Annotated in this window: 26 protein-coding genes (1 of these 26 only partly in view); 3 read left to right on the top strand and 23 right to left on the bottom strand. The window is 47.0% G+C overall.

All coding sequences use genetic code 11. The annotated features are described in order from the left end of the window. The 11 genes from ACFQZR_RS01835 to gabT form a co-directional block, all read right to left on the bottom strand. A protein-coding gene (locus ACFQZR_RS01835) for a helix-turn-helix domain-containing protein (RefSeq protein ID WP_379342330.1) crosses the window boundary here: on the bottom strand, positions 1-1,938 show its 5' portion. 273 nt of this gene lie to the left of the window's left edge; the window shows 1,938 of its 2,211 coding nt (coding positions 1-1,938); its start codon is at positions 1,936-1,938; its stop codon lies off the left edge, out of view. Between the two features lie 83 nt (positions 1,939-2,021). After that, a complete protein-coding gene (locus ACFQZR_RS01830; protein ID WP_379342328.1) occupies positions 2,022-3,614 on the bottom strand; it encodes a flavin monoamine oxidase family protein in 1,593 nt (530 codons plus the stop codon). 37 nt (positions 3,615-3,651) lie between these two features. Continuing rightward, positions 3,652-5,082: a gamma-aminobutyraldehyde dehydrogenase gene (locus ACFQZR_RS01825; protein ID WP_379342326.1), complete on the bottom strand. Its 1,431-nt coding sequence runs from the start codon at positions 5,080-5,082 to the stop codon at positions 3,652-3,654. A 26-nt stretch (positions 5,083-5,108) separates the two neighbouring features. Continuing rightward, a complete protein-coding gene (locus tag ACFQZR_RS01820; RefSeq protein ID WP_379342324.1) occupies positions 5,109-6,167 on the bottom strand; it encodes an ABC transporter substrate-binding protein in 1,059 nt (352 codons plus the stop codon). A gap of 31 nt (positions 6,168-6,198) precedes the next feature. Beyond that, positions 6,199-6,981 (bottom strand): ABC transporter permease, encoded by a 783-nt coding sequence (locus ACFQZR_RS01815; RefSeq protein WP_379342322.1) that lies wholly within the window; start codon positions 6,979-6,981, stop codon positions 6,199-6,201. 3 nt (positions 6,982-6,984) lie between these two features. After that, positions 6,985-7,884 (bottom strand): ABC transporter permease, encoded by a 900-nt coding sequence (locus tag ACFQZR_RS01810; protein ID WP_379342320.1) that lies wholly within the window; start codon positions 7,882-7,884, stop codon positions 6,985-6,987. Positions 7,885-7,914: 30 nt separating this feature from the next. Continuing rightward, complete coding sequence (locus tag ACFQZR_RS01805) at positions 7,915-9,015, bottom strand: ABC transporter ATP-binding protein (protein WP_379342317.1); 1,101 nt, start codon at positions 9,013-9,015, stop codon at positions 7,915-7,917. A gap of 20 nt (positions 9,016-9,035) precedes the next feature. Further along, complete coding sequence (locus ACFQZR_RS01800; protein ID WP_379342315.1) at positions 9,036-10,649, bottom strand: amidohydrolase; 1,614 nt, start codon at positions 10,647-10,649, stop codon at positions 9,036-9,038. A 40-nt stretch (positions 10,650-10,689) separates the two neighbouring features. Then, positions 10,690-11,829: a saccharopine dehydrogenase family protein gene (locus tag ACFQZR_RS01795; RefSeq protein WP_379342313.1), complete on the bottom strand. Its 1,140-nt coding sequence runs from the start codon at positions 11,827-11,829 to the stop codon at positions 10,690-10,692. Positions 11,830-12,127: 298 nt separating this feature from the next. Beyond that, positions 12,128-13,552, bottom strand: coding sequence for an aldehyde dehydrogenase family protein (locus ACFQZR_RS01790; protein WP_379342311.1), 1,425 nt, complete (start codon positions 13,550-13,552; stop codon positions 12,128-12,130). A gap of 9 nt (positions 13,553-13,561) precedes the next feature. Continuing rightward, positions 13,562-14,917 (bottom strand): 4-aminobutyrate--2-oxoglutarate transaminase, encoded by a 1,356-nt coding sequence (gene gabT / locus ACFQZR_RS01785; RefSeq protein ID WP_379342309.1) that lies wholly within the window; start codon positions 14,915-14,917, stop codon positions 13,562-13,564. A gap of 144 nt (positions 14,918-15,061) precedes the next feature. Here gabT and ACFQZR_RS01780 point away from each other — a divergent pair, with 144 nt between their 5' ends. Further along, on the top strand, positions 15,062-16,651 hold the full coding sequence (locus ACFQZR_RS01780) for a PucR family transcriptional regulator (protein WP_379342307.1): 1,590 nt from the start codon (positions 15,062-15,064) through the stop codon (positions 16,649-16,651). Between the two features lie 47 nt (positions 16,652-16,698). On the opposite strand, the gene ACFQZR_RS01775 is transcribed toward ACFQZR_RS01780, so the two are convergent. The 8 genes from ACFQZR_RS01775 to ACFQZR_RS01740 form a co-directional block, all read right to left on the bottom strand. After that, positions 16,699-17,802 carry a GerAB/ArcD/ProY family transporter gene (locus ACFQZR_RS01775; protein ID WP_379342305.1) on the bottom strand — a complete coding sequence of 368 codons (1,104 nt, stop codon included), beginning with the start codon at positions 17,800-17,802 and terminating at the stop codon, positions 16,699-16,701. 12 nt (positions 17,803-17,814) lie between these two features. Continuing rightward, on the bottom strand, positions 17,815-18,048 hold the full coding sequence (locus tag ACFQZR_RS01770; protein WP_379342303.1) for a hypothetical protein: 234 nt from the start codon (positions 18,046-18,048) through the stop codon (positions 17,815-17,817). A gap of 7 nt (positions 18,049-18,055) precedes the next feature. Beyond that, the gene (locus ACFQZR_RS01765) at positions 18,056-19,249 is read right to left on the bottom strand and encodes a Ger(x)C family spore germination protein (protein WP_379342301.1); all 1,194 of its coding nucleotides are present in this window, start codon (positions 19,247-19,249) and stop codon (positions 18,056-18,058) included. A 26-nt stretch (positions 19,250-19,275) separates the two neighbouring features. Beyond that, positions 19,276-20,859 (bottom strand): spore germination protein, encoded by a 1,584-nt coding sequence (locus ACFQZR_RS01760; protein WP_379342299.1) that lies wholly within the window; start codon positions 20,857-20,859, stop codon positions 19,276-19,278. A gap of 174 nt (positions 20,860-21,033) precedes the next feature. Beyond that, entirely contained in the window at positions 21,034-26,787 is a 5,754-nt protein-coding gene (locus tag ACFQZR_RS01755) for a beta-N-acetylglucosaminidase domain-containing protein (protein WP_379342297.1), read from the bottom strand. A gap of 119 nt (positions 26,788-26,906) precedes the next feature. After that, positions 26,907-28,496 (bottom strand): ABC transporter substrate-binding protein, encoded by a 1,590-nt coding sequence (locus ACFQZR_RS01750; RefSeq protein WP_379342295.1) that lies wholly within the window; start codon positions 28,494-28,496, stop codon positions 26,907-26,909. Positions 28,497-28,723: 227 nt separating this feature from the next. Beyond that, positions 28,724-29,629, bottom strand: coding sequence for a carbohydrate ABC transporter permease (locus ACFQZR_RS01745; protein ID WP_379342292.1), 906 nt, complete (start codon positions 29,627-29,629; stop codon positions 28,724-28,726). 20 nt (positions 29,630-29,649) lie between these two features. Further along, positions 29,650-30,639, bottom strand: coding sequence for an ABC transporter permease (locus tag ACFQZR_RS01740; protein WP_379342290.1), 990 nt, complete (start codon positions 30,637-30,639; stop codon positions 29,650-29,652). A gap of 237 nt (positions 30,640-30,876) precedes the next feature. On the opposite strand from ACFQZR_RS01740, the gene ACFQZR_RS01735 reads away from it, so the two are divergent. Continuing rightward, the gene (locus ACFQZR_RS01735; RefSeq protein ID WP_379342288.1) at positions 30,877-33,165 is read left to right on the top strand and encodes a helix-turn-helix domain-containing protein; all 2,289 of its coding nucleotides are present in this window, start codon (positions 30,877-30,879) and stop codon (positions 33,163-33,165) included. 74 nt (positions 33,166-33,239) lie between these two features. Here ACFQZR_RS01735 and ACFQZR_RS01730 read toward each other — a convergent pair whose 3' ends face one another. From ACFQZR_RS01730 to ACFQZR_RS01715, 4 genes are all read right to left on the bottom strand, one after another. Beyond that, the gene (locus tag ACFQZR_RS01730; protein WP_379342286.1) at positions 33,240-38,672 is read right to left on the bottom strand and encodes a LamG-like jellyroll fold domain-containing protein; all 5,433 of its coding nucleotides are present in this window, start codon (positions 38,670-38,672) and stop codon (positions 33,240-33,242) included. A 342-nt stretch (positions 38,673-39,014) separates the two neighbouring features. Continuing rightward, positions 39,015-44,717 carry a DUF7402 domain-containing protein gene (locus ACFQZR_RS01725; RefSeq protein WP_379342283.1) on the bottom strand — a complete coding sequence of 1,901 codons (5,703 nt, stop codon included), beginning with the start codon at positions 44,715-44,717 and terminating at the stop codon, positions 39,015-39,017. A 382-nt stretch (positions 44,718-45,099) separates the two neighbouring features. Next, the gene (locus tag ACFQZR_RS01720; RefSeq protein ID WP_379342281.1) at positions 45,100-51,093 is read right to left on the bottom strand and encodes a carbohydrate-binding protein; all 5,994 of its coding nucleotides are present in this window, start codon (positions 51,091-51,093) and stop codon (positions 45,100-45,102) included. 308 nt (positions 51,094-51,401) lie between these two features. Beyond that, positions 51,402-56,654, bottom strand: coding sequence for an Ig-like domain-containing protein (locus ACFQZR_RS01715; RefSeq protein ID WP_379342279.1), 5,253 nt, complete (start codon positions 56,652-56,654; stop codon positions 51,402-51,404). 390 nt (positions 56,655-57,044) lie between these two features. On the opposite strand from ACFQZR_RS01715, the gene ACFQZR_RS01710 reads away from it, so the two are divergent. Next, on the top strand, positions 57,045-57,671 hold a 627-nt coding region (locus ACFQZR_RS01710), incomplete at its 3' end, for a helix-turn-helix transcriptional regulator (RefSeq protein ID WP_483874908.1).

Below are 57,671 nucleotides of genomic sequence, written 5' to 3'. Positions count from 1 at the left end.
GGCAAGCGGATCGCCCAAATGATACAACACGGAATAGGCGCCAAGCTGATGAAAACTTAGATACCCTTTGCTTGGGAAATGGGAGCATAAGATCGTTAATGTTTTTTGCGCTTGTTTGTAGCATAGGGGATACTCACTGATGTGACTTGCTTCTTGACTAATGCCGGCATAGAGAACCGCGTTATCGTATTCGGCCTGCACGAGCTTTTGAATGCGGTTATAGAAGGTTTTCCAGAAATCCCCTTTCGCTTTCTCCTGCGGTACGATTGTGATGACATACTCGTCTTTGCGGGTTAACAAGATTCCTGGTTTAGTTCGGGATACATATTCTCTAATCCGTTCCCAGATCCAGTTTCTTCTGGCGTTGGATTCGAATAAATCTGACTTCTGAGCATCCTTCTCGAATTGAATCACAAAAATGCCGATTGTATGGGGCTCGTCGATATTCCAATTGAACAAATTGGCATGCTCTCGAATCTCGTTGATATCTTGAAGCTGCTCCGTAAATAACCGATAAAAGAAGCCGTCCTTGACCTGCTCACGTACATCTAGAACGACTTTCTGCTTAATAAATTGAACCGCATAGACATTCAACGTATGGTTCAGTGTCATTCTGAGCACCATATCGAGCTTCGTTCTGGGCATGATCAACCCCAGATATCCAAGAACCTCTCCGGCACCTACGACTTTCCAAATACCCGCTTCATATTGCCCTTCACTCGTCATCCAATGCTCCAATTGCTTGCTTTGTTGAAAACTCTTTTTATGAGCCGCAACCTCTTGCAGCATAAAATCCAAGCTGACTTCGTCCTTATCCCGTATGGAGCTAGAAGCTATATGAAAGAAACGGTCGAATAAAATAACCGAGCAACTCATCATTTGGGATAGAAATACCGTAATGTTCTCGAATCCATCGTCTTCGAGCGTATGCTTCACCATTTGCTGTTGGTGCTGCATGAACTTCTCCAACCTGTACTTCTGATCTTTTTCGCTGCTATATAATCTTATATTTTCAATTAAGGACGAGACATGGGATGCCAAAAATTGCAGCAATTCCAAATCGTCGGAAGAAAAAGTCAAGTCTTCTCCACTTAAGACATGCAAGATTCCTATGGATCTCAAATTAATGGTTAATGGAATCGTGATTTCCTGCCCGCCGATTTGTTCCAAATATGCAAAGTAGGAGGTTAAATCATACAACTCCTTCAGATCGATTCGTTCAGGGAGGGAATATCCCCCATAGGTCGGTAATTGAAGGACAAGGCAGTTCACCCCCTCGTCGTACAAATAGACAGCAGCTGCTGTAGCGCCTGTCCCTTTGCCAGCCCTCTCGACGATGCTCTCCACAATTTGCTCAAGCGAGGAACCATCCAAGTACACATTTTCCTTTAACCACTCGAGTCCTTTGATGCGCTTAACTTCATGTTCTTTCTGCTGGGCGAGTGCAAAGGCGGTTGCAATGTCTTTGCCGTACTCCTCAAATAATGTGTCCGCCTCAAGCATTAAATGGACAAAATGACGGAATCCAATGACGCATAATCCCAAGCTGCTCTCGTCTTCGCGGCGGATCGGAATGGTGAACCAGGTCTGAAATTGTTCTTCATCCACACAGGATAATAATTGACACGTCTCTTTCCCTTGCAATACGTCAAATGAAGTCATCGACTGTTGGAAAATCCGCGGTGTACATGCATTCACTGCGATCGGAAAACAAGCTTCAAAACGAGCGGCAGTTCCCTTTTGGGCCTTCATCTTAAGCTGCATTCCATCCATGGTCATAATAGCCATGTAATCACATGCTAATTTGGAATGAAACGAATCGATTAAATAGTGCAGCGTCTCACCTAGCGTATCGAACTGAATCATCTGCCGAGCAGTCTTTCGAAGATGGATGTCCAGTCTGCTCATCAGCATTTTATGTTTTCGCTTAGTCGTCATGTTAGCCCCCGCCCCTTTCTAATAAAAAAAATCGCCGTCTACTTATAACAAGTAAAAGGCGATCCCTTGTTGCTGCCTAAACCTTAGGCGTGTGCCGTTGCAATGTTCAATTTGCTTAATACTTGTTTGGCAGCACGATTTCCTGTCTCAACAGCACCATTCAAAAACTGCTGATAATCAAGCGAAGTATGCTCCCCGGCAAAGAAGCACCGACCTTCAGGTTCGCCGAGAATACCTCTGAACTTCGTGTACTGTCCAACTTTATAGCAAGAGTAGGAGCCTTTTGTCCAACGATACCCTGGCCAGTAATCCAGAGTCGCTTTTCCGTTCCATTTCTGACTTAAACCAGGCAGATCGGATTCAATGGATTGTAGGAATTTTTGGGCGTGCGAATTGGTAGAACCCGTACCAAAGCTATTACCCAAATTTCCGCCTGTGAAGTCAACCAGAATACCGGATTGCCCCGCTTGCCCTCTCGTCGTGGCCCATGTATCGTGATAGACGTCCGATACGATCGCACCGCTGCTGCCAAGCGATTCCCAATGTCGATCTGTAAATTGCAGCGCAAGCTTAGAGTTGGTAGCCATCCCTATCTCAGCAATTGCTGTTTTCTTCAATGTTCTGAAGCCTGCACGGCTTAAATCAACATCACGCAATGTCGAAGCAGGCAATGCCAAAATGACATAATCCGCCTCTACACAGTTTAATCTTCCTGAAAAATAGAGCGAATACGTGCCATTGTTATTTTTTCTCAAGCACTCGAGCGGCGATGACAGCGTAATTTGCCCATTCAGCTTATTAGCCAAGATTTGAGGAACCTGATCATTTCCGCCACGAATATGATAACGCTCTTCGCCACCCGTTCCAAAAGGATTGAACTCATCTTGAGCCGACGTGCTCATCGCGTATATCATAGAGAGCGAACTTACCGTTGAGCTCTCAAGACCTATGCTGGCCGTGTAAGCCAAATCTACCGTTTTGGATAATAATGAATTCATACCATCCGGAACATTCGCAGATAACCAATCGATAATCGACATCTGATCCAATTGCTTACCGCGTGCCGTATAGTTATTGTATAACGTCACATCGCCTGCACCTCTGCGATCCCTCTGAAGTGGATCCCACACAGGGAGGAACTGTCTAGACAATTCTGCAAAATCAACAACAGACCCATCGATAACAATACGGAAATCGCCATTTTCGTATTCATATAGATCGTCCACCTGCAGATTGAGCTCCTGAATAAGATTCAATAAATCCGTATGATCCGTATTAACTAATTCTCCGCCATGCTCATAGATTTGCCCTTCATTAAAGGCATTCCTTCCGGTAAAGCAGCGTCCTCCTACACGGGAAGATGCTTCATATACCTGAGCGTTGATTCCTGCCTGTTTAAGACGATAGGCGGCCGTTAATCCGGCGAGTCCAGCGCCGACGATCGCAACACGGGGAGCTGTCGCCGCATTCACGACTTTGGCACCTAGGTTGAACATGACTGAAGGCACTGCCAATGCAGCGGATGCGAGGATTGCTTTCTGTAGAAAATCCCTGCGAGAAACCTTCTGCGTAATACGTTCCTCAATAACTTGTTCTACGGTGACATCTCGCTTCGCTGCTTCGCCAGCGATTCTGGCAGCAGCTTGCAACTGACGCATCAAAGGAGTTTTTGACATTGGAATCATCCCCCGCTTGATTAAATTTGTTCAACCTCTATTCAAATTTCATCATGACATGTTTTAAACGCGTGTACTCTTCTAGCGCATATACGGATAAATCCGATCCATACCCCGACATCTTATGTCCGCCGTGCGGCATTTCACTCACAAGGCTCAGATGCGCATTCGTCCATACCTCGCCGAACTCAAGCGCTCTGCTTGCACGCATAGCACGATCTAAATTTTTGGTCCAGACGGAGGATGCCAATCCGTACTTGCAATCATTCGCCATTTGGATGGCTTCATCATCAGTTTTGAATGGGGTAACGGTAATGACAGGACCAAACACTTCTTCCTGAATGATCTCATCGGATTGCTGTGCTCCAGCGATCACCGTAGGCTGGTAGAAAAACCCGGCCCGATCTAATCGCTTGCCTCCCGTCAAGATCGTACAGCCCGAATTAGCAGCCCGCTGTACCATTTCATCGATTTTATAAAGATGAGCCTCGGAAATCACAGGTCCTACTAATGTATCCTGGAGCATTGGATCACCAATGGCTGTACTTTCAACGAAGGATTTTAATTTGGTAATAAATTCTTCGTAGATGGATTCTTGAATGTAGATTCTTGTTGCTGCCGTACAGTCTTGCCCGCTGTTGTAAAACCCGCCTGCGGCTGCCCAGAAAACGGCATCATCCAATTTGGCATCGTCGAATACGATAAACGGCGCCTTCCCGCCCAGCTCCAGATGCAATTTTTTCATCGAGTCAGCCGCTTCCCTGGCAATTGATTTACCTGCACGCACACTTCCCGTAAGCGCCGCCATTTTAACCTCGGGATGACGTACCAACTCTGCTCCAGCCACTGTACCTTGACCCGTAACGATATTCAGTACGCCTGGCGGCAAAATCCCAACACTCAATTCCGCAAGCTTCAAAGCCGTTAATGGTGTAAGCTCGGATGGCTTAAGGACAACCGTATTACCCGCTGCGATCGCGGGACCGATTTTCCAGACGGCCATAGCTAGCGGAAAATTCCACGGTGCGATTGAACCGATAACCCCGAGCGGCTCCCGGCGCAGCATACTGTTATGCTGTGCCATATACTCGCCTGCAACAGGCCCTTGCAGCATACGTGCAGCACTTGCGAAAAATCTTAAATTATCAACGATGAACTCGATCAGATGTGTCGAGAATTGAATTGGCAGTCCAACATTTTGCGTTTCCATGACAGCCAATTCTTCTGCATGCGCCTCGATTCGGTCCGCAAGCTTTAATAAAGCCGTACTTCTCTCACCCGGTGTCGTATGTCTCCACGTCTTGAATGCGACACCTGCCGCCTGAACGGCTGCATCGATATCTTCTGGCGTGCAAGCAGGAGCTTCTGCAATCACTTCTCCGGTTGCCGGGTTGAGGATGGAATCATATTGATCACTGCGACTGTCTACAAAAATCCCGTTAATAAAAATTTGCTTTCTTAGCATCATATACGGTCTCTCCTCTTCATCCTTTGCTATTCTAACAACCATTGCTCATAGCGCTGTTGCACTTTATCGAAATTTGCAATCCAGTAAGAATCATCGGCCGCAATTTGTTGTTTTTGCAGTTCAGGCGTGACCCCAAGACGTTTCTTATCTGCATCGGACAATTTATCAATCGCCTTTTGATTCGCAGGCGCATAATCGGCGTTTTTACCATAATCCACTTGGACATCCAGCGAAGTTGCAAATGCGATAAATTTCATCGCAAGGTCTTTATTTTTCGTTCCTTTCGGAATCACCCACCCCAAGTAGGAGCGGAATGCATTCTCATACGTGAATTCTATCGGCGTTCCCTTCCTCTTCTGATCCGTTAGCGCGCCGTCATAGCCCGTAGCGATAGCTGCTGTTCCATTGGTTAAGAGCTCAGGTACTTGCGCTCCACTCGTCCACCAGGTCTTGAAATCACTCTTGATTTCATCTAACTTCTTGAACGCGCGGTCCACGTCAAGCGGATACAATTTGTCTAGGGTTACACCATCGGCAAGGAGTGCCATCTCAATCGTTGGAGCCGGAAATTTATAAGCGGAGCGTCCGCCTGGAAATTTCTTTAAGTCCCAAAAATCCGCCCATGTCTTCGGCGCATGTGCAGCGTCAATTTTCTCGGAATTCCAGCTCAAGACGGTAGCAAAAGAATCAGAAGCAATAAAATTAGCAGTCGCCGTCTGATCGTTATAACCTTCTTTACTGATCATGTTGTAGTCTAAAGGTTCGAATAAACCTTGTTGACCTGCTAATTTCCCGTAGAAGGAATCCACATTCACAACATCCCACGTGACATTCCCGCTATCGACCATCGCCTGCAGTTTTCCATAATCCGGCGGGGTTTCAATGACTATTTTCACATTATATTTCTTCTCGAAAGCGTCATAGACTGCGGCTTGCCGATAGCCTACCGAGTTTGCATCCCAGTCGACAATCGTTAACTTCTGCGGGTTGTCTTGACTGGATCCGCCTTCCTCATTTTTGCCGCATGCGATGAGTGAAGCGCATAAGGCAAATACAGCAACCATAACCGTCAATTTTTTCTGCATTTTAACTCCCCCTGATATCTAAAAATTATAATTACTCCTGTCTAACATTCCGTTTCGCAGCATTCGAACCGATCCAGCCCTGGATTAAGAACAAAGCCACGGTCATGATGATCAAAACAGTCGATACAACAGCGATACTCGGATCGATACTTGTACGCAAACTTTCCCAATACTTGATTGGCAGTGTTTTGGTGTTGGCTCCAGACATGAACAGGGAAATGATAGGTTCATCAAAAACAAGCGAAAATGCGAACAACGCTCCTGAGAATAGTCCTGTTTTCATTAAAGGAACGGTAATCTTGAAAAAAGCACCGATTGGCGTGGAACCCAGTCCCATGGCAGCCAATTCTAAATTGCGATCTACCCCCTTCAAGCTGGCGATGACTAACGTGAACACAATCGGAATCGCGATAACCGAGTTGGATAGAACCATTCCTGTATACGTATCCGCGAGCTTAAATGGCGAGAAAAAATGATAGAGTCCTATCGCGACGACAACCGTGGGAACAACCATCGGCGACAGCATTAACGGAAGGAAAATGTTTTTACCCCAAAAATTCAATCGAGTAAAGGCTACCGCTGCCATCGTACCCACAACAAGGGACACAATCGCTGTTATAGCCCCAATGAACAAGCTGCGTGAAAACACTTGAATCCATACGGGATCCTGCAAGACCTTTTCGTACCAAACGAGTGAATAGCCGGGCGGAGGAATTTGAAAATACGCCACAGATGTAAACGATAACGGGATAATGAGAATAATGGGGAGCAGAAACACCAATAGAATGAAAATAACCAAAAGCCTTAATCCCATATGTTATATCACCCCTTTCAAAGAAGGGTGCTTCCTGAAAATAATAAATGGAACAGCAATCAAAAGTATCGTTGCACCTAAGAGAATGATAGACAACGCCGCTGCCAAGTGCCAATTCAACGTGACGTTGATAAAGTTGGCAATTAGATTTGAAATCATTTTATCTTTCGGGCCGCCTAAGAGCACGCCGGTAATAAAAAAACCGAGACTGAATACGAAACAGATGAGCACTCCTGCGATCACGCCAGGCATGGATAGCGGGAACACAACATCACGGAAGGCTTTCCAAGGCCTTGCCCCCATACCTTCAGCCGCTTGGAGCAAGCGACTATCAATTCCTTTCATGACGGAATAGATACACAGCACCATGTATGGAAATAAATAATGAACCATACCAACGATGTTGCCGGTCGAAGTATAGAGCAATTGAAGCGGTTGATCGATCAAACCGAGCCCCATCAGCACTTTATTGATAACCCCTTCATTCTGCAGCATGACCATCCACGTAAACGTACGTATAAGCACGCTGATCCAGAAAGGGATCATGATCAGAGACATCGTTATATTTCTCCATTTGTCCGACTGCATCTTATAGAGCAGATAGGCAACCGGATAGCCGAGCAATAAAGCCGCTAAAGTCGCAATAAAGGATATTTTGAACGTATTGATGATGACCTTTAAATAAACCGGTGTATTAAATACTTGTACGAAATACTCGAATGTATAATTTACTCCGTCGTGAACGCCTAATTTCATGATTTTGATGATCGGGATAAAGGTCAACAGCAGCATATATAAGGCTGGTATGATAAACAGCAGCCAATGCATGCCAGGGATCGTCGATAACCTTCGATTCTTTCTTTTCAAGGGTACAGCCGTTATTTGCATTTGCGCGTTATTCATATGCAGAGCTCACCTTACTCCCCTCATTTTCTAAGAAACCGCATCGTTCTTTGCTTCATCGTCAGGTATCAGAGATGCATCAGCGGTATTCCAACCAACTTCGAGTTGATCACCCACAGCCATTTCTTTGGTGGCTGCATAAGGAAGCTTGATGCTTATTCGTTCATTCGTGTCTGTCATTGCCTCGACCCGGAAAGAATCTCCGATATACGTTTTTTCCATCACTTTCACATGGTATTTATGCGTATATGCAGATCCTTCATGAACGACATGAATATTCTCAGGACGGATGGCAATCAATACCCCCGAATTCTCCGCGAGGGTATGCTCGGCTTTCATCCGTACAACTTGCCCGTTTAACAGCTTGACGATCGATAGGCCAGATTCCGAGTGGATAAATTCACCATGGAACCAGTTGATTTCGCCGATAAACGAAGACACGAATTTACTCTGCGGACAATTGTATAACCTTTCAGGTGTATCCATTTGTTCAACTCTTCCATGATTCATGACGCAAATGCGATCCGACATCGTTAGCGCCTCTTCTTGATCATGCGTGACATTGACCGTGGTGATCCCCAATTTTTCTTGAATATGCTTAATTTCAAACTGCATCTGCTGACGTAAATTTTTATCAAGCGCACCTAACGGCTCATCCAGCAATAATAGAGGCGGATTGAAAACAATCGCCCGGGCGAGCGCGACCCGTTGCTGCTGACCGCCGCTCAGTTGACTTGGGAATCTTGAATCAAAGCCTTCAAGCCGCACCATTTGCAGCGCTTTGTATACCTGTTCTTTGATTTCCGGTTTCGGAACTTTTCGCAGCTGGAGCGGATAAGCAATATTGTCAAAGATCGTCATGTGCGGAAATAATGCATAGTTTTGGAACACCATCCCGATATTGCGGTCATAGGCTTTCTTTTTGGTGATTTCCTGACCGTCCAGCAATATCGCTCCGTTATTTAACGATTCAAAGCCTGCGATTAATTTGAGCAGCGTCGTTTTGCCAGATCCGCTCGGCCCTAGGATTGTAACGAACTCGCCTTTGTTGATGGATAAATGCACGTTATCCACGGCCTTAAAGTTTTTGTAGTTTTTTTGTGCGCTTATGATCTCCAAATGGGCTGTCATAGGAAGTTCTCTCCAATCCTTTATGTCAACTTTTCAAAAATGATTTTACCATCCACAATGGTGAGTTCTACCTTTGCATCCTTGATTCGTTCTGCTGGCACTTGGAACAAATCGCAATCAACGACGATGAGATCGGCTAACATTCCTTCTTCCAACGTTCCGAGTTCATCTTCTCTAAAGGTGCCGTATGCCGCTGTTGTTGTATACGCTTTCAAAGCCTCGGTGAGCGTGATCGCTTCTCCCCCATTAAACAGCTCACCTTCGCCTGTAATCCTGGTTGTTGCACGGTAGATTTCCAGGAACGGATTCAGCGATACGACGGGGTAATCGGTATTCAATACCACTTTCGCTCCGGCATCGAGCAGCGATCTGATCGCGAACGTATGCTGCTCCCGCTCGCCAATACAGGAGAAGTAGTGCTTCTTGTTGATCAGCTCCATATGCTCCGGCTGCATGGATGCAATCACACCCAGCTCCTTAAAGCGCGGAATATCTTCAGGGTGTACAACCTCGATATGCTCGATCGTATGTCTGGCATCTCGACTTCCGTTGCTCTGCTGCGCTTCTTCGAATAAATCCAGCGCATAACGCACAGCACCGTCCCCGACCGCGTGAAACCGAATACGAAAGCCTTCTTGGTCCGCTGCGAGCACATACTCCCTCATTTTCTCGGGAACCTGTGGGCCGCAATATTCGGGAATGTCCGTGTATGGCTCAACAAGATTTGCTGTATGTGTGGTGACGACGCCGTCCAGAAATTCTTTCAATCCGGAAAAACGAAGCATGCCCGATTGATACTTGTCACGGTAATGTCTAGCTCTCTCCAAATCTGCTTCAAGACCAATTAAAAAGTGGATTCTCGAAGTCAATTTTCCTTGCTTCTCAAACTCTTCATAAAGTTCAATCTCACTGATTTCCAAATCCGTTACTTTAAAAATGTCCGTCAACGATGTAATACCTAACTCAGCCGCTTGACTGAGAAATCTTCCAAACACGGGTCTTTTCCTATTCTCGGCTAAATTCATCGCATGCTTAGCAGCCAGACTGGCTGCCGCTTCATAGAGAATTCCTGTCGGCTCATCGAACTCGTCTTTCATAATCTCTCCATGCGGAGGATTCGGCGTGTTCTTGTCAATGCCCAGGATCTCTAGTGCCTTCGAATTCACCCACACCGTATGACCGGAGGCATGGAATAAGAAGACCGGGCGGTCCGGAATGACGGCATCCAGTGAAGCGCGATGCGGCAGCTTAGGGTCATCCCACTTCGTGTGGTACCACATATATCCTTGAACCCAAAAATCATCAGGTCTTGTTTTGGCAAATTCCGACACTAAGTCGACGACTTCTTGTTCAGAACGTGCACCGAGCAGATTAACATGGTCTTCCATCAGACATCCAGGAACGACATGAAGATGCAGATCATTAAAGCCTGGCATAACAAGTTTATCTTGGTAACGGTACACTTGGGTATGGGGTCCAATGCGTTCTTTCAATTCGTCTTCATGTCCAACCGCCACAATCTTATTGCCTTGAATCGCGATTGATGCAGGCTTTGGCGAATGATCAACACCTGTAAACACGACATTGCTTGAGATCAAGATGTCTGCATGTTCAACATGTTTCAGAGATGACATATCTTACCTCCTCGTATAGCTACTGTTAGAGAATGATGATCTATTGTTTTTTTGTTTCACTAATTGTGATATAAAGTTCTACGTTTTTATTTTTCAGGTAGGATATATACGTTTCAGGATCGACGCAAAGCTCCGGTGGCTTGACACCTTTTTCCGTAATTTCACCCTTCAAGAGCATTTGGGCCACGATGGAGGCCGGAATCGCCGTTGCGTATTGCGTAGGACTTACGCCCCATTCCTCCTGATATCTGGTCAGCAATTCTAATCTTACGGTTGTCTGGTTTCCGTTTTTCTTGCCCTTGATTTCAACGAGCAGCGAATCTGTTCCCCACACCGGCTTCTCTTTCTTGGCAAGCACTTTGGTCAGCAGCGCTACAATCTGGCGGCGTGGCACAGTCCCGTCTTCCAATTCATTCGTGTCAACAAGTCCGAGCTCTTCCAGCATTTTGATTTTCTCAATCGTCGCCGGATCCCATGTATCTTTGTATGTAATTTCTCTTACTTCCGGAAAACTGGTAGGCAATGTGGCGAGCTCAGAATGAATAATAGAATACGTTTTTTGAATGCCCAATGCATCATGGAAATGTGTAAACTCTTCATCCGCTAAAGGCGGAATTTCGACCAGAACGCCATCTTTTACGGCCATAGCATTTTTAACTGCTTCATCAATGATCGTATCCGCAGCAAACGCAAAGGTTGTTCCTGACGAAGTCGAACCGTAACGGATATGAATTTCTTCCGCTGTATCCAGCAGGTTAACGCCATAACGACAGAATACGTTCGAAGTGCCTGGATCTGAGCCCATCCCTGTGATCGATAGGATGTTCGCTTCCTTCATTTGTGCATCCAATTTTAATTGTTCATTCGTATATTTGAAAAGTCCGCCTAAATCGAGCACGCTCACGCCAACCGATGAAGCCGCTTTCATTGCATCCAAATTAAAAACATAATTCGTAGCATTCACACACACTTTTCCTTGACGCAATACGTCTTTCGCCGCTTCCAAATCTCTAATGTTAAGTGTTGCGGTCGTAATCTCTTTACCAACCCACGCAGCCAATTCGTCCAGTCTCGCTTGATCCAAATCACAGGCGATGACATCGACGCCGCTTGCGGCCAAATCTTTGACGATAACTTTACCAATTGTGCCTGTCGCTCCTAGTACAACAACTTTACTCAATTGAAGCCCCCCTTTTACATACATGCGATTAGTGAATATTCTAAACGCAGTTCAATTTCTCCTGTTTGATATGAAAAATTTAATAGATTACGAGTTCAAAGTGTGCGTTTCCTAATATAATGTGTGTTCAAAAAGTCAACTTTTCAGCACCGAGAAGGTTGCGGGAACCCGAAGAAGGAGGAACGGAGTTTAGGCAAAACCTAAATGAGTACCGGACTTCAAGGGTGAACGCAAGATTCGATGTCGAGGTACTTCCTGAAATACTTCGTGATCAAAAGGGGACTTTTTGAACTTCCTCTTATAGTCTGATCGTGATTAGCTTCATCTCTGTCATCTCTTCTACAGCATATTGGACACCCTCACGTCCGAATCCGCTTTCTTTCACGCCGCCATAAGGCATGTTATCGACTCGAAACGTCGGAAAATCATTAATCATAACGCCTCCGACTTCAAGCTTCTCCGCTGCATGCATCGCTGAATGGATGTCATGGGTATAAATACCGGCCTGAAGCCCAAAGCGGGAATGATTCACCTCGTTAATGGCTTGTTCCAGTGTGGAAAACGAAGAAACGATGGCAATTGGGCCGAATACCTCCTCGCAGGATACGGGCTCATCCGCAGACACATTCGTCAAAATTGTCGGCGGAAAGATCCGTGAATTTAAAGCAGTACCACCAGTAACGACATGAGCACCTCTCATCACGGCGCTGTCAACCCATTCTTGCATACGCGTTACTTCTTTTTCATGAATCATTGCGGACATATCTGTACTTTCGTTCAATGGGTCACCGATAACCAACTTCTCTACCTTCGCCTTATATTGATTGAGAAAATGCTCATACTTACCCTCGTGCACCAAAATCCGCTGAATGGAAATGCAAACCTGCCCACTAAAAGAAAAGGCTCCGAGCACACAGCGATCAATCAGTTCATCGGAAATTTCGACGGTATGGTCAATGATCAAAGCCGAATTGGAGCCAAGCTCCAGCGTTACACGCTTTAGACCTGCTTTGTTCTTCATCGCAATACCAACGGCCGGACTGCCCGTGAATGTAACAGCTTTAATTCTTGGATCGCGCACCAGCTTTTCCCCGACAATTGCTCCCGGCCCCGGTATAATATTCAAGGCGCCGTCAGGAAGGCCCGCTTCTTGGAATACTTCAGCCAGTACCAGTGAAGAAAGTGGCGTTTGACCTGCCGGTTTCAATACGATTGTATTACCGGCAGCAATCGCAGGGCCGACTTTATGCGCGACTAAGTTAAACGGGAAATTAAACGGGGTAATCGCGGCTACGACACCAAGCGGCTTGCGAAGTGTGAAAGCTATCCTTCCTTCTCCGCCTGGTGCTGCATCCAGCGGGACGGTTTCCCCATGAATACGACTGGCTTCCATCGCTGCGAACCGGTAAGTCTGTATCGTACGGGCAATTTCTCCCCTTGCTGTTTTTATCGGTTTGGCCGCTTCTAAGGCAAGGAGACGAGCAAGCTCTTCTTTTCGCGTTTCCAATATATCAGCCGCTTTGCTCAGAATTGTCGTACGTTGATACGCTGATAAACTGGCCATCTTATCGGCAGCGGCCACTGCGGCTTGAATGGCCTCCTCCGTATCCGCATCATCCGCATGGCCTACATCAGCTATTCTTTCTCCCGAGAAGGGGGCATAAAGCGCATTGTATTTAGCCGCTTCTTTCCATTGACCATTAATGAATAAATTACGTTTCACGAGCATCCCCTACTTTCTCAACAGCGCATACTGCCGAAGCATGACTTCTCTAATCAATTCAAGTCCTTCTGCAAGCTCTTCATCTGTCATAACAAGCGGCGTCAGGAAGCGGATCACATTTCCATGCACCCCTGCGCTTAACAAGATAACCCCGGCCTCGTAGCAGCCCTTTTGTACCTCAGCAACATACGCTTTAGCCGGCTCATTGTTATCCGGATGAATGAATTCAACGGCGCACATCGCGCCTAGTCCGCGTACATCGGCAATCAGTGGTATGGATTGTTGCAAATCCATGAGACAAGCGCGAATCGTATCTCCGATCGAACGCGATCTTTCAACAAGATCCTCACGTTCGATTTTCTCGATCACGGCCAAAGCCGCCGCACAACCAAGCGGACTGCCGCCATAGGTTCCGCCGATTTCCCCTGGTGACGGTGCATCCATTATTTCTGCTCGGCCCGTTACCGCGCTGATCGGCAATCCTGCGGCGATTGATTTGGACATCGTTATCAAATCAGGCTCAATGTCAAAGTGTGTACTGGCAAACATGTGACCCGTTCGTCCGAAGCCGGTTTGGATTTCATCCGCGATAAACAAAATATTGTTGCGTTGACAGATGTCGTACACACCTTTCACAAATTCCTTCGGCGGTACGATAAATCCGCCTTCACCTTGCACCGGCTCCATAATCACGGCAGCTAATTCTTCCGGCGAAACCTCCGTATAGAGGAAGTCTTCGAACTGTTTAACGCAGTACAACGCGTACTCTTTTTCCGACATCCCTTCTGGACGGGCTGTTGGATTTGGGTATGGGGCTTTGTAGGTGGCAGGGGCAAACGGCCCCATTTGGAATTTATAAGGCTTTACCTTGCTTGTAAGCGACATCCCCATCAGCGTTCGCCCATGAAATGCCCTTGTAAACGAGACGATACCCGGCTTCCCCGTATATTTCCGTGCAATTTTCACGGCGTTCTCTACCGCTTCAGCTCCGCTGTTCAAGAAGATGGTTTTTTTCTGAAAGCTGCCTGGCGTTATTTGTGCCAGCTTCTCGGCGAGGGCAAGATAGGGTTCATACATAGCCACATGAAAGCATGTGTGGAGATATTGCTCAGCCTGCTTCTGTACAGCGTCTACGACCTCCGGCGGGCAATGGCCTACGTTCATTGTTCCGATCGCCCCGGCAAAATCCAAGAATACATTGCCATCCACATCATATATCAATGACCCTTCGGCCTTTTGCACAAAAATAGGAGTATTGTTGCCAACGCCTCTTGGCACGAGAGCTTGCCTCTTATCTAGTAATTCCTGCGTCCGGCTCCCCGGAAACGGTGAAACAACAGAACTAATTTTCCTCGTTAATTCCATCTTTCTATACCCCTTTTCTCCTTATATAAAGCGCTTTCTTCACATTTTAATCCTATAACTGGAAGAATACTATTGCGCACAGGGATAAGTTTTAATATATTTATTATCAATTAGGGATAAATAATAAAGGATTGGAGTGAGCGAATGATCAAGCTAGTCCAGGCATTGAAACTGCCTTCGCTCCAACAGGCCACAGTCGTAGCCGGAGCGGAAGGTCTTGACCGCATGATTCGATGGGTACCCATCGTTGATTTGCCTAATCCGTTACCTTGGGTGAACGCAGGGGATTTCCTACTGACAACTGGTTACGGATGGCCTCAAGACGAAGAGAAGCTTTGTGACCTTATTATCCAATTATCTAAGAGAGGCCTCAGCGGGTTAGGACTTGCCGTACCCCAATACATTGATAAAATACCCCAGGCTGCATGCGCAGTGGCCAACGAACTGCATTTCCCGCTCCTAGAAATCCCATGGGAGATTCAATTCAATACCATTACGGAAGAAATCCTCAGTTCGATTCTGACCTATCAATATAAGCTTCAGGAACAATCTGGATTCATTCATCAGGAACTTATGCGCATTGCTTTTGAAGCGAAGGATCTTCAGGAAATTGCTCATACTTTAGGGCAACTGATTGAAAGAACGATCATAATTCAGCATCCGGAAGGCCATCTTATGGCCGTACATACGTTACAAGAAGATGGATATACAGCAGAGAACACCGAACAACTACTTCACGAGATTTCCACATTTTCCAAAGAACAAGCACAGCATTTGTCTCTCCGTTCCGGTTCACAACCCATAAGAATTCAAGACACACCGAACTCGAATCTATATTCTCGTTACGTGTGCCCTATCTCGATCAAAAAGGAACTAGTCGGTCTCTTGTGGATCGTCGAAGGGCAACAGCCACTTCGAGAAGAAGACTTACGCGCTGCTCAATCCGCATCCATCGTCATGGCGCTGCATATTTCTCAACAGCGGGCACTTGCATCTCTCGAGGCCCAGCTAGGATATTCGTTCCTTGATTCATTATTTGAAGGTGAATTCAATACAACCCCCCAGATCTTACGACGAGCAGAACTGTTAGGCTTCGAACCGGAAGGCGTATACTCCGTTGGCACACTGGTTATGGATGCCCCTGTCCCTCTGTCTCATGAAGGCATCGTTAAGCGTGAGCGGTTAGCTGACAAGCTCAAACAGAAAATGCAAGAGCTAAAAATACCAGCAGTCCTCTCTCTGACGCAGAACCAAATCATTTTTTTACTTCCAACTCGTGTTCAATCAGAGCAGATCTGGAAGTCGATGAAAGACACGAATCTATCTTTTGCCGTGAGTCTGCCTCATCGAGGGTTTAGGAACGTACGTCAGGGGTATAGAGAAGTGAGTTCCATCCTTCCACATATCCAATTCGGGCAACATCACCGCTATCAAGACTTGCTGGTTCCAAGGGTTCTGATGGGTGATCAAGATGCACGTTCATCCTTCCTTAGCAAGCTGTTTGATCCGATCCACAGAAGCAAAAACGGCGACGTGCTGATCCGTACTCTATTAACTTTCGCCCGATTAGGATTTCAGCTCAAAAAAACGGCTGACGAATTAAAAATCCATCCTAAAACGTTGCGTTATCGATTGGATCGAGCCATATCATTAGGGGATTTCGATCTTAATGAAGCGGAAACGCAGTTCAATCTTCAATTAGCCGTTCGACTCAACACGTTAGAGAATCAATAGCCAAAAAAAAGAAGCTGGAACGGTACGCTCGCAGCTCCTGAATCCTGTTATCGTTCATTGTTTGAAACCATCTTGCGAAGTCCGTAAACGCTTAGCAACAATAAGGGGAATAGCACATTGAAAGTGCTATCGAAAAATGGCCAGTACCATGTAATCACATTATGATAGAAAGTGGTGTTTGGCGCTATAACGATGGTAAGCACCATGAGCAGCATCGCAGAAGGCAAGACTAACGCCTTGTACTCCTTGAGATTCAATAGTTGACTCAATCCTAGAATGAAGCTATAAAAGAAAATCGTAATCTTAAAAAAGATCGTGACGAACCACATGAGAGCCAGAATAGCTTCAATCCTTTCCAGAAACTTGCCAATATTAATTTTTTTGGCCAACGAATAACTTGGATACATATTATTCGCCGTTCCATCCACCCCCAACACAAGAATCGTTAGCAGAATTAAAAGAATCAAAAATATACTGCCCAGAAAAGCTCCGGACATAAAGCTTTTCAATATATGCTTGGGCTGGTTGACATAAGGTATAATCATAAGGAATGCAACGAGTTGCACAGAAGAAAACGTCGATGATGCAATGGCACCCTTAAGGATCGGTTTCATTCCCTCCGCAAGAACGGGTTGAATGTTCTCTGGATGTGTTTGTGGCAATAGAAACAGGATGAACAGGATAAAAAACAGGATGAATCCCGGGAAGAACATCTCCCCTGCTCGAGCGATCACTTCGAGTCCACGCCTTATACCCATCACGACAACAAACAAAAACATGATGTAGATCGCTTGATTCGGCGTCTCCGGCATGCTCTGTGTGGCCATAAAATCGCCGATTTCCCTAATATTTGCTGCGGCACAAATCAGAAAATAGACTAAGAACAACAGCGACAACAGTGTTCCCAGGGTTGTGCCCAGTATTTTCTTATTGTATTCCACCAAGGTCATCCCAGGGTTGAGTCGCGCTACGGCCGTAAATAAAAAAATGACGAGCAGCCCGATTCCTTCACCAACAATGGATGCGATCCATGCATCTTCTTTGGCCTGTGAGGCCATAACCGACGGCAACACCAAGATCGCATCGCCGACCGTAAATAGTGTGACCAAGATGGCAAATTGTCGTAAGGATATCTTTCCGTTCTCCAGCATGTTTTCCTCCTTCTACTTCAAGAGACCATAAATGAGGTTGCTGATCGGCTTGTATATTGCAATCATCAAGTAGAGCGGACTAGGGATGTTCCAGTGGAGCTCCAGCGCAATACTTAGTCCGGTTCCCGCTGCCAGCAGAGTGAAGAATACCCATAACTCTTTATGCATTTTTCTTTGTAATAGCCGGGGGACTTCGATGAAAATAATAACTATCGCTATGGCAAGAATTCCTGCGACCGCCCACATGATCGTTCTACTCCTTTATTCTTCCCAAGAATGAGTTGCCTACCGTACCTATCTGTCGAATCGAAGCATCAGCCTTCACATTTACATCTAAATTCATGAAATACCGATCCCAGTCCTGTTTCATTTTTTTCCATGCTTTGGGATTAGAGCGTCGAATCACTTCTCCGAACCCAAAAATATCAACTTTATATTTTTGCTGCACGGTATGTACAGCCTCATGAATCAGTTTCTTCATCGTTTCTTCCCCTAAACTCTCCAATTGGGAAATGGTTTTTGTCTTCGTTAAATCAATTTGGCATCCGACTTCATCAACATTGACTTCACTACGGAGGTTAATATCAATATGGGGTTTCCCTTGAATGATCCTGCCTTTTACTTTGGTTTTGGTACGAATGACTTCTAATGTTGCTTTGCCTCCGCTTGGACAGGGAATCACAGCTGCGGTACTTTTTACCTTATCACGAATATAGTTATACCCTTTGCTTTCCTTCTCATTTAACCAGCCGATCAGCTTGTCTTTTCTAAAGACAGCTAAAGTCGTATACTGCAAGCGTACTGGGGTATCGACCTTCTGCACACTGGTGTTGGTGCTGCCCTCTCCCGGGTTCCCATGAACGGTGATTCCGGCCAATACGGGGTTCTTGCCTTCACTCGTTAAATCAGCTATCAATTCATCTAAAGTGACAGACAAAGTCGGTGCCCATGCTTTCTGTGATGTTTCGAGTGCAGTAAAAAGCATATTCGCTGGGATAGCATCCAGTGCCGTCAAGACCTTCAGTATGTCTTCAGCATTTGACTCCTTAGACACGGCAATGTAAAAATCAGATCGTGCTTCACTGTCTCTCGCCAGGAAATCCAATGATTTGCCGATTCCATCTCTGGCCAAAGCTTCACCAAGAACAAGAATACGAAGGTGAGAAATATATATTTTTCTGGGACTTTCCGTTGTCATCTTGCGGATTGCTTCAAATACGCTATCTCCAACACCACTATACAGGATAACTGGGGACGCGCCTCGGCTTTTTTTCGCCGCAATTTCAGCTGGAACAACAACCTGCACGGAAACCTTATATTGTTCACCCTGTTTATCAATGCCCATTCCCACTGCAATTGCTAGTTCATTCAGTTCCCTACGGTTCCAACAACCCGTTACAATGAATTGGATGCAGAAAAGCACGATCATAAGCCGCTTTCGTACCATTGTATACTCCTTTCATCGGCCGTTTGCTAAATTCGGGGTTTAGGGGCAGGGGATGGTTGATTACGAGTTACGTCCTTCTGGCTAATGAGGCGCGGGCGGGTTCTCATTCTCCAACGGGGCAGTCTAAAAATCGTATCCTTCTGATCTTCCAGAATGAATGGCGCCAGAGAACTTGTATAAGGTACGCCAAAAGAGCGTAAGCTGCACAAGTGTAGCACGAGCGCAATAAATCCAATAATCATCCCGAATAAACCGAAAGAAGCTGCCAGAATCAAAATAGGAACCCGAATTAATCGGACAGAAATCGACATATTGGGCGCAGGAAAAATGAAATTGGAAATCGCTGTGATGGATATGACAATAACCATGGCTGCCGATGCGATGCCTGCCTCTACGGCTGCCGTTCCAATGACGAGCGTACCTAGAATGGATACCGCTTGACCAACAGCTCGTGGCATTCTTATGCTAGCTTCCCGTAATATTTCAAGTGCTGTCTCCATCATCAGCGCCTCAATTATCGCTGGAAAGGGAACACCTTCGCGTTGAGCCGCCACACTAATTAATAAAGCTGTCGGTAACATCTCTTGGTGAAACGTGGTAATCGCGATATACATGGACGTCCCGACAAGAGAAATAAAGAAGCTGAAAAAACGAAGTGCGCGCAGCACGCTGCTGACATCCGCACGTTGATAATAATCTTCAGCCGCCTGGAAGAATTGAATAAATGTAGCAGGAGCGGTAAGAACGAATGGTGTTCCATCCACCAGAATTGCTACGCGTCCCTCCAGCAAATCAGCTGCAACGACATCCGGTCGTTCCGTATTATATATCGTAGGGAACGGTGTAAACGTCTCATCCTGTATTAATTCCTCGATATAACCGCTTTCCAGTATGCCATCGATATCAATCCGATCCAGCCGTTTACGCACTTCATCCACGATGTTGTCACTCGCAATTCCATGAATATACATGATCGATACATCGGTTTTGGTAACTCGTCCTATCGTTCTCGACTCCAGCCAAAGATTACGATCTTTTATCTTACGTCGAATCAACGCAGTATTTGTCCGAATGGACTCCGTAAAACTCTCGCGCGGACCACGTACGATCGTCTCTGTCGCTGGCTCTGTAACACTTCGTTGATTCCATTGCCTTACCCCGATGGAAAACCCTTTGCAATGCCCTTCAAATAACAGGATAGCGTCTCCTGATAATAAGAAAGTGTATAACATTTCATAGTTGAGGACTTCTGTCACTCCACCAAAGGTGAGGGCACGTTCTTTTAGGACATTTAATACATCTTGGCCGAAGGAGATCATTTGATCCAATTCGGTGTTTTTCATATCCATTAACAATGATTCTATGACGTAATCGGCAAGCGCTTGCGTTCCGGTTAACCCGTCCGTGTAGAAAATAGCTGCTTTGAGATTGCCAATTTTCCCAATCCGTATTTCTCTGAGGATGATGTCATTACTATTTCCTAGCGCTTGTTTTACCTTATCAATATTTTGTTGCAGATTGGCTGAAATAGGTTCCTCGGCATCCGATTTCGATACCGCGTTATGGGAGTCTTCTTGTGTATCTCCGTTAGTCTTATTGTTATGATCCATAAACAATCCCTCGATTTTTCAATGCTATGGATCAATTGTTACCTAATCCATGCCTTGATAAACCTGAGGGAAGACCACTTCACCGCATCGAAGCAATCCAATGAGAAGACCGTCCTGACTTCATTCAGTCCGGACGGTCCACTGGTATAGAGCTATACGATTCCTTCGTAATTCCTATCCGATAATTTTCTTAGCGATCGCCGCGAGGTCAAGAATGTCGATCACACCATTGCTGTCCATATCCGCCGACTTGAACTTGTTCCAATCCGGATGCTGCTGGGTCATGCCGTAATGAGCCGCTGCGATGGCAAGGTCAGCGATCGAGTATTTGTTGTCGTGATTGACGTCGCCCGGCAATTCAGGATCTGCCGTCACTTCAACGGTCACGGACGCCGGAAGGGCCTCGCTCTCATGACCTTGTGCATCCCCTATTGTAGCGTTTGTAACCGCGATCGACCCGCTAACGCTCTGCGGTACTTGCTTCGCTACAAACTTCAACTCTATCAACTCCGCATCGGTTGTGATCGCATGGTCTGACCCCAGACTTACGATAATCAAGCGAATTTGTCCCGGCGTCTGTGCCAGCTGTTTGTAGACCGTTATACCTTCTAGCGTTGCAACCGCATCTTGGAATTCATAGAGGTTCGGATCATACTGAACCAGCACATCTTGAGCCTGAACCGGCTCATGCACCTGCTTCAGACCGAGGCGCACGGTAAACGGTTCGCCTTTCAAGACCGAAGTCGGACCTATCAGTTTCACAGCTGTTTGCTGCATGTCACGCTTTGTTACATGAACCTGCGCCGTCACCGTTTCTCCGCCGTATGATGCGCTGACTGTCGTGCTTCCTTCCGCTACCCCGGTCAACACGCCTCTATTATCGACAGAGGCGATCTTCCCATCCGCAGTCGTAAATACGGCTAACGAAGTGACATCCTTCACCGCGCCTGAATCGCTGTATGTCGCGGTAACGACCGTAGGCAGCGTATCGCCAATCATCAGGCTGTAGGACGGTTGGTTCAGACTAAGAGTAAACGCTTCCGCCTGACTTGTAAGCTCCTTGATTTGATTGGCAGACAGCGCAGCCGTATAAATTCTGGCATCGTCAATCAACCCATTAAAGCTCTCGTTGCCTGACTGGTTACTACCGATATATGTTCCGGTTGTTGGTGTATTCGGTGCGGATGAGCTATCGGTAATCTCTATACTGCTGCCGTTCATATACAGCTTCCACATTCCGCCTTGTCTGACCGCAGCGATATGCGTCCATTGCCCAACCGTTAGAACGGTCTGTGATCCCAAGACAGCCTTACCCCCGAGCAATATGGATACCTTATCGCCTTTCCCGTGATCAAGGAATATGGAATATCCGCTGGCAGAAGTCGTGCCGTTCAATAAAATCTGCTGGCCGCTTGTCGTTGCGCCATTCCACTTCACCCATGCCGACAACGTTATATTGTCCACGTTTGTCGACACCAGACTAGCACTCGCATAGCTACCGCTGCCGTTCAGGCTCAGCGAGGATGTACCTTCCTTCTTATCCGATTGGCTGTATGCAGCCCCGCCTTTTAACGTTGCATTGAACCCATTCGGACTGCTGTCGTTGCCATTGCCATTGAAGCCCCACATGGCTTTATAATCCGTTAATGCGACTGCCTTGTTGGCTTCGAACGTCGCTACTGCTGTGTCCAGCGCAGTCACCACATCGTCCACTTGCGCTTGTGTTGCCGCTGCGTTGTCGTAGACAGCCTTCGCTGCGTCGATCGCTGTCTGCAGTGTCTTTTTCGAGCCTAGTGCATATTCGCCCGGCGCGCTGCCTTCGACTGCCGCATCGTGCTTCGCTTGTGCCACATCGATTGCTGTATGCAATGCCGATTTATCCGCCATTACTTTTCCTCCGCCGACATAAAGCTCGTTAAGACGCAAACCTGAATTCTTCTCCCATTTCAGTTTCAACTCGCTGACCGGCGCATAGGCGTGTAGATCAATGTTCTGATACATGCCCGTAAATTTACCGACATCGATCCAGTCCGTGGCAGCCTGCGTGGCTTTTTTGACCATCAGTTTCACTTCCGATCCCTCGTTTTTCATCAGGATCAGATTCGTTGCGCCTGGCGCGTTGATATTGTTGTACGTCATCTCTCCCGCAGCATTACCCACATCAACATAGCTGAAAATATCTTTATCAAGCAGCTTCTCCATGCCGCTCAGATTCCCTGAGAGGACAAAAGTATCCTCCTTGACGTTTTTATTGATCTCGACCTCGTGAACCTTGAGCCACTTATTCTGCACGCCGTCGGTGAGCTTCAAATAACGTGCCAATTTACCCCCACAGTCGACGATATTGATGCTTCCCGCATTACTGAACGTAATCGGGTCCCGCCAGTTTATTCCGTCCGAGCTGAATTCAATCGTACCGGAGGATACCAAGTCCTTATCGGAGTTGATCAGCATGTCGTAAACCGGGATCTCGCTTCCTAGATCGAATATAAAATATCTGCCCGAAGACGGCTTGAGCCATAGATACGTGGATGGATTGCGGTCCACCATATTGCCCACGTTGCCTTCATAGATGCTGAGATTCTGAGCCGTTGCCGACAGGGACGGCGAACCGCCGAATTTAACAGAAAGCTCGGCAAGCGTGAAGGTCTTTGCCTCTTCGGAGGCGTTGCTCACGCGGATATATTTCGCAGCCGTGATGTGTGGGTCCGACCAAGGCATCGCGCTCCAGTTCATCCCGTCTGCCGAGTACTCGGCGGTCAGAAATTTAAGGCCCTCGTCGATTTTCAGCGAATGTGCGTTTTTCAGCTTGTTAAATTGGAATCCAACATAATCCCCTGGATTCAGCATGATCCCTGAGACATTTCGAAGTAGCGCGGAAGCGCCGTTATAGGTCAGCGCCTGATCCTTCAGCGCAGGTACATTGGTATAGATCGTCGCGGGTTGTTCCACGTTGACTTGGAACTCCATGACGGATAAGCCGCGGTTAGGCGATCCGGTGTTCACGTCCGTGAACTCGTCCGTCGCACGGTAACGCAGGAATTTGGCGTTGATGCCAAGTCCCTTCGCAGAGACCGTGCTCGTATCGAATGCTGCAACCTCCGTCCAGGTTCTGTTGTCCATTGACGCTTCTAGCGTGCCCTTTTTATAGTACCTTGTATTGTCCATCACGATCGATACATTATCGATATGCGTGTTCTTGCCCAGATTCACGCCGAAGTACGCGCCGCTGGATACCACCGCGCCCGAGTCGGTCACCGCAGCGGTCGTCATATCGCCGTCCAGCATCTTCGCGTAGTCGGCGGTCGTGCTGCCGAAACCAAGCCATTTCAGCGGCAGGGAGAGCGTCTCCATCAGCTGTGTTTCCAGCAGGTTCAGGATCTCCTCGGTAAAGGGAACAATCTCTTTCTGCGCAACAACCTTGCCCGCAGATACCGCTGTTTTAAGCTCCTCTCTGCGCTCGGAAAGCAATTGCATGGCCGCCTGAATGGATGCTGGATCATCCGTGGAGATTTTTCTCATTTCCACCAGCTGCTGCACGGCGTTTCTGCTTGCCTGTGCGATTTTCCGCATTTTGTCCAGCCACGGCATGAGTTCTCCCGAGATGCCGTGCGTGCCCGTATAGGCCTTCAGCGTGTCTACGGCACCGATGATTTCTTCGAACGCCCGAACCAGAGACGCGCCAGATTCCGATATGTCCTCGCCGCCTGCAAAAGCCTGTTTAATGGCATTCATCTGAGGCAGAAGGTAGAGGGATTCGCCCGCGTCGAACGGGTTCAATCCATGCGATGCGTTTTGCGAAAAAATACGCAGTGCGCCCGCTGCCTTCGGATTATCCCGAATGATATAATTGAACGAATCCTGCCAGTTCTGCTCATAATCATATTCGTCGGTGTTCCACGTATAATCAGCGACGCTGAACAGCGACACCTTGGATGCTTGCGCCTGATTCATCGGATTCGAGGCAAAGCCGGAGATATTCTTAACGCCGGCGTTCAGCCCCTTCGAAGGACCCATATGGACATAGCCTGCGCGCCCAAGATCGTTAACCGGATAGTTCCACCAGATATAGACCGGTCTGTCGATATACTGCGTGACCCAGTCGACGACGCTCTGCTTAATCGGCGAGACGACATTATCGCCCGTCCACATGATTTGAACGTCCTTTGGGAACTTGCTTATATTTTGCAGGTAATTGATCGTTGACTGACTGCCGCTGTCCTTGCGGTAATACTGCGGGCAAAAGATGATCGGCTTGATATCGCCCTTAGGCTTGATATACTCGCTGTCCATCCGCGTGATGAAGCTCACGAGCTGATCGTTGTTCGTCGCGGAATCGTCGAAGAAAATGGCGAATTGCCGGACGCCGATACCGTACATCTGGTCGAACTTGTTCTTGAGCGCCTGGATGTCGGCTTCCGAGCCGAGATTGATCTTGCCGCCGACATGGGCTGCCCAGACGAATTCAACGTTGGTCGCAAGCCCCTTGTCGACCAGTTCTTTCAGCTCGGCGAGCTTGTCGGCCGGATAGGGATCCTTCCACTGCGCCGCATGATATGGATCGTTTTTGGGCCCGTACAGATAAGAATTCATCTTGAAGTCGCCGCCGAACGCCATCAAGTCCTTCCGATTCTCGTGCGACCATGGCGTGCCGTAAAAGCCTTCGATGAAGCCGCGAAACTTAATATCCGCGTAATCTTCGATCAACACGTCGGTCAACACGCCATCTGCCTGCTCCAGGATCTGATCGAGAGTGGTGACGCCATAAAACGCGCCGCTGTTGTCGGCGCCCATGATGGCGATGACCAGGTCCGCTTCAGAGGTCTTGAGTACATAGCCTTCATCCTTCTTCACCGAAACCGCCGGATCGAATTTTCCATTTAAATATTCCTCATCGGCTCCCTTGCCATTGTCGATGCCGATCAGTACGTCGATACTGTCCGTCGACCCCGCCTTCGTGACGGTGAATCCCCGTTTCTCGAAAATGCTTTGCGCTTTAGCTGCGGTATTCTCGCTGACGCCCTCTTCCATCACCAGATGGATCGTTTTTCCCGCAAGCTGAATCGCGCCGTCGCCGTAGGCACTATTGTGCACCTTTGGATAAAAGGTATATTGGCCTAAGACTTTGCCCCGTACTACAACCGAGTAGTTCATCGTATCCGACGTATGGTTCTTCGAAAAGACCGCGGTCAGTGTAACGGCTTGATCCTGCTCGCCTCTTGTCACTGTAGCACTGCCGCCGTCAATCGCGATGGCATTGCTGTTCGACGTCCATGTGATACTGACGCCGTTCGGATCGGACAGCGGAAGATTGAAATTATTGAACACGTGCTCGGGTACCATTACGTTCTGCTTTGCAAGCGCTACGTAGTCGCTGTCCTCAAGCGGCGCTTGAAACACGCGAAGCTCATACAGCGAGTACCCCCATTTGTTCAGCGTGCCGTCCGCGTTCAGACGAGGCCGTACGCCCTGAAACTTCACATAGCGCGCTGTGACGGGCGTTGCAAACTCAAAGGCGTCCGTTCCTCCCGACGAATAGTTGGCGCTGTCCTCACGCACCTTCGCCACGATCTCCGTCCATTGCACGGCATCGCTCGACGCCATCAGCTTATATTCCGTAGGATATCTTTCGAGAGCCGCCTCGATTTTGTTGATCCGGTACGGTTGTTCCAGATCGACATAAATCCAGGATGCATACACCTCGGGTGTATTGCCCGCTCTGGATGCCCAGCGTGTGCCAGTATTCCCATCAACAAGATTTTCCTTTATAAAACTACTGTCATGGCCGCTCTCGAACACCGGTTTCTGGAGCGCTAGATTGATATTTGTCGTCTCCGCCGACACGGTATTTGCTTGGAACATGTTCACGATTAACAAGAGAATGCAAAGCATTGCGAAATTGATTTTACCCCTAACCCTGATCTCCATGGAAATCCTCCTTAGATTCAGTTCATGAGATAACTTGATAAAGAAAATGAACCCCCTCAACACGTTCAATATTGTTTGAGGGGGCTTTCAAATCTGGTTCTATGATTGAATATTACTTATTACTTGCCGTTCGCAGCTTTCCATTCATCGATCTGCTTTTGCTTCTCGGCAATGACATCGTCAGCTCCGGCTTTCTTCAGTTTGTCTATGAATTCCGCATAGTATTTGTCCGGATCAACCGAACCCGAGTCAAGCGTATATAGATATTCCTTCAGTGTCGCATCGACATTGGCGATTTGGGTCTTCACCGGTTCCGAGTCGAATACGAAGCCCATCACAGGGGATACCGTCGCAGTCTTGTCAGCCTCGTAAATCATACTAAGCATCTTTTCTGAAAGTTCCACATTGGCATTTTGATCCCACAACATCCTGCCGTAGGACTGCCCGATCTCCCATTCGCTCCAGTTGAAGTTATACATATCCTTGATCATTTCAATTTGTTTATCGCTAATCTTCTTGTAATCCTTTCCTTCTTCACCAAAAGCTAATAGATGGAACAAAGCGTTATCGGTATTGATTAACTCGATCAATTGAACAGCCTTCTCCGGATGCTTCGAGTTGGCACCAACGGCGACGAGTGCAGTTGAAGGGCTATTCGCTGGGATAAACGGTTCGGTAAACCGTTTCGAAACACTGTATACCTTATCCTCCGCCGGCGCTTGGGACATAAAAGATTGGACCTCTAGCTCAGGCATGTCAACTAGGTCAGGATAAGGATTCGCATATAAGGCTGCAACTCGTTTTGCTTTCCTGTCCGGAAGGTAATCCTTCATTGTTGCGGCATCCTTCTTGATGTAGCCATTCACATACCAATTTCTGAATGTTTTCAGGTAATCCTTGTACTCCTGAGTCTCATACTGGTTGAACACCTTGATGTCCTTATCATTAATCCGGATCCAGCCTGGAATCTTATTGTCAGCTACCGAATCCATACCATACATGATTGGCATATCTGCAAAATTGTCGGCTTGGTTGCTGTATTCCCAAGGAATGATACCCGGTTCTCCTTTTTTCACGGCATCCAAGAACGGCGTTAAGTCATTCCATGACTTGGCCGATTTCCAATCGAATTGATACTTGTCGACGAAATCCTTACGCAGCTGTACCCCTTTCGCTCCCGCCATGCCCCAGACTTGATAGTTAATCGATCCGTAAATTTTGCCATTGACTTTCACGCCCTGCCAAATACTTTCCGGTACTCTTGACTTCGTTACGGGAGCATACTTGTCGAGCAGATCGGAAATGTCGAGATAAGCGCCTTTGGAGGCATTCTGGAAATAATTAAGTTCTCCAAAGCTTCCGGTAAATGCAAGATCAAATGATTCACCCGACGAGATCATGAGGTTCATTTTTTGCGGATAGGCGCTCCAGTCCGTAACAACCAGCTTCAACGTGGCGTTAATCTTTTCCTTGATAATCTTGTTGGCTGCTTCCAGAATGCGATCCATGTCTTTTACTGGGGAATTGGCAATATAGAACGTTAATTCGACCGGCTCCTCCGTCTTCTTCTCTGACTCCTGTGTCGTCTGGTTCTCGGTGACTTTCGAGTTCGTGTTCGGTTCGCTGCCGGTTCCGCATCCGACAAGTGTAAGAGATAGAACGAGTAAGCCGGCAATGACGGAAGGAATACGTTTTTTAAATGGTTGCATATGAGTCCTCCTATTTATTCTTTTTTTAATCCATCAAAAACATGCTCTTTTTCTACTGCCTTAGACCGACGTCACTCCCCCCGGTTTATTTAGCGTTTCAGTCTCGGGATGTGTTTTCATCGTAGTAGACCAAGAACTTTGCGTATACAAGAAAAAATGTATTTTCCTTTAATAAATCGCGAATTCCAGTTCTTTAAAATGGATACTTTTCTTGAAAAATAGGATTTCTAGGCTTTAACGGCGCCAAGTGTGAGCCCCTTGACGAAATACCGCTGCAATACGGGATACATCAAGATGATTGGCCCGATGGACAGCATGGTGGCCGCCATTCTGGCACTTTCGCCCGGCAGCATGCCGATCGACTTCTCAATTGCTTTGGATGCCTGTTCATTGCTCATCAAGTACTGGATATTCGTCATTAGGGACTGAAGCAAATATTGGAGCGTATACAATTTATTGTTCTCGATGAACAATGCACTGGTAAACCAATCATTCCAGTAGGCGATGGATATGAATAATCCGATCGTCGCAAGCACGGGTGTAGACAAAGGCAGTACAATCCTGAAAAAAGTCATGAACTCCCCCGAGCCGTCGATCCGGGCCGATTCAATGATGGAATCAGGCAACGCCTTAAAGAAGTTCCGCATGATGAGCACATGCACTGGGGATACGAGCAGCACGATAATCAGTATAAGCAGCGAATCCTTCAGATGAAGGTATTTTGTCACGAGAATATAGTAAGGAGCAAGTCCTCCGTTAAACAGAATCGTGAAGAATACTAGAAACGCAACCTGATTTCTGTACCTCACTTCATTTCTGGAAATGGCATAGGACATCATGGAGGTCACGAGCAAATGAAGAATGGAGCCGACGGCCGTTACGAGAATCGTTATCTTGTATGCGTTCAATATGGATGTCGTGCCGGAGAATGCATACTGATAACCGATCAGACTGAACTCCTTCGGAATCAAATGATAACCGTCGGTGAGCAACGATTTCTCATTCGTCAATGAGATGGATAGCACCAACAACACGGGAATAAGGCACATCGCACTATACACGATGAACATTAAATTGATCACGAGCTTTGAAAATACGCCTTCACGTTTCAACTTCAACGTTATCACCTTCACACACTTCCCTCATAGCCAGATTAGAATAATGAACTGTCGGAATCATATTTTTTGACCAGATAGTTGGATATCAGTACCAGAATCAATCCTACAACCGCTTGATACAAGCCTACGGCGGAAGACATCCCGATATCGTTCACGGTGCGCAGCGACCGGAACACATACGTATCAATGACGTCGGTGGTCGAGAATAAGATACCCGATTCCCGAGGCAGATTGTAGAACGCACCCCAATCCCCAAGCCCGCCGTTGAAAATTTTCCCGAGCGAAAGAAGCAGCATAATGAAGACGACCGGCATTAAGAGCGGTATCGTGATGTACTTTGCCTTCATCCATTTGCTGGCGCCGTCGATTTCCGCTGCTTCATAATAATCCGACGAAATACCCGTAATGGCCGCTACGTAAATGACGGAAGTATATCCGACTTGCTTGAGCAAATAAGCTAAAGGCATAATAAACCGCCAATAGACCGGTTCACTGTACCAGTTAATTGACTCGAGCCCGAAGGAGGCCCGAATGCCGTTGACGAGACCCTGATCCGGGTTGAGCAGCGCGTATACAAGATACTCCCCCACGACCCAAGACAGAAAAAACGGCAGCAGCATCACGCTTTTATAAATGCCTGTCCGCACCTTGCTGCCCGTTTCTTGCAAGAGGATGGCGAACAAGACGGCGATGGCGGTCATCAGCACCAGGATGATCAGGTTATAGAAGATCGTATTGAAGGTGACCCGCCACGCAGCATCGGATTTGAAGAAAAACTCGAAGTTTTTAAACCCGATCCATTCGCTCCCCCATACCCCTTTCACAGGGTTATAATCCTTGAATGCGATGACCGCTCCGAACATTGGCAAGTAATTAAATATGAAGATATAGAGTAGTCCCGGCAGAAGCATAAGATAGAACGGCCAACGCTTGACCATTTCTTGCAAAAAAATGCCCCTGTTTAGGAGTCCGGTCCTTTTGACTCCTTTCTGTGCAGCTGGGATAGCCGACATGTTGTTATTCATATACCCACTCCTTCTTTCCTAACAGTCTTGTTATTTTCGATTTCAACTTCACAATAATCGCTCATAGATTCTTTTTATACAGAGAAATGCATATTTTCCTTTGATAACTCGCGATGATCGGTCTTTAAAATTTATACTTTTCAATAATATTTGAATTTCCTACATGAATTAGGGATACATCCGCAGGAATACCGATTCGAATGTAGAAAGAATGTCATAGACAAAAGGAGGCCTGGTATGTCTATTCCATTCAATTTGCAATCTAATCGTTTATATACGAAATTGCTATTGGCATTTACCATCACCGTCACGATTCTGATCCTCGGTCTGTCCGCCCTCTTGTATCGCAATTACAGTACAGCTTCTCTAGCTAACGAGAACAGGCTGAGAACATCGATGCTCAATCAGATTAGCTACAGCATGAATTACATGGATAATTTGGCGCATAAATTCATGTCATCCGTCATCGTCGGACCTAACATTTCCAACCTCCTTTATCAAAAAAACGAAGACAAGATGGTGCTAGACAACGCTCTGCGAAATTTGGATATGCTCGTCGTCACAAATGATTACGTGCATTCGGTATATACCATCTCTCTCCCATTAGACCGAATCACCTCGACGGAGGATGGGGGATTCTATTCCACGGATCATTTTTACGATCAGGATGTTATCAACCTGCTACAGAAGTGGGATAGCCAAAATTTGTCCACCATGCCGATCGCCCGCATAATTCCAAAAGCAAATTCTTCTTCAGAATTCATCAACGTATATTCGTACATCCTGCCTTTCCAGATGGATGCTGGTAAACATCTCAGCGAAGCGGTCGTTGTTAATATTAAGTCAAATGCCCTCCGTGAGCTTATCGCTTCATTAGATAACAAAACCGAAGCTGCAGAGAACGATATCATCGTGGTCGATTCGAATGGAACTGTCGTAAATCATGCTTCAGAAGGAATGTTTCTGCAAAACATTCGGGATGAGTCGTATGTTCAATCCGTAATTGCTTCAGATCATTCTTCGGGCACCTTTAAGACAAATATCGACGGCCAATCCTATACTATTGCTTTCGTGTCTTCACAAGCGTTGAATTGGAAATTCATTAGCCGGATCTCAGACAAAACATTCATGTCTCCAGTGGATGCAGTTAAGTCCTCAACCCTATTCATCAGCATCATCGTGCTGCTCCTGGGATTTCTCTTTTCCCTCATCATGTCCAAGTCGATCTATTCTCCGTTCGGAAAGCTGATTGAAACTGTTCGTCTGAAGAGCGATGAATGGGAGCAGAAACAGCGGAATCAACGTCTATCCTTACGAAACCATTGGTTGAAGGATCGGTTGCTGGGGAATAAGGATGTGAGCCATACAGAACTGCCATCTATAAAGGCGGAGCTCGGCATCAAGACGAATCTGGCCGGACCCCTTCGGATCATTGTATTTCGTCTGGATCATTATCGAATGTTTCTGGACAAGTATAATGAGAGAGAGCGCAGTCTGCTGAAATACGCCATCGCGAACATCATGGAAACGACGCTGTCCGGTCATTTGACCGGCGATGTGGTTGAAATGGATGCCGACAAGCTCGTATTGCTCCTGGAATCCTCAGGTCAAGAAGAAGAGTCGGCAGATATTCTAACCCTAGTGCAGAACATCCAAAGTTTGGTACAGGAATATTTGAATTTCTCGATTTCTGCCGCCGTCAGCGCGCCCATCGAGTCCCGCGCCCTGCTTAGCGAGGCATATTCTGATACGTTCGCTATATCGTTGTACCGGATGATTGCCGGACATGGCAGCATTCTTACGCCAGCCATTCGATCTTCGATCCGCACAGAACCGTCGCCTTTCCCTGAAGGAAAGGTTAAGCTGCTGCTGGATTCGCTCAGACTCGGACATCTGGATAAGGTCAAAAAGTACTTTGACGAATTTGTTCAAGCTTTGGTTGACGCGCCCTACGAAACGATGCTGTCCTCTTACATCCATCTCATGTTCATGATCAGCAGTTCCTATCATTCCGTTGCAGATAACAATAACAATTCACGAATATCGAACGCGTTTCACACGTTTTTTTCCAAAATAGACTATTTCGAGACGGTTGAAGAGATTCATCAGACGTTCGAATCTTTGTTTAACGAAATCGTCTTGACTGCAGACGCCGTAAAACATAACAAACGCAAAATCGTCGTGGATCGTATTAAGAAATTGATAGAGGATCAGTACCAAGATAAAAACCTGAATCTAAGCATCCTTGCCGAGGAGTTCCAAATGTCGAACGTTTATTTGGGAAGAGTCTTCAAAGAGTCGACAGGCGAATCCGTTGCCGAATACATTACAAAGATTCGAATGGCTCGTGTCAAACAATTGCTGAACGATTCCAACTTGTCGACCAAAGAGATTCTGGAGCAATGCGGCTGGGAAGATTTGAATTATTTCTATACGCTGTTCAAGAAGCATTTCGGCCTATCACTCACGCAATATAAAGTATTGATCAAAAGCGACGATCAACAAGAGGCACAAGAGACGAGTTGATCGGAAATCAATTGATGGTTGAATGAGAAAAACCGTCCGGACTAAACATTAGTCCGAACGGTTTTTTGATGTTGCTAAGCTTCAATAATTTTCTTCGCAATCGCCGCTAGGTCAACAATATCAATCACGCCATTGCTGTCCATGTCGGCAGATTTGTATTTGTTCCAATCTGGATGCTGCTGGGTCATGCCGTAATGAGCCGCTGCGATGGCAAGGTCGGCGATCGAGTATTTGCCGTCGTGGTTGACGTCGCCAGGCAATTCAGTCGACGCTGTCACTTCGACGGTCACGGATGCAGGAAGCGCATTGCTCTCTTGTCCTTGCGCATCCCCGATCGTTGCGCTCGTCACCGCGATCGATCCACTTGCTTTCTGTGATACTTGCTTCGCTGCAAACTTCAGCTCTACCACATCCGCATCGTTAGCAATCGCATGGTCTGTCCCCAGACTTGCGATGATCAAGCGAATTTGTCCAGGTGTCTGCGATGGCTGTTGATAGACCGTCATGCCTTCGCGCATGGCAAGCGCGTCCTTGAATTCATAGAGGTTCGGATCGTACTTAATCAGCATATCTTGTGCAAAGATCGGCTCATGCACCTGCTTCAGACCGAGGCGTACAGTAAATGAATCGCCCTGTAATACCGAAGCAGGGCCTGTCAGCTTGACGGCGATTTGAATCACTTCGTCCCCAATGTTGTCTATAATCTTCTGCATAGCAGCTCGATGTGCCTTTGCAGCGTCTGCTGTAAGAGCGAGATCTTTGGCGGCATCTTCCGCTTGCTTGATCTGGTCTTGCAGTTCTTTATAACGAGCTTCAGGTATCTGACCAGTATTATTGCCAGGCTGGTACGCTCCCAAAGCTTCTTTTGCTTTTTGGACTGCAAGCAGCAGCAAATCTCTCTGCTGGCTCTGGTAGACTTCTACTTCGAACAGAGAATAACCGTAGTTCCACTGCCAGCTGTCCTCAGAGGGATGATGCTTGGTGAAGAGAATACGAAGATAACGTGCCGAGATATTGTCCAGAAGGATAGTCTCTTCGCCACCCTTGCCATTGGTAATCATTTTGGCGTCCTTGAAGGTTTCACCGTCCAGAGAAACCTGAATCTGGTATTCTTCGGCGTATGCTTTCTCCCAATGGAGTATGACTTCACGCAGGGAATACTCATCGCCCAAATCGATCCTGAGCCACTCTGTTTTGCTAGGTTCATTGTTGCTGCTGCTATAGTTGGAGCCCCAGCGCGTTCCCAAATTACCGTCTGTTGCATTTGCAGCAATCATGCTATTGTTTTTGAAAGAAGATGCAGTCGTAGGCTTATTCAACGCGATATTCTTATCTTCAACTTCTGTGGAACCGCCAAAATCGACTGCTGCTTCCTTGACCTCCTGATCGGACATGACATAATTATACAGCTTGAAATTATCCAGGCTGCCAACCAGACCGTAACCGATTTTCTCCAATGGCATATTCAGTGATGGAGAATCTACCCACCAGTATTGTCCAGTGAAGTCTTCTGGCTTTTTCGGGCCATACAACGTAGAGACCAGTTCACCGTTCACATACAGCTTGTTGGTCTGCTCAAAATCAGTAAAATCAGATTTCCGCTTGGCTTCATCCGATACAAATGCGATCCGATAAGCGCGACCTTTCTCAAAGGTATAATCATGCTTGAAGGTAAAGGCTTCACGGGAATAGGTGAGGGCGTAGGTGCCATCGCCCTGACTCTTCAGCGTAATCGACCGTTTTTCATGTCCGGTTGGTTTGCCGCTCTGTATAGCGCCTTGCTGCACCGGCATTTCTTCTTCAAAAAGTGTGATATCTCCCGTCTGCCCCTCATCGATCGTCAGATCGAACATCGCGGTATACGGCCATTTCAGTGCGGAATGCTTCGCCTTCAGATAACCGTCGCCACGAAAGGTCAACTGCTTTCCCTCGATACCATCAGTCAGTGTGCCGTTGGTCACGGTAGCGTCATAGCCGTTGGGTGACTGATCCCGAACCGTTATACCGTCCAGCTCTTCCATATTAAAGTCATAGACCAGGCTACCGTTCGATTTGATCGCTTTATTCAAGTTATCCAAGCCTGGACCGACACCGACCGTATCGACCTTTTCCTTGAATTGCGCATAGGTTTCTCCCTCTTCGCGTCCATACCAGTAGGTCTGTGAGAATATCGGAATCTGGCTCTGCTGTCTTGCAAAGATATCGTATACCGTAAAGCCAGCGAACATGCCTCGATCGTTCCAGATCAAGCTGGTGCCGCCAATGATGTTCGGATGCCCTTCCGGGAATACCATGCCACCGCCGTACCAGCCGGTCATATCGCCCGCGTTTAGCTCACGATACAGACGCTCTTGATCTAAAAAATCCGAGAAGCCTATCTGGCCACCTGGTACGATATACCAACGATGGTCGCCGTTTACAATTCGATGACCCTGATCCATTAAGGCCTTAACGCCGCCCGTCACTTCTTCCCATTTCCAGAAGTTGATAATCGGTTCTGTAGGGAGATCTGGATACGCCTCATTCCGAAGTGAAGCATCCGAATCCCAAGCAAACGGCTGCACGTGATAGGTGTTCATCAGTTTATCGTACATATGCTCAGCATAGGCGCGTAGATCATTTTTGTCACCAAAGTACTCGTCCATGCCGACATCGAATGCATCCGTTACAATGACTGGATCCGTGCCGCCGAGATACTCTTCCAGCACTTCGTCCATCAGATCAAAAACCTTTTGTCTTGCACCGTTAGCCCTCAGGTCAAAGTGCGTCGCATCCATACCCAGATTCTTATATTTCTCAGGGGAATCCGGATACTTACCCAGATTGATGAACTGCCGCGCATGTGCGGGACCGTCGATCTCCGTGATGATGCGTACGCCATAGTCCATGGCGTCATACTGGAACTGACGGTATTCCTCTTTGGTGTAATGACCGTCTGTACTGGTCAGGTGCGGGATCTTCGATTCCAGACGGAATGCGCTATAATTATTAAAAGTATCTTCACTCAGATGCGCCTGAAAATCGGTAAACTTATACCAGGCAGCATACTTCACGACGTCTTTCAAATACCACATAGGAAAGTATTTACGGCCGATATCGAGCATGAACTTACGTATTTCATAGTTCGGATAGTCCGCTGCCACCCCTTTTGCGATGGTCTGGTTACCCGATGTCAGTATTCCCTGCAGGACACTTCTAGTACCAAAAAAGACGCCGCGATAGGCATTGCCTGTGATGGTAACATAGTCGCCTACTTCCATCGTGTAGCCCTGCTCACCGAGGTTCGCTTCTGCTTGGGTCATTGTCAAGACAATGTCGCCTGAGCGTGGGGCATCTTCGGAAATATGTACATTCAGATCAAATAATTCCTTAATATCCGATTTCGTAATTTCGGCAGCCTTACGCAGTTTTGTACTTTCAGTGGCCGAAACAATGATGCGCGATCCTTCCTTTAGTGCAAACGTGCCGCCGTTCTCACCGCGCCATTCCTGTAGGGACGGGACAACCTTTGGCATTGGATTTGAACCGGTGGTGCCGGAACCCCTGACGGTGATCCACTTGTTCTGAACCAATTCTTCCTTACCATCCTTCGTGTTCTTTACCACATAGGTGATCTGTACCTTCTTATCGACCAGCGGCTGATGAAGAATCTTGCCCTTGTCATTGATCACGATATCATTTTCACTGGCAAACAGCTTGGCTGTGATCTCTCCACCTGCCAATGTGTACTCCGGCATCTGGGTCGATGTCGCCGGATCGATCACCATATTGGCTAGATTCTTCTCTACTTTAGCTACCGCATCCTTCATCATATCCTGCGAATTGTTACGATTAGCCTCATATTCCTGTACGATCTCTTCCGGTGTAAGTACTACACGATAGACCTTGACTTCGTCAATTAGTGAATTGATGCGATAACCGCCCGCACCATCCGCACCGATGTTGAACGGCAGGCTGGTGGTTGCAGACTCGCCTTTCGCCTTCTTCAACGAGGTGGTCGCGATCTGCTTGCCGTCTACATACAGCAGGCTGTCACCCGAACGGTCCAGCGTTGCAGCAACGTAATGCCAATTACCGTCGTAAACCTTCCCTGCCGTACCGGGAACGATGTTCTCGTATCTCGCGCTCTTATTAGCCGGCGCAAAGGTAGTATAGAACTGCCCCTGGCCCTGAACGACAGCCATGCCGGGATTACCGCCACTGTTCCAGTCCTTATCGCCGAGCACGGCCGACCATGTACCCGGATTGGACGCCTTATACCAGAATGCGACCGAATAATTATCCGTTCCAAGTTTCAGATCTTCGGTCATTTTGGCAACCGACACAAAGCCATCCTTGGTCGAAAGTGCCTGGCCAAGATTGGGCAGGCTTTTCTCATAAGCGACTTTACCGACCGCCTTACCGTCGTTGCCTCGTCCGGTCTGATCCTTAAGCGGATCGACCCCGTCAAATGACCAGTGCGCGACCATATCAGCCGGTACTGGCTCCAGAGCTTTGATTGCAGCCTCGAGCGCATCGACCTCTTTATTGACAGCATCCTGCGTAGAGGTATTGGTAGCGCTTTCTACTTTACTCACAGCTTCCGCCAGCGCGGCTAGCGACTTTTCAGTATATAAGTTGGTCTTCTGCAGCAGCGCCTTAGCCTTAACTAGCTTTTTATCCAGCAGTTGGGTTGAAACTTCGGATTCATCCAGCAGTTCATACCTCCCCACCAGTAGACGATGGTCCGAACCAATACCCACGCCATCATCGGCCTTAACCTCGACCACACGCATATTGCGCGTTGTGATAATGTTGTCAATCGCATGCGTCTGCATGCTCGCATCCTCCGGGATGTAGGTGTCAATCCACTTTCCCTTATACCCGTTGGCAATATTGAACTCCCGCAGGAACAAGTCAAACTCGTCGTTATTCTCCTGTGCGTTGAAGTCGCCGGTCAGAACTTTATATTCGGCCGTGTCGGCTTCCATTGCATTGCGCACCGCTTCCATCTGCACACGGCGGATGTTCTGATCCTCCCATGTCAGGTGCGTATTGTAAACAGCAATCGTTTTGTCGCCAACTTTCATCTCAGCGCGCTGGTAGCCGCGGCCCTCGTACCTGCCGGACTCGAGAGCTGCACCACTTTCCTGAACGATTGCATAATCGGTAACAATGCCCACGCCATATGCCCCACCGCCGTAATCAATATTCTTTCGGAACGATTTCGCAGCAAAAGCCCCCTTGTCGCGAATCACTTCCAGCATGTCTGTATTGTTTCGGGACGTATACACATCCACCTCTTGAAATCCGGCAATGTCTACGTTGTGTGCTCGCAGTAGATCTGCAATCTTCTTTAGATCAGGTCTCTGATTGGCAGCGATATTGTATGAGGCGATCGTCAGCTGCTGCGGTGCGGCATCCGCCGACGAGTTCTGCTGCTGTAATGCTGCCGCAGGCGACACGCCCATTGACAGGACAATAGCCATGCTTAGCAAGCCAGCCACTGCTCGTTTTAATTTTTTCAAAGTCCTTACCTCCTGTTCCTCTTCTCCTTTTCTTCATTTCCGTGACAGGGATATCCCACCCTCCTTTGTCGCCCTGCGAGCAATGTCAAGTTCATCTTCTTGTCGAGCTCCTCAAGCCGATACACCCCGATACACATCATCCATCATGATCAAAATTATGAAGTACTGTTAATTTGCAACTTTACTCTAATGGATCTGAAACATCTTGAATACAGAAAAAAGTAGATCTTCCTCTGAAAAATAGCGATAGCGTATCTTTAAAATAAGCACTTTTCATTAAATTGATGAGAAAAACCGCTCGGACGATCGCGATCGTCCGAGCGGTTTGTGTTGGATGTGTTACTAGGCTTCAATAATTTTCTTCGCAATCGCCGCAAGGTCAACAATGTCGATCACGCCATTGCCGTCCACGTCGGCCGACTTGAACTTGTTCCATTCTGGATGCTGCTGAGTCATGCCGTAATGTGCCGCTGCGATCGCAAGGTCGGCGATGGAGTATTTGCCGTCGTGGTTGACGTCGCCCGGCAATTCAATGGACGCCTTCACTTCTACGGTCACAGATGCCGGAAGCGCATTGCTTTCCTGCCCCTGCGCATCCCCGATCGTTGCGCTTGTCACTGCAATCGATCCGCTTGCACTTTGCGGTACTTGCTTTGCCGCAAATTTCAGCTCGATCAAATCAGCATCGCTTGCGATCGCATGATCTGTCCCTAGACTTGCAAGAATCAAACGAATTTGTCCAGGCGTCTGCGTTGGCTGTTTGTATACTGTTAAGCCATCGCGCATCGGAACCGCATCCTGGAATTCATAGAGATTCGGATCATACTGGATCAGCATATCTTCAGCAAAGACCGGCTCATGCACCTGCTTCAGACCGAGGCGTACGGTAAACGAATCACCCTTCAATACCGAAGCCGGGCCTGTAAGCTTCACTGCCGTTTGCTGTGCGTCATGCTTTGATACTTGTACCTGCGCCGTCACCGTTTCGCCGCCATAGGATGCGCTGATCGTCGTGCTTCCTTCAGCTACCCCGGTTAACACGCCTTTGTTATCGATGGCAGCGATCGTTCCGTCCGCCGTCGTAAATACGGCGAGCGAAGTGACATCCTTCACGGTGCCGGAATCCTTGTAAGTCGCTGTCACGACAGTCGGCAGCGTATCGCCAATCGCAAGGCTGTAGGACGGTTGATTCAGGCTGAGCGTAAACGCTTCGGTCGGTTGACCGGCGACTCTGTACGTTGCTTTTGCTTTGACGGTGCTGCCTACGACCGTTCCTTGAGCGGTAAATACACCGGCTTTGGCAACCATCTCTTTGGTAATCGGCTCCCAAGCAACGTCTACGAGCCCTGTTGTTCCATCGTTGTAAACGGCCTCGACCTGTGCAGGAAGAACAGGGATGACGCCGATGTTCGTATCTACTGCAACCGATTTATAATCCACGATGGATTTTACGGTTTGCTGTGCTTCATAAACCTCAAATTCTGCCAAGCCGCATTCTGCATCGGCCGGATTATTGTATTTATTGTCAGGGTCAATCGTAAATTTAATCCAGCTTGTCGTTATTGGTGTTTCGAATGTCACAATATTATCCGGTTGACCTTCCCACTTCATATTGACGACCTTTTTGCTGCCGCCTTCCCATTCCAGAAGACCTTCAACAATCTGATTCACGTCGTGTCCTCGGTCAATCAAGTTAACATGGCTTATTTGTTTATTCTCAGGGAATTGAAGTTTTATCCAAGGCGATTTGTCTGCTTTCTTCGCCGCCCAAGTCGTCGATTTATTCCCATCCGTAGCTTTTACGCCCAAATACCGGTCATCTTGATTATTTCCGTTCGGATCGCCATTTCGATCCCTTACGGACGATACGGATACATTCGCGATGCCAGCTACATTCACGCTTTGAGCCGTAATTGTTGCCTCATTGGTATCCACCGCTACGCCCTGAAGCGTGACGGTTCCTTTCACCGTCGATTGGAATGTCTTCGTAACTGCATCTTTTACGATAATGGTATTACTGCCCGGGACGACCTCTAATCTCGGATCGCTGAAAACATATTCAACAGTCGCTGCAGATAAGTCAGCCTGTTCGCCCGTGTTTAATGTTCCCTTTAACGCGGCTATGATCGGTTCGTTCTTCTTGATTGTGCTACGATCCAGCGTTAGCTTTACTTCGCTTAGATAAGGATTCAGTTGAAATTTGCCGTCAGCGTCAACATCTACAATGAAATAACCGCTCGCGCTATAACTGCCAAGTGTTGCGATGACTTGGATCTTCGCTTTCCCTGCTGTCCCCGCTGTAATGATCCCATTTGCGCCAACGGAAGCAACGGACGGTTTGTCGCTTGTGAATGAGATTTTCGCATTCGTTAGATCTAACGGATCCCCTAAGAAGGAATAACCTTGTACATCCACCGTTACCGATTTGTGATCCGCACCGATTTTCGGATCAAGCTTAAGTGACTCAAGTGCCGATAAATCTCCGGATGAGAACACCTGAACCTCGAGCACATCAACCGGGCTGCCGCCTTGACCACCGCCAGGGAACGAAACTCTTACATAACGAGCCCTCACATTAGGTTTGCTTGGATCCACTGGATAGTTGTAATACAAGCCCTCTTGCTCCCAAGCATACAAAGTTGTATCGCTTTTCGGAACGGCCAATGTATTTCTCGATGTTGGTAGTCCACCGCCCGACAAAGTGTTTGTTTCATGACCTGCTATCCAATTGACACCGTCAACGCTATACTCAATCTTTACTTTGCTAGGTACATTGTAGTAAGTAACGTAGTCAGCATTCGGCATATGGTGGTTGAAGAATACATTCACGCGGGTAAGATCATGCAGTTTCCCCAAGTCATATGTAATGCTTGGATTATTATCCGTTGCCTGCGCTGCCCACTTTGCGAGATTACCGCCGGTTACATCGTTGATGATGCCGTCAGATAATTTTGCAGCGTTAGCGCTGTCACTTGTAACAGTCGGCGTAATGCCAGCTGCAACATTGGCATCCGGGATAAGTGTAATGTAGTTACGAGTCGATGTATATGTCTTTCCGTCTACCGTGATGTCAGCCCAGTAGCTGTACATCGTTGGAGCGGAAACTTTGCCTGTAAATTGCATGGTGTTGCCGTTGACAACAAACGGTACTTGATTGGCAGACACTTCCGTGACAATGATTTTACCTGTAGGGTTGTTGCGGTTCCCGTCAACGGTTGCATAGTGGTATTTGATATTTGTGCCGCCAAGAATATCAACCGCGCCGCCTTTTTGTGTAAATCCTTGGAATGTCACAGGAATGTCTTTGTTCATGGAGAATTGACCCCAGTACAAATTGCCGTTCGTGTACATATTCACGCCAACAAGCGGAAGCGCTGCCGAAATCACACCGCCCGATACCTTGACAGGATAGGTGTCAGTCTTCACCTGAGGAGCGTTCACACCATCACTATAGGTTGCTGTAACTGTGATTGTAGCTTTACCGTCACCGGCAACTGATATTAAACCTGTTGCAGCGTCTACCGTTGCAACGCTTGTATTGTCACTTGTGTAACGAAGCGCAGCAGGTGCGAAAACATTGGTGTAGTTATTCATATAAGACTCCGCTCTAAGTTGCAGCTTGTCTGTTGAAGTCTGACTGCTGAACAACTTTACACTTGTCATCGCAAAATTTCTTGTAGGGTCTTCGGTAGTAATTTTCAAGATTGTATCGATCGGATCGGCAACTACGCTTGAAGTGTCAATCGTAATATAGTATTTTCCGTTGTTTTGTTGTGTTGTGAAAGGCAGAGTTCCCCCCTTATTCAGCCATTCGACCTTTTGAACCGGATCATTGAACGGACCAATACCGCTCATGGAAGCTTGGCCGTTAAATCCCTTCTTGCTCGTACCGGAAATCAAATTTTTGATCATATGCATATAGACAAACTGGTCGCGGGACATGGCGTAACCCCAGTCTGGACCCTGTCCGTGGGCGATCGCCATCTGCGGGTCGGAATACCAGCCTGTTTTCTTGGTGTAATCCATCGTGTATGGCATTGTGCCGTACAGGGACTCATGCAGGTCAGGACCGCCGGCATTTACAATCCACTTTACAATGGAAGCACGCATATCCGACAATTGCTGTGAGGAAATCGGCACCATCGAGAAGATGTTGTTGTTATCCAAATTGCTGCTCAGGTTATCCATACCGCGGGTAACCGTGATGGACGAGTCATAATTCATGACATAACCGTGTCCGTATTGATTAATGAGTTCCTTGGTTGCTTCCGCCCAATTATCGCGTTCGTTGCCTTTGGCGTAAATTGTCCAAACATCCAATGCGGTTGTATACGGGTCGTTCCATTCCTCATGGGCAACTTTTCTTGTTTGCGGCAATATACCGTTTCTCCAGCCGCCGTCGTTATAAGGTTCGCTGTGCCAGAATGGACGCTCGTAAAGCGTAATATCTTGGTCGCCGGTCTGAGCATTGGGGTTGGCATCGATCAATACACGGTCGTTATAGTTGCGGGCAGAACTCCATGCTACGTCGACATTCGAATAGCTCTCGGGTCCGCCATCGGCAAAAAGATACCATGGATTGTATCTTGCGACCAGCCCTTGGATATCGCTTTCTAAAATCTCTCTGCCTTCATACAGCGACGACACGTACACCCCGAATTTCAAACCGTAACGCTCTGCAGCCTGCTTGGCTTGCATCACTCTGTCTTTAACCTGCCATTTGCCATCCTCAGACTGGTACAAAGCATTGTATTTGTATAATTTGTTGCTGTCACTCGGGGTTAAGTTTGCGTTGGATGACGGCCAGTAGTAGACCGTATTTTGCAAGGTTTCTGTAGAAAGCATGGTCATACCCATTTCTTTCGCGGTCTGTGCCCACACGTCATAGTTAAAGTTCGGGTCATAAAGGTTCGGCATTGTGCCTGTGGTGTGCGACAGGGCCGACATTTTGCCCTCAATAAACCAATCCACCGGGTTTTTCTTAACGGTTATGGAATATTGCTCTGTTGCAGTAAGACCTTGGGCGTCTGTTACTTTCACGGAGAAAGTGTAATCCTTTTGCGATGTACCATGAGCGCCGTCTGCAACGGCACCTTCAATGTGACCGTCTGCTGCCAATGTCAGACCTGGCGGCAATGCTCCCTCCACAATTCCCCAGGTGTAGCCGGGATTTCCGCCCGCAGCCTGGAATGTAAAAGGAGATGCCTGTGGAGCAATGGATGATGTGTTCTCCTTCCCGTCAATTTTACCAACCATCCATACATATGGATTTTCGTCGTAAGCGTATGGCAGCGTGTTGGACGGATAGTCATTAGCCGGGACATTGGCATTACGGGCTTCAAATCCATTTTTATCGATCGCAAGGCCCTGCGTAACAATTTTCAGTTGGTTGTTGGTTACGTTTGGCCCCGTTACAGAATAGGTGAGACCTGAAATTTCATTGCCATTGGTGTCGGAAAGTCTTGTATAGAAGCCGAGGAAATTCTTGTTCGTGCCGGGGTTTTTGTGCTGCAATTCAATGAGAAGCTTGTTCCAGCCTTGTTTTAATGCGATTGGATATTTGGTACCGTTCTTGTTCACACGCGATGCGGCTGAGGTTTGTTGTCCACTAAGCGTGTCGTTGGCGAACAGCTTATACACACCCGAACCGCCGACCTGCCACTGAACCGTTTGCGCTTTGGGGCTGTAAACATAGGTGGCGGCGACAACCCATTTGTCGGTTGTATTCTGTCCTTGCTTGACATCAAAATAACCCATCAGATCATTGTAATCGTCATAGTTGCGGTTGAAGATCCGGTCATCGAAATATTGCCAGGTGGATGTTTCTGAGTTGCTCGGATCGGCAAAAGACTCGCCAATGACAGGAACGGCGTTTCCAAGCGGTTGCTCATTAGTAAAAGGACCGGAAACCGCCCATTGATTGATATAAGGCGCAGTGCCGCTCGTTCGAGCCGCTTCTGCCGTTTTCGTTCCCAACGAAAATGATGGAACCACAATTGCACTGGCTAATAAAAAAGTAAAGACTTGCTTTATTTTTTTCCTCACTCGTATATTCCTCCATTTAAGTTTTTTGTTAAGTACTTCGTATCGATCGTTGCTTAACAAACCTGTAGGAACTACTCGATAAGCATCCTCCCCCGTGTTTCAAAAACTCAAAATAATGCGTTGCAATATCACCTTAGCGGATCAACTAACTATTGAATACAGAAAAAAGGTGCTCTTTCTTTGAAATTTGGCTTTTCCGTGTCTTTAAAATAAGCATTTTTCATTGAGAATGTGTTGTTTTTCGAGTCATTTGTACCACATTAGCATCAAAAGTAAAAAACCGCCCGGACGATTGCGATCGTCCGAACGGATTTTTTGAATACTAGGCCTCAATCATTAATCAATTTAACAGAATTTCCATTCTTGACGATGTGGGTTGTTTTTATTTCAAGATCGCTCTAGCTACGATTGCAAGGTCTTCAATATCAACCTTACCGTCATGATTCACATCCGCTTTCTCATTCCAGCCCGCCTGACCCTGTTGTTTGCCGTATGCTCCTGCAATGATAGCCAAGTCTCCAATAGAGATTTTTCCATCTCCATTGACATCTGCAGTTATTTTCCTGCTTTCGAATACTTGAACTGCTGCATCCAATGCTGCTTGCGCGCTATCCACCTGCTGCTGCGTGGCATTCGAATCGTTCGCTGTCACGCGAGCCGTGTCGATCGCCGACTGCAATTGCGCTTTAGATCCAATCGCATACTGTCCGTCCCCGTTGCCTTCCACAGCTGCATCGTACTTTGCCTGAGCGCTTGCGATCGACGCATTCAAGAACGATTTATCTACAGATGTACTAGGGATACTGATTTGAATATCACGGGAAGCTCCACCGACCTGCAGTTCATGACCCTGCCCGCCCGCAATGACTACACGATCAACAGAAACTGTCGTCTGGGTTGCCTGAGTTACAGATTTGGCCGTAAATTTGAAGGAAAGCAATTCGCCTTGGGCAGGTACGTTCGCGCCCACGCTGGCAGCCACAATCCGGATTTGTCCCGGAGCGGTTTCCTTCTGCTCAATGACCTGGAATCCGTCCTTCAGCGATGCAACAGATTCAAACTGCAGCTTCGAAGGATCATAGTGAAGCGTCAAATCTTGAGCGTACACTTGCTTGTTTACGATTTGCGTAATGTTGCTCAGCCCAACCTTCAATTCAAATGGCTGACCTGCTGTCACTATACCCGCGTCGCTCCATGTAGCTACAGGAACGCTGCCAGTTTCCTCTTCTTCATTTGCAATTGCCTGTAACTGACTCGGGGATAAAGCTGTGTCATATATTCTAGCAGCATCTATGAATCCATTGAAGTTTTCAGCACCGTTCTGATTGCCCCCGATATAAGTCCCGGTATCAGGTGTATTCGGACCAGTAGAATTCACCTTTGTGAGTACACTTTTGCCGTTGATATAGAGCTCCCAAGTACCATTTCTCCTTACCGTCGTGATATTGGTCCATTGTCCTACAGGTAACACTGTATCCGATCCTATGACAGCCTTACCGCTAAGCAATAAGGATACCTTATCGCTATTCCCATGATCGAGGAATATGGAATAGCCGCTTCGACTTGTATTACCGTTTACTAAGATCTGTTGGGCGCTTGAAGTTGCTCCGTTCCATTTCACCCATGCAGACAAGGTCATATTGTCTGTATTTGTTGTTACCAGGCTTGCGCTAGCATAGCTCCCCTTACTTCCGTCCAGGCTGAGTGAAGCGCTGCCTTCCTTTTGATCTGTTGAACTATAGGTTGCGCCTGTACCATTCAATGTTGCATTGAATCTATTCGGACTGTTATCGTTACCATTGCTATTGAAGCCCCACATCGCTTTATAATTTGTTGGGACTTGGGTCGTATTTACTGGCAATACAGTTACACTGATACTCGTTGTCAATGGTATGTTGTTCGGATTTACTACCCCTACAGGCAGGGTTACAGTTCCACTTACGGTGAAGGTCTGCTCCGTTTGTTGTGACGGATCATAGGATGAGGTCTCAACATTCCATGCCACACTGGCATCTATACTCCCTGCATCGGTAACCAATTTCACAGTTTGCGGCAATCCGAGAGCTGCCGCTGTTTTTGCCGTTCCGTTGGCCACTCCTGTTATCGGTGCCGGTGCTGTGATTGCTGTGATGCTCTGAACTGTATCTTTTTCGAATACCAGTTCAAACCAGTTCAGATTCCAGCCGCCTTTCACAATACCCAACCTTATGGTATGCGTGCCGGCAGTTAAGTTAACCTCGTCGGATACGGTCGTCCAATTCTGCCATCCCCCGGTTGACGGGAAGGATGTTATTTTTTTCGAAACACCATCTACAAGGAAATTAACGCTGCCTGTATTACCTGCGTTTACAGCTACCCTGTAATTGACTTTATAATTTCCTGAACTTGGCACATTAACAGTATAGTCCATCCAGTCACCCGGATCCGTCCATCCTACATTCTTTGTCCCCTCAGAGCTGTCTTCTGTTTGAATCCCGGACATCGCAATATAGTCTTCTGCTTCCACTTTGCCAAATGACTTTACAGAAACGCTTATGCTCGTTGTCAATGGTACATTGTTCGGATTTACGACCCAAGAAGGCAGGGTAACAGTACCAGATACCGTGAAAGTCTGCGCCGTACTGACAGACGGATCATAGCTCGCAGCATCGACATTCCATGTCACATCGGCATACACATTTCCTGAATTCGTAACCAATGCTACCGAGGAAGGCAATCCCAATGCTGCTGCCGTCTTAGCTGTTCCGTATGGCAAGCCGGTTATTGCCGTCGGTGCAATCACCTTGCTGACGACACTGCCGACAACCATTTCTCCTGATGAGAACACTTGAGCTTCCAGGATATCAATCGGGCTGCCGCCTTGACCGCCGCCAGGGAAGGAAATTCTTACATAACGCGCTGGCACGGCCGGTTTGCCCGGATCAACCGGATAGTTGTAATACAAGCCATCTTGCTCCCAAGCATATAATGTTGTATCGCTTTTCGGTACTGCCAGTGTATTTCTCGATGTCGGCAATCCGCCGCCGGACAGTGTGTTTGTTTCATTTCCCGCTTTCCAATTTATACCGTCAACGCTATACTCCATCTTTACTTTGTTGGGCACGTTGTAGTAAGTAACGTAGTCAGCATTCGGCATATGGTGATTAAAGAATAAATTAACATGAGTAAGATTATACAGTTTACCCAAGTCATAGGTCATGCTTGGATTGTTATCACTTGCCGGCGCTACCCACTTTGTGCGATTGCCGCCAGTAGAATCGTTGATGATGCCGTCAGATAAAATTCCGGCGTTATTACTGTCGCTTGTAACTGTCGGCGTAATTCCGGCTGCTACGTTTACATCCGGAATAAGTGTAATGTAGTTACGAGTTGTCGTATATGTCTTTCCGTCTACCGTGATGTCAGCCCAGTAGCAGTACATGGTAGAACTAGCAACATTACTTGTAAAGTGCATTGTGTTGCCGTTTACAACGAACGGCACTTGATCGGCAGGCACTTCCGTGACAATGATTTTGCCTGTAGGGTTGTTGCGGTTACCGTCAACGGTTGCATAGTGGTATTTGATATTAGTGGCGCCCATAATATCAACTGTGCCGCCTTTTTGCGTGAAACCTTGGAATGTCACGGGCAGGTCTTTGTTCGTAGAGAATTGTCCCCAGAACAAATTACCGTCCGTAGACATATTTACGCCGACAAGTGGAAGTGCAGCCGAAATCATGCCGCCCGATACCTTGACAGGATAGGTGTCGGTCTTCACCTGCGGAGCGTTCACGCCGTCATCGTAGGTTGCTGTAACTGTGATTATAGCCTTACCGTCACCAACAGCTCTTACTAAGCCTGTTGAAGAATCTACCGTTGCTACGCTTGTATTGTCACTTGAGTAGCTAAGCGCTGCAGGCGCGAAAACATTGGTAAAATCATTCATATAAGGCTCCGCACGGAGCTGCAGCTTATCTGTTGAAGTCTGGCTGCTGAACAACTTAACGCTTGTCATGGCAAAATTTCTTGTCTTGTCTTCGGTTGTAATTTTCAAGATGGTGTCGATCGGGTCGGCAACTACGCTTGAAGTGTCGATGGTAATGTAGTATTTTCCCCCGCTCTGTTGTGTGGTGAATGGCAGAGAAATACCCTTGTTCAGCCATTCAACCTTATTAACCGGAGCATTGAAGGGACCAATGCCGCTCATCGAGGCTTGGCCGGTAAATCCTGTCTTGCTCACACCGGAAATGAGGTTCTTGATCATATGCAAATAGACAACCTGATCACGGGACATGGCGTATCCCCAGTCTGGACCCTGACCATGGGCGATTGCCTTCTGCGGGTCGGTATACCATCCTGATTTAATCGTGTAGTCCATTGTGTATGGCATTGTGCCGTACAGGGACTCGTGCAGGTCGGGACCGCCAGCATTAGCCATCCATTTGGCAATGGAGGTGCGCATATCCGATAATTGCTGTGAGGAAATCGGCACCATGGCAAAGATATTGTTGTTATCCAAATTGCTGCTTAGGTTATCCATACCGCGGGTAACCGTTATGGACGAGTCATAATTCATGACATAACCGTGTCCGTATTGGTTAATGAGTTCCTTGGTTGCTTCCGGCCAATGGTCTCGTTCGTTGCCGTTGGCATAAATTATCCAAACATCCAATGCGGTTGTATACGGATCGTTCCATTCCTCATGGGCGACTTTTCTCGTTTGCGGTAAAACACCATTCCCCCAGCCGCCGTTGTTGTAAGGTTCACTGTGCCAGAATGGACGCTCATGCAGTGTAATATCTTGGTCACCGGTTTGAGGATCCGGGTTGGCGTCAATTAAAACACGGTCGTTATAGTTACGCGCAGAACTCCACGCCACGTCTACATTGGCAGTGTCCTGAGGGTTACCATCGGCAAAGACATACCATGGATTGTATCTTGCGACCAACCCCTGGATATCACTTTCTATGATATCTTTTCCTTCATACTGTGACGAAAGATACACACCGAACTTCAAGCCGTAACGTTCTGCAGCCTGCTTTGCTTGCATCACTCGGTCTTTGACTTTCCATGTGCCGTCCTCAGCCTGATACAATGCGTTGTATTTGTATAATTTGTTGCTGTCGCTCGGGGTTAAGTTAGCGTTGGGTGACGGCCAGTAGTATACGGTGTTTTGAATGGTTTCTGTCGAAAGCATGGTCATACCCATTTCTTTCGCGGTCTGTGCCCACTCGTCATAGTTATAGTTCGGGTCATACAAGTTCGGCATTGTACCTGTCGTGTGCGACAGAGCCGACATTTTGCCCTGAATAAACCAATCCACTGGGTTTTGCTTAACCGTGATGGTATATGGCTGCGTTGCAGTTACACCTTGAGCGTCAGTTACCTTCACTGTAAAAGTGTAATCCTTTTGCGATGTGCCATGAGCACCGTCTGCAACCGTACCTTCCATGTGACCGTCAGAAGCCAATGTCAGACCGGGCGGCAATGCGCCATCCACAATTCCCCAAGTGTAGCCGGGATCTCCGCCTGCAGCCTGGAACGTAAAAGGAGATGCCTGTGGGGCAATGGATGATGTGTTCTCCTTCCCGTCAATTTTACCATCCATCCATACATATGGATTTTCGTCGTAAGCGTATGGCAGGGTGTTAGATGGATAGTCGTTGGCCGGGACGTTTGCATTCCTTGCATCAAACGCATTTTTATCAATAGCAAGGCCCTTCGTAACAATTTTCAGTTGGTTGTTTGTTACGTTTGGTCCCGTTACGGAGTATGTAAGACCGGAAATTTCATTACCATTGTTGTCGGAAAGCCTTGTATAAAAACCGAGGAAATTTCTGTTCGTACCGGGGTTTTTGTGCTGAATTTCAATAAGAAGCTTGTTCCAACCTTGTTTTAATGTGATTGGATATTTGGTACCGCTCTTGCTCACACGCGATGCGGCTTGGGTTTGCTGTCCACTAAGCGTGTCGTTGGTGAAAAGCTTATACACCCCCGAACCGCCGACTTGCCACTGAACCGTTTGCGCTTTGGGGCTGTAAACATAAGTGGCGGCCACAACCCACTTGTCGGTTGTATCCTGCCCCTGCTTCACATCAAAATATCCCATCAGGTCATTGTAATCGTCATAGTTGCGGTTGAAAATACGGTCGTCGAAATATTGCCAGGTGGATGTTTCTGAGCTGCTCGGATCGGCAAAAGACTCACCAATGACAGGAACGACGTTTTCAAGCGGCTGCTCTTGGGTAAAAGGACCGGAAACCGACCATTGATTGATGTAGGGGGCGGTGCCGTTCGTTCGAGCTGCTTCTGCCGTTTTCGTATGCAACGAAAGTGATGGAACAACAATCGCACTGACTAATAAAAAAGTAAAAACTTGCTTTATTTTTTTCCTCACCCGTAAATTCCTCCAATTAAGTTTATTGTTAAGTACTTCGTGTTGATCGTTGCTTAACAAATCTGTAGGAACTACTCGATAAGCATCCTCCCCCGTGTTTCAAAAATTCAAAATAATGCGTTGCAATATCACCTTAGTGGATCAACTAACTATTGAATACAGAAAAAAGGAGATCTTCCTCTAAAAACTGGCTACAGCGGGTCTTTAAAATAAGCACTTTTCATTAAGATTGTGTTGTTTTTCGATTTTCTTGTATGAAAAAAACCGTCCGGATGATCGCGATCGTCCGAACGGTTATGGGTATGGTGTTACACTTCAATAATTTTCTTGGCAATCGCTGCTAGGTCAACAATATCGATCACGCCATTGCTGTCCATGTCGGCAGATTTGAACTTATTCCAATCCGGATGATCTTTGGTCATGCCGTAATGCGCCGCTGCGATGGCAAGGTCGGCGATTGAGTATTTGCCGTCGTGGTTGACGTCGCCAGGCAATTCAGTCGACGTTGTCACTTCGACGGTCACGGATGCCGGGAGCGCATTGCTTTCCTGCCCTTGCGCATCCCCGATCGTTGCGCTTGTCACAGCAATCGATCCGCTTGCGCTCTGCGCTACTTGCTTCGCGACGAATTTCAGTTCGACGATATCCGCATCGCTTGCGATCGCATGGCCCGCTCCCAGACTTGCAAGAATCAAACGAAGTTGTCCCGGCGTCTGCGATGGCTGTTTATAGACCGTTAAGCCTTCGCGCATGGCAACCGCATCCTGGAATTCGTAGAGATTCGGATCGTACTGGATCAGCATATCTTGAGCAAAGACTGGCTCATGCACCTGCTTCAGACCGAGGCGTACGGCAAACGGCTCACCCTTTATTACCGAAGCCGGTCCTGTCAGCTGCACGGCCGTTTGCTGCGCATCACGCTTCGTCACATGTACCTGCGCCGTCACCTTTTCGCCGCCATAGGATGCGCTGACCGTCGTGCTTCCTTCTGCTACCCCAGTCATTACTCCTTTGTTATCGACAGAGGCGACCTTCCCATCCGCCGTCGTAAATACGGCGAGCGAAGTGACATCCTTCACGGTGCCGGAATCCTTGTAGGTCGCTGACACAACCGTTGCCAATGTATCGCCAATGGAAAGGCTGTAGGACGGTTGGTTCAGGCTGAGCGTAAACGCTTCGGCCGGTTGACCGGGCAATACCTTCACCTTTTGCAGAACATCAAACGCATATTGGTCAACTCGTGCAACCGCAATGATGGTGCCGGCGCTTGCGTACAAGGCAGGGGCGAATTCGGCAAACGTTAATGCCAAATCATTAGATTCATTGGTAAATTGTGCGCTAATCGTTTGCCGTAATACCGGTGCAGTACCTGCATTCGTGGATACATCGTCGAGTTTGCCCATCGACTCGAGTCCCTCGACGCTTATTGTTGCACTGACCTGCAATCCAATACCCAACAGCTTTCCGTAAACGGAATATGTTCCGGGATTGTTGATCATGCTTCTGTCAACGATATTCCAGTTGATTGCAAACTGTTCAGTGCCACCGTCATCAAAGTGCGCGGTTGCTTTGGCAGGAAGAGCGGGTCCTGTTCCAACCGTTGTAGCTATAGGTGGAATAGGATCCACTGTAGCAGATGAATAAGGCTTCAAGATACTTACAGTGTAATTCGTTATTGAGCCTGACAGAGTTTTCTGTGTAATAGTCAAGGTGTTCGTACCGTGAACCAGAGCCAATGCTACAGGAGTCGATGTGTCTGGAAAACTGCTTGTAATGTCATTGCCGTTTAGTGAAATGCTGTAGGTTGTGCCTGTTATTGCGGCAGTGGGCATGACAAGCGTTACTGGTTGTGCAATATCGGTAATCGCGGCTGTGTAGGTTGCATAACCAGGGTTAAACGCGCCATTCAAGGTTGCATTGCCCAGTTTGAGATTGGCGTCGTATACCATATCAGGTTGATTCGGCTTAACACTAATATTGTCAAAGTATGCATTGCAGTCAAAGGTGTAGAATCCAAAGGTGCCGCTTGTAAAGGTATTTGTCTGTGCCGAAGTTGTATATTGTCCGTCAAGCGTGGCAGAAATATTGCCATTGCCCAGTGAAACGCTCAATGTGTGCCACACTGATGTATCAGCAAAGGATGCCGGAAGCTGCAACGAGGCCAAATTCATTGAAGGATTAATTTGGCGTATCAGCAAATAAGGGCTTCCATTATTCGGAAGGCTATAATTATTTCCAGTTCCAGCCTTATTCCTAATAAGTGCTACCTGATATGTCGCGGGGTTATACTGAAGGTTGTTGTTAGTTGGCTGTTGCTGATAAACATTAAACCCTAACATATCGTGTATAGCAGTACCAGTCCAGCTATTGAGCATGTAGTTAATGTTGTAAGTATAATTACTCCATGTTGGTAGAGGTTGCGGTGCATAAAGTGAGACGCCGCCACTAATATACATTGCTTTGTTACTGGTGTTAGTGGTATATGAGCTGCCGCTATCCGCTTTTTGTGGATTTTCCACAACACTAAGATTTCCGTTAAAGAAATTTGTAAATCCATTTGCGTTAAGAGTTGTTGGACCCGTACTTGAAGTCGTACTCTGTGGCACCGGCATTGAGCCACTTTCGAAATCCCAATTTAAAAGTGGACCTGAGGATGGTGGAGTATAAGGCGGAATCGTACCGCCTGACGGCACAATTGGCTGCGCTGCTGGCGCGTCTTGACCTTCGTAAATATAAAACTGATCATAGAAATTGTCGCCAGTACCATCCGTCGAGCCGAGTGATACATAGTTAAAAGAATTTGGTGTATTGGCCCACGTAGAGCTGTTCAGTGTATTAACGACTGTCCCGTCAACGGAAAGCACGATGGTACCAGGTGTAGAATAATCAAGTGAGAGTGTATGCCAACCGGTGGTACGGAGCACACTGGTTGCAGTTTTGGCGCCGCCAATGTTCATCACGTAGTACTGGCCGCCATTTGTGGCGCTTGGGTCGATCCCCAGTCCGACAATATTGGTGCCATCGTCTGCACGGGCGAAGGTTTTGCCTGCATAGGTGATCGGATAGCCTGTACCATAAGTGGTATGGTCGGTTGAAGAATTATCAAATATTTTAACGCTTACCTTTTTGTTAAGCTGGTTTGAGAAATTGCGGTACAACACAGGTTTGCTGGAGCCGGAATCGTTAATTTCTAGAGACGAGGTGCCGCCAAAACCGCCTTCGGACATATACAATGGATTGATGGTCGGCATAGCGCCGCTGTAGTTCCATTGGCTTAAATTAATTCCATTTTCAAAGTTATCGCCAAAATAGACGTCAGACGGTACTTCTGCTTTGGTATTCGTGATAGCATGCGCGTATTCAGACGGGAAGCTGCTTGGTAGAACACCGATATTGGCATAATCCATTTTCGAATCATCAAATTTCGATAAACCGTCATTTGCATCCTTAAAGTAAAAATTACTATTTGTGACTTTCACCTGTCCGTCTTGTAAATGATCATTTTCAATATTGTAATGCTGCGGATTTACAGATTTGACGTTGGAAACTTCCAAACCGACCCAGCCCATATCAAAGTTGATGTTATTGGGCGTTATATTCGTCATACCTTGGTTTGACAATTGTGGATTTGCGGCGATATGATCAATTACCATTTGATTGATGTAGTTAGGCCTGGAATAATTATCACCCGGATAATACAAGAACGCTGTCATGAATGCTCCGTCGTCATTTCCGTCCTGTTGAACATGATGAATGTAAATGTAGGAAAATTTGTTGTCGTAACCATATTGATCGCGCGAAAGTACATACGGAGTCGGAGAATAGTTACGCGAACCGCTTGGGCCTGTATTATTCCATCCTTGAACGTCACTGCTGTTCAAGAGAATTGCTCTACGCGGTGAGTTGTATACCTCGATATGTGAAACGGTGTTACTGGTTGCGTTATTTATAGCAACGCCTGATGCTTGCAAGACCAGTTGGCCCAAGTCATGGATAACGTTATTCTCAATCAAATTGTGGTTCGTAAAACTGACAGCATTTGAAGTGCCGTCCACGCCCGGGAAACCGCCCTGTATGTCCACACCGTTATTACCGCAATATTCGATTAGGCTGTTTTTGACCGCGCTGTTCGTAACACCAGTTTTTAATATAACACCATTCATACCTGCGTTTTTAATCTGAGAATTTGTAATCGTAATAGAATCGGCGTTCTCAATTGTTATATTGCCAACTTGGAACTGCGGACGCTCACTTTGACCGCTATAAATCGGGTTGGTAGAATTTGCTGCATAGCTAGGGAACGCATAGCCAAATACACCTGATCCATACTGCAACCATGGCCAATTGGGACTGTAATAATCCGGGAAGCTGGTGTCTTTAAACCCCAGTCCATCGAATGTAATGTTTTTTACAGGAGTAATTACTGTGCTGTCCCATGTGCCGGTACGGTTTCCGAGTATATTTACAATGCTCCCTGTCGTAGGTACAACAATATCTTGTGCGCTTAAATCGGTTTGTTCAGATGTTGGATAATAGTACAAATCACCGGATTTGGCATTGTAATAGAACTCGCCCGGGGTATCCAGATAAGCAAGATTACCTTGCAAGAAATAGCGGGAGTTGGCACCTATGCTATAAAACGATGCAAATTCTCCATCGGCCGTGCTCCATTTGCCAGTGTCATTCGGATTAAAGGTTAATGTGCGAGTAGTTGTATTTATACTTTTCACCGGCAAAGTATTAGAATCCCATGAGCGTCCGTTGCCAATGTCGTTACCAACAATCTGAACACTCAAATCTCTGCGCGCCTGTGCATTAATCAAGGCTTGAGTGTAAATCTTGTTTTCATCGGCTGCTTTGTATTGCATCGAGCTGTATGTTCCGTTCGCCGAATAAAGAGGATTCTCCAACAATGTCGAGGGATAACCGGGGTATTTATTAGAGTTAAGAGTACGCGCTTGAGTTGCTCTTGAGTCGTTGACATATAGAGTGTTAACGTCAAACTTACCATTTGGATTGTTTGGAAGCGGACCTGACGTTGCAGGCAATCCACTCGGGAACAAGGCGCCCAGTTGTGCATTCAGGTTTGTCTTGTAAACTTTGCCGATCAAATTTTGCAGCATATCTGAATCTGGGTTATTCGAGTCGGTTGATGCCTGTACTTGCGACCAAACAGAGGTTGTTTTTATGCCTCCTACAAATGTTGCACTCCCTGGTGCGCCCAATGTTTTGTAGATAACATGGTGTCCATTCGTGCCGGAATCTTCCGTGGTAAAGTTGACCGTATTCAGTGTGTAATAGGTACCCGGTTTAAAGAAAATATAGATGTCGCCGCTCATATTACCATTAATGGTTCTAACAGCTTTGCGTGCGCCATCCAGCGTGGCCAAGGGCTGTTCGTAAGTACCAGGATTAGTGTCGCTGCCTGTGGGCGAAACAAAAAATTCAGCTTGAATGTTGAACGCACTTGGTGTGTTTGCATATGCGTTATTGTTCATTGTTGCGAACATCGACAAAACCATGCAAGCGATTACAAAAATGCTGATACTCTTTCTGGACACGGACTTTCCTCCCTCGAAAATAACAGAATTTAATATGATTATTAAGATCAGTCTAAATCTTGCTAATGATTCGCTAGGATATCTCAACCATCTCCTTTCACAGTAATTCTTATTACACGATTTACCTCAATCTTGTCACAAATAAACTCCGAAAAAAATAAACATTTCTATTGAAATGTTTAACAATATTCCTCAATTTTTATATAATTTTAGTGATAGAAAATAAGGAGGGGTGAGTCTGTGTCCAATCCATTCTTGAACGTAATAAATCCGTACATCCTTTATTGTATAAATGTCAATTCAACGAATTGCCCTCCCGCAGGAGAACCCTTCCCTTCAAGAACGACTCGGTGGTTTGAATTGGAATTGATAACTTGGGGGGAAGGATATATGGTAACGGAAGGCAAGAGGACGAATGCGCACGAGGGAAAATTGTTTTTCCGTCCTCCCGGCGTAAAGGTGCAAGGCTTTGCACCCTATTATTGCCACCTCGTGGTTTTCGACATATCGTATGATCCAACCAAAGAACCACTTTATAAAGGCCCATTCTCATTAAGCAACCCTGAAGCTGGAAACTCCGAAGAGCATTGGAAAGAAATCTTCCCGATGTTTGAAGACATAAGAGATCCGAATTGGGAAATGCTGTTCAGAAATATGTTCGACAAATATGTTCAATCGGGGAATCACGATCAATTCACTTTAAAAACTTTGCTGATGCAGCTGCTGTACAAGCTTTATCAAATGAACGATGATGAAGTCGTGTTAGCCTCTCGTCATCCTTCTCTTCGGAGGCATCTGGGCGGAGTTCTTAAAGCGAAAGCGTTCATTGATAGTCATCCAGCTTCATTTATCATTTTAGAACAGTTGTCAGCTCTCGCTGGCTTAAGTAAAAATTTCTTCTGCACGACCTTCAAAGAAATTGTGGGTGAATCTCCTATCGTATACGCTAATCGGGTGAAAATAAACACAGCGAAATTAATGTTGATTCAAACCAATGACAACATCAGACAGATTTCA

Source organism: Paenibacillus sp. GCM10027629 (assembly GCF_042676425.1).
Lineage (GTDB): Bacteria > Bacillota > Bacilli > Paenibacillales > Paenibacillaceae > Paenibacillus_K > Paenibacillus_K terrigena.
This window is presented reverse-complemented; position numbering and strand designations above follow the sequence as displayed.

What these genes read in the sequence shown, in the direction of transcription:
- ACFQZR_RS01810 (WP_379342320.1), bottom strand. Translation starts at nt 7,884, where the DNA reads ATGAATAACGCGCAAATGCAAATAACGGCTGTACCCTTGAAAAGAAAG.
- ACFQZR_RS01825 (WP_379342326.1), bottom strand. Translation starts at nt 5,082, where the DNA reads ATGATGCTAAGAAAGCAAATTTTTATTAACGGGATTTTTGTAGACAGT.
- ACFQZR_RS01815 (WP_379342322.1), bottom strand. Translation starts at nt 6,981, where the DNA reads ATGGGATTAAGGCTTTTGGTTATTTTCATTCTATTGGTGTTTCTGCTC.
- ACFQZR_RS01800 (WP_379342315.1), bottom strand. Translation starts at nt 10,649, where the DNA reads ATGTCATCTCTGAAACATGTTGAACATGCAGACATCTTGATCTCAAGC.
- ACFQZR_RS01750 (WP_379342295.1), bottom strand. Translation starts at nt 28,496, where the DNA reads ATGCAACCATTTAAAAAACGTATTCCTTCCGTCATTGCCGGCTTACTC.
- ACFQZR_RS01765 (WP_379342301.1), bottom strand. Translation starts at nt 19,249, where the DNA reads ATGGTACGAAAGCGGCTTATGATCGTGCTTTTCTGCATCCAATTCATT.
- ACFQZR_RS01820 (WP_379342324.1), bottom strand. Translation starts at nt 6,167, where the DNA reads ATGCAGAAAAAATTGACGGTTATGGTTGCTGTATTTGCCTTATGCGCT.
- ACFQZR_RS01755 (WP_379342297.1), bottom strand. Translation starts at nt 26,787, where the DNA reads ATGGAGATCAGGGTTAGGGGTAAAATCAATTTCGCAATGCTTTGCATT.
- ACFQZR_RS01775 (WP_379342305.1), bottom strand. Translation starts at nt 17,802, where the DNA reads ATGCTGGAGAACGGAAAGATATCCTTACGACAATTTGCCATCTTGGTC.
- gabT (WP_379342309.1), bottom strand. Translation starts at nt 14,917, where the DNA reads ATGGAATTAACGAGGAAAATTAGTTCTGTTGTTTCACCGTTTCCGGGG.
- ACFQZR_RS01805 (WP_379342317.1), bottom strand. Translation starts at nt 9,015, where the DNA reads ATGACAGCCCATTTGGAGATCATAAGCGCACAAAAAAACTACAAAAAC.
- ACFQZR_RS01760 (WP_379342299.1), bottom strand. Translation starts at nt 20,859, where the DNA reads ATGGATCATAACAATAAGACTAACGGAGATACACAAGAAGACTCCCAT.
- ACFQZR_RS01780 (WP_379342307.1), top strand. Translation starts at nt 15,062, where the DNA reads ATGATCAAGCTAGTCCAGGCATTGAAACTGCCTTCGCTCCAACAGGCC.
- ACFQZR_RS01830 (WP_379342328.1), bottom strand. Translation starts at nt 3,614, where the DNA reads ATGTCAAAAACTCCTTTGATGCGTCAGTTGCAAGCTGCTGCCAGAATC.
- ACFQZR_RS01740 (WP_379342290.1), bottom strand. Translation starts at nt 30,639, where the DNA reads ATGAATAACAACATGTCGGCTATCCCAGCTGCACAGAAAGGAGTCAAA.
- ACFQZR_RS01735 (WP_379342288.1), top strand. Translation starts at nt 30,877, where the DNA reads ATGTCTATTCCATTCAATTTGCAATCTAATCGTTTATATACGAAATTG.
- ACFQZR_RS01770 (WP_379342303.1), bottom strand. Translation starts at nt 18,048, where the DNA reads ATGTGGGCGGTCGCAGGAATTCTTGCCATAGCGATAGTTATTATTTTC.